The organism is Microcoleus sp. Pol1C5, assembly GCF_036701115.1.
GTDB lineage: Bacteria > Cyanobacteriota > Cyanobacteriia > Cyanobacteriales > Microcoleaceae > Microcoleus.
Window position 1 is genome coordinate 1 of record NZ_JAUBQE010000057.1, and the last position, 54375, is coordinate 54375.

Annotated in this window: 41 protein-coding genes, 1 tRNA gene and 1 pseudogene; 19 read left to right on the forward strand and 24 right to left on the reverse strand. The window is 45.4% G+C overall.

The features are described 5' to 3' along the window. Nucleotides 1–72: 72 nt before the first annotated feature. Nucleotides 73–3114 carry a protein DpdE gene (gene dpdE, locus QUA23_RS25560; protein WP_333078667.1) on the reverse strand — a complete coding sequence of 1014 codons (3042 nt, stop codon included), beginning with the start codon at nt 3112–3114 and terminating at the stop codon, nt 73–75. Between the two features lie 293 nt (nt 3115–3407). On the opposite strand from dpdE, the gene QUA23_RS25565 reads away from it, so the two are divergent. Then, complete coding sequence (locus tag QUA23_RS25565) at nt 3408–4187, forward strand: ABC transporter ATP-binding protein (protein ID WP_333078666.1); 780 nt, start codon at nt 3408–3410, stop codon at nt 4185–4187. A gap of 237 nt (nt 4188–4424) precedes the next feature. Here QUA23_RS25565 and QUA23_RS25570 read toward each other — a convergent pair whose 3' ends face one another. Beyond that, a complete protein-coding gene (locus QUA23_RS25570) occupies nt 4425–5255 on the reverse strand; it encodes a PEP-CTERM sorting domain-containing protein (protein ID WP_333078665.1) in 831 nt (276 codons plus the stop codon). A 317-nt stretch (nt 5256–5572) separates the two neighbouring features. Between QUA23_RS25570 and QUA23_RS25575 the strand changes: the two genes are divergently transcribed. After that, nucleotides 5573–6280: an ABC transporter ATP-binding protein gene (locus QUA23_RS25575; RefSeq protein ID WP_333068607.1), complete on the forward strand. Its 708-nt coding sequence runs from the start codon at nt 5573–5575 to the stop codon at nt 6278–6280. Between the two features lie 173 nt (nt 6281–6453). Here the strand turns inward: QUA23_RS25575 and QUA23_RS25580 are convergent, their stop codons facing one another. The 3 genes from QUA23_RS25580 to QUA23_RS25590 form a co-directional block, all read right to left on the reverse strand. Then, nucleotides 6454–11946: a response regulator gene (locus QUA23_RS25580; protein WP_333078664.1), complete on the reverse strand. Its 5493-nt coding sequence runs from the start codon at nt 11944–11946 to the stop codon at nt 6454–6456. Nucleotides 11947–12511: 565 nt separating this feature from the next. Next, nucleotides 12512–13954, reverse strand: coding sequence for a hypothetical protein (locus QUA23_RS25585; protein ID WP_333078663.1), 1443 nt, complete (start codon nt 13952–13954; stop codon nt 12512–12514). Nucleotides 13955–13987: 33 nt separating this feature from the next. Continuing rightward, nucleotides 13988–15280 (reverse strand): glycosyltransferase family 39 protein, encoded by a 1293-nt coding sequence (locus tag QUA23_RS25590; protein ID WP_333110576.1) that lies wholly within the window; start codon nt 15278–15280, stop codon nt 13988–13990. A gap of 178 nt (nt 15281–15458) precedes the next feature. Here QUA23_RS25590 and QUA23_RS25595 point away from each other — a divergent pair, with 178 nt between their 5' ends. Further along, nucleotides 15459–15611 (forward strand): hypothetical protein, encoded by a 153-nt coding sequence (locus QUA23_RS25595; RefSeq protein ID WP_333078660.1) that lies wholly within the window; start codon nt 15459–15461, stop codon nt 15609–15611. Nucleotides 15612–15706: 95 nt separating this feature from the next. Here the strand turns inward: QUA23_RS25595 and QUA23_RS25600 are convergent, their stop codons facing one another. Next, nucleotides 15707–16579, reverse strand: a complete 873-nt coding sequence (locus QUA23_RS25600; protein WP_333078659.1) for an alpha/beta hydrolase — start codon at nt 16577–16579, stop codon at nt 15707–15709. Between the two features lie 387 nt (nt 16580–16966). Between QUA23_RS25600 and QUA23_RS25605 the strand changes: the two genes are divergently transcribed. Then, nucleotides 16967–17461, forward strand: coding sequence for a GAF domain-containing protein (locus QUA23_RS25605; RefSeq protein WP_333078658.1), 495 nt, complete (start codon nt 16967–16969; stop codon nt 17459–17461). 203 nt (nt 17462–17664) lie between these two features. Here the strand turns inward: QUA23_RS25605 and QUA23_RS25610 are convergent, their stop codons facing one another. The 8 genes from QUA23_RS25610 to QUA23_RS25645 all read right to left on the reverse strand — a co-directional run bounded on the left by QUA23_RS25610 (nt 17665) and on the right by QUA23_RS25645 (nt 25060). Further along, entirely contained in the window at nt 17665–17985 is a 321-nt protein-coding gene (locus QUA23_RS25610; RefSeq protein ID WP_333078657.1) for a XisI protein, read from the reverse strand. Continuing rightward, on the reverse strand, nt 17973–18332 hold the full coding sequence (locus QUA23_RS25615) for an element excision factor XisH family protein (RefSeq protein ID WP_333078670.1): 360 nt from the start codon (nt 18330–18332) through the stop codon (nt 17973–17975). The genes QUA23_RS25610 and QUA23_RS25615 overlap by 13 nt, the downstream gene beginning before the upstream one ends. Beyond that, nucleotides 18292–18660, reverse strand: a complete 369-nt coding sequence (locus QUA23_RS25620; RefSeq protein ID WP_333078656.1) for a hypothetical protein — start codon at nt 18658–18660, stop codon at nt 18292–18294. Before QUA23_RS25620 ends, QUA23_RS25615 begins: the two co-directional genes overlap by 41 nt. A 257-nt stretch (nt 18661–18917) precedes the next feature. Next, entirely contained in the window at nt 18918–19664 is a 747-nt protein-coding gene (locus QUA23_RS25625) for a hypothetical protein (RefSeq protein ID WP_333110578.1), read from the reverse strand. 248 nt (nt 19665–19912) lie between these two features. After that, nucleotides 19913–22873: an excinuclease ABC subunit UvrA gene (gene uvrA / locus QUA23_RS25630; RefSeq protein WP_333078654.1), complete on the reverse strand. Its 2961-nt coding sequence runs from the start codon at nt 22871–22873 to the stop codon at nt 19913–19915. Between the two features lie 73 nt (nt 22874–22946). Next, nucleotides 22947–23390: a retroviral-like aspartic protease family protein gene (locus QUA23_RS25635; protein ID WP_333078653.1), complete on the reverse strand. Its 444-nt coding sequence runs from the start codon at nt 23388–23390 to the stop codon at nt 22947–22949. A gap of 121 nt (nt 23391–23511) precedes the next feature. Continuing rightward, complete coding sequence (locus QUA23_RS25640) at nt 23512–24138, reverse strand: 7-carboxy-7-deazaguanine synthase QueE (protein ID WP_333078652.1); 627 nt, start codon at nt 24136–24138, stop codon at nt 23512–23514. Between the two features lie 223 nt (nt 24139–24361). Continuing rightward, entirely contained in the window at nt 24362–25060 is a 699-nt protein-coding gene (locus tag QUA23_RS25645; protein WP_333078651.1) for a class I SAM-dependent methyltransferase, read from the reverse strand. Nucleotides 25061–26013: 953 nt separating this feature from the next. On the opposite strand from QUA23_RS25645, the gene QUA23_RS25650 reads away from it, so the two are divergent. Then, nucleotides 26014–26784 carry a hypothetical protein gene (locus QUA23_RS25650; RefSeq protein ID WP_333078650.1) on the forward strand — a complete coding sequence of 257 codons (771 nt, stop codon included), beginning with the start codon at nt 26014–26016 and terminating at the stop codon, nt 26782–26784. A gap of 352 nt (nt 26785–27136) precedes the next feature. After that, nucleotides 27137–27583, forward strand: a complete 447-nt coding sequence (locus QUA23_RS25655) for a hypothetical protein (protein WP_333078649.1) — start codon at nt 27137–27139, stop codon at nt 27581–27583. A 229-nt stretch (nt 27584–27812) separates the two neighbouring features. Here QUA23_RS25655 and QUA23_RS25660 read toward each other — a convergent pair whose 3' ends face one another. Together QUA23_RS25660 and QUA23_RS25665 are read right to left on the reverse strand one after the other, a co-directional pair. After that, nucleotides 27813–28367, reverse strand: coding sequence for a cyclic nucleotide-binding domain-containing protein (locus QUA23_RS25660; protein ID WP_333078648.1), 555 nt, complete (start codon nt 28365–28367; stop codon nt 27813–27815). A gap of 329 nt (nt 28368–28696) precedes the next feature. Further along, the gene (locus tag QUA23_RS25665) at nt 28697–29680 is read right to left on the reverse strand and encodes a DUF1517 domain-containing protein (RefSeq protein WP_333068623.1); all 984 of its coding nucleotides are present in this window, start codon (nt 29678–29680) and stop codon (nt 28697–28699) included. A 440-nt stretch (nt 29681–30120) separates the two neighbouring features. Here QUA23_RS25665 and hemB point away from each other — a divergent pair, with 440 nt between their 5' ends. Continuing rightward, nucleotides 30121–31104, forward strand: a complete 984-nt coding sequence (hemB, locus tag QUA23_RS25670; RefSeq protein WP_333068624.1) for a porphobilinogen synthase — start codon at nt 30121–30123, stop codon at nt 31102–31104. A gap of 511 nt (nt 31105–31615) precedes the next feature. Further along, nucleotides 31616–32104: a GNAT family N-acetyltransferase gene (locus QUA23_RS25675; RefSeq protein ID WP_333068625.1), complete on the forward strand. Its 489-nt coding sequence runs from the start codon at nt 31616–31618 to the stop codon at nt 32102–32104. Nucleotides 32105–32296: 192 nt separating this feature from the next. On the opposite strand, the gene QUA23_RS25680 is transcribed toward QUA23_RS25675, so the two are convergent. From QUA23_RS25680 to QUA23_RS25710, 7 genes are all read right to left on the reverse strand, one after another. Next, on the reverse strand, nt 32297–33232 hold the full coding sequence (locus QUA23_RS25680) for a HAMP domain-containing sensor histidine kinase (RefSeq protein WP_333078647.1): 936 nt from the start codon (nt 33230–33232) through the stop codon (nt 32297–32299). A 25-nt stretch (nt 33233–33257) separates the two neighbouring features. Further along, complete coding sequence (locus QUA23_RS25685; RefSeq protein WP_333078646.1) at nt 33258–33851, reverse strand: L-threonylcarbamoyladenylate synthase; 594 nt, start codon at nt 33849–33851, stop codon at nt 33258–33260. A 26-nt stretch (nt 33852–33877) separates the two neighbouring features. Then, entirely contained in the window at nt 33878–35113 is a 1236-nt protein-coding gene (locus QUA23_RS25690; RefSeq protein WP_333078645.1) for a YcxB family protein, read from the reverse strand. Between the two features lie 112 nt (nt 35114–35225). Continuing rightward, nucleotides 35226–36200 (reverse strand): peptide chain release factor N(5)-glutamine methyltransferase, encoded by a 975-nt coding sequence (prmC, locus tag QUA23_RS25695; RefSeq protein WP_333078644.1) that lies wholly within the window; start codon nt 36198–36200, stop codon nt 35226–35228. A gap of 148 nt (nt 36201–36348) precedes the next feature. Then, nucleotides 36349–37185 (reverse strand): Tic22 family protein, encoded by an 837-nt coding sequence (locus tag QUA23_RS25700; protein ID WP_333078643.1) that lies wholly within the window; start codon nt 37183–37185, stop codon nt 36349–36351. A 151-nt stretch (nt 37186–37336) separates the two neighbouring features. Further along, nucleotides 37337–37410, reverse strand: a tRNA-Pro gene (locus QUA23_RS25705). 492 nt (nt 37411–37902) lie between these two features. Further along, a complete protein-coding gene (locus QUA23_RS25710; RefSeq protein WP_172187348.1) occupies nt 37903–38454 on the reverse strand; it encodes a GNAT family N-acetyltransferase in 552 nt (183 codons plus the stop codon). A gap of 508 nt (nt 38455–38962) precedes the next feature. Between QUA23_RS25710 and QUA23_RS25715 the strand changes: the two genes are divergently transcribed. Further along, a complete protein-coding gene (locus tag QUA23_RS25715; RefSeq protein WP_006631881.1) occupies nt 38963–39688 on the forward strand; it encodes a hypothetical protein in 726 nt (241 codons plus the stop codon). 1066 nt (nt 39689–40754) lie between these two features. Further along, nucleotides 40755–41624, forward strand: coding sequence for an alpha/beta hydrolase (locus QUA23_RS25720; RefSeq protein ID WP_333078642.1), 870 nt, complete (start codon nt 40755–40757; stop codon nt 41622–41624). Nucleotides 41625–41642: 18 nt separating this feature from the next. Here QUA23_RS25720 and QUA23_RS25725 read toward each other — a convergent pair whose 3' ends face one another. Next, nucleotides 41643–42845 carry an RNA-guided endonuclease TnpB family protein gene (locus QUA23_RS25725; RefSeq protein WP_333078641.1) on the reverse strand — a complete coding sequence of 401 codons (1203 nt, stop codon included), beginning with the start codon at nt 42843–42845 and terminating at the stop codon, nt 41643–41645. A gap of 360 nt (nt 42846–43205) precedes the next feature. On the opposite strand from QUA23_RS25725, the gene hrcA reads away from it, so the two are divergent. From hrcA to QUA23_RS25785, 9 genes and pseudogenes are all read left to right on the forward strand, one after another. Continuing rightward, nucleotides 43206–44348, forward strand: a complete 1143-nt coding sequence (hrcA, locus tag QUA23_RS25730) for a heat-inducible transcriptional repressor HrcA (protein WP_445243524.1) — start codon at nt 43206–43208, stop codon at nt 44346–44348. 369 nt (nt 44349–44717) lie between these two features. Continuing rightward, a complete protein-coding gene (locus QUA23_RS25735; protein ID WP_333078639.1) occupies nt 44718–44858 on the forward strand; it encodes a hypothetical protein in 141 nt (46 codons plus the stop codon). Between the two features lie 324 nt (nt 44859–45182). Next, on the forward strand, nt 45183–46775 hold the full coding sequence (gene metG, locus QUA23_RS25740; RefSeq protein WP_333078638.1) for a methionine--tRNA ligase: 1593 nt from the start codon (nt 45183–45185) through the stop codon (nt 46773–46775). A gap of 105 nt (nt 46776–46880) precedes the next feature. Continuing rightward, the gene (locus QUA23_RS25745) at nt 46881–47486 is read left to right on the forward strand and encodes a LabA-like NYN domain-containing protein (RefSeq protein WP_006631885.1); all 606 of its coding nucleotides are present in this window, start codon (nt 46881–46883) and stop codon (nt 47484–47486) included. 174 nt (nt 47487–47660) lie between these two features. Next, a complete protein-coding gene (gene lptC, locus QUA23_RS25750; RefSeq protein ID WP_333078637.1) occupies nt 47661–48848 on the forward strand; it encodes an LPS export ABC transporter periplasmic protein LptC in 1188 nt (395 codons plus the stop codon). 84 nt (nt 48849–48932) lie between these two features. Next, on the forward strand, nt 48933–49094 hold the full coding sequence (locus QUA23_RS25755) for a hypothetical protein (protein ID WP_333078636.1): 162 nt from the start codon (nt 48933–48935) through the stop codon (nt 49092–49094). A gap of 880 nt (nt 49095–49974) precedes the next feature. Further along, a pseudogene (locus QUA23_RS31175) lies at nt 49975–51662 on the forward strand (IS1634 family transposase). Nucleotides 51663–51820: 158 nt separating this feature from the next. Continuing rightward, nucleotides 51821–52120, forward strand: a complete 300-nt coding sequence (locus tag QUA23_RS25780) for a hypothetical protein (RefSeq protein WP_333078633.1) — start codon at nt 51821–51823, stop codon at nt 52118–52120. Nucleotides 52121–52300: 180 nt separating this feature from the next. Further along, nucleotides 52301–54375: choice-of-anchor Y domain-containing protein (locus QUA23_RS25785; RefSeq protein WP_445243523.1), on the forward strand; the 2075-nt coding region annotated here is incomplete at its 3' end.

Consider the following 54375-nt stretch of genomic DNA (forward strand, 5'->3'; position numbering starts at 1 on the left):
ACTCATGTTCAGTCCCGAAAAAAAGATATTTTACCATCTCTTCCTACTCTTTATTTTATTTTTCGGAGATGTCTAATTACTAGCATCAATAAACTCATTCAGAATCGGCAATCGACTTTTCGCTAAGTTGTAATCTCGGCATGGATGACTGCTTTTACCTTTATAGGGACGTTGCAGGATATTCAAAAGTGGTTCATCTTCAACAATGCTCATTGGTTCATACCGAGCATCAATGAAAATTGTCTCTATAATTGGGGGAAGTAGCGCATCTGTACGTCGCTTTAGAGCCTTGTATTTGTTATTATCTATCCCAAAATTTGTTAAAACTTTTTGGGCTATCTCTAAATTGGCTTCGACTATATAATTAAAGCGAAAACCGAACCATTCCATCCCTTCCCCAGCCTCCCAAGATTCATCGCATCGCCAGATTGCAAATGCTTGACCCCTGTCATCCCAATGGATATAAGATGCTAGTGCTTCCACAAATCCTTCCCCAATACGGTAGAGGTTGACACCAGGATATTGAGTTGATATTCTCCGGTTATAAGTACCAGAGGGTTGTGCATAAGCAGCAAAGCGAGTTTGCAGATCGTGGAGGGGAATTAGAGTGCGCCTAGTAGGTTGATAACGCCCTACTTTTGCTAAATTCGGATCGTCAATTTGTTTGAAGTGCAGTGCTTGACATATCCAGTCTTCTGTTGCTCGTTTAATTTCCTGATGGCGAGCATCATAATCATCTAAACTTTGAAAATATTGGGTAGCGTTTTCATCCTGGGCATCTATTTCATCTAAAGCGTTTTGTTCGCTAATCTTTACCTGTTCTTCAGCAATTTCTTGTTGGATAGTTCCTATCATTTCCAATAGTCCACTAGCACCAGATTGAAACAGAGTGGTTACCAGTCCTGGTAGTTTTTCATCTACATAAAACTGGAGACTGGCAATTGATTGATGAAAGATGCCGAAACCGTCTTTTAATAATTGATACCAAGCATCGTGAGGGCTATCCTCTAAGTCTGAGCCTGCGAATACTGTAAATTGAACATTTAAAGGGCGACCAATGCGATCGATCCTACCAATCCTTTGTTCTAAACGATTTGGCGACCAGGGAAGATCGAAATGAATCATCCAATCAACAAATTGAAAGTTCCGACCTTCTTCAGCAGAGGAATCGCAAACAAGGATAAAACAATTTCGGTCATTTTTGAACTGGTTGAGGCTTTTCTCAACATGAGAACGAGACAGTCCTAATTGATGGCTAGCTACAGATGCCTGACCAAAGGTATCTGATAAGCACCGGAAAATTTCAGCGCCTGTTTGGGCAAAACTGGTGAAAATGACAATTTTAGGTAGGGGAGTTCCCGATATCGGTCTGCGAATTTGCTGTTGCACCTGTTCAAGCAATTTATGAAGGTTGCTGCGATAAGATTGAAGTTTAAAAGTCTCTGAAAGATGATACAGTATCACTATCTTTAGTAATTCGAGGCGAGATCCTTCTTCTGAAGGTTGCTGAATAATCCTTAGTAAAGATTGCAAAATCTGTTCTTCCCCAGAAAATTTAGGGGTTTCGGTCAGAATGCGGATATTATCAGCACCAAATTCTTGAATCAAGGCAGAATGGGAGATGCCGCTTAAACGGGTTTCCAGCACTTGCGCTAAAATCCCTAACCAAGTCCCGCTAGCACGGAATAAAAGTAGAAAAATTTGCTGATATTGTTGTTGGTGAGGAGCGACTGTGCGCCATTCATCAATTAGTTCGTGAATTTCGGGCGATCGCTCATCTAAGTCATACTCTACTTTTGGTGTCACATTTCGGGCAAAAATTACATCTTCCACCGCAGCGCGACGGTTGCGGAGCATTCGACGGTGTAACCGATAGGTGTCGCTGATGTGGGTGCGAATCGATCGCACAATTCGATCTCGATCGGCGGGGAGTGTTTCTGGAGACAGCAAACAATTTTGTAATTCCTCTACGAGATTTAGCAGATATTTATCTTCAGCAAAAAGGTTTCGCAGTTGGTTGAGGTTAGTTTTAAGCACAAACGGATTTGCTTTCTCTTTAAATGAGAGTAAAACTCGACCAATTTGTTGGCGGTTTTTCACCCTCGCACGAAAACCTTCTAAATCATCAAGTTGATAGGTTGTCGGATCGAGTAAGTGCAGCATCGCCAGGAAATCTTGCTCGTGATTGAGAACTGGAGTTGCAGATAATAGAAGTAGGCGATCGCTTTTATGAGCGAGGTGTTTGCAAGTCTGGAAACGCCTGCGGTGTATCGAGTCTGAAGAGGTCGCCATTGCTGCAATATGATGTGCTTCATCTAAAATCAGGAAGCCCAAATCGGCATTCGGGCTGACTCGATCGACATCCTCAACTGCAAGTACCTGGACACGATTGTCCAAGTCAGAGACATAGAATTTATGTTCTAATTCTTGAAGCCACTGTTCCCGCAGGTATTGCGGTACTAGCACCACTGCACGTCCCTGCGGTTGATCGAGGAGATACTGGCGAAGAATAGCACCTGCTTCGATCGTCTTTCCCAGTCCAACTTCATCAGCTAAGAGGTAACGTTGAATGGGGTCTTCGAGTACGCGGCGGACAACTTCAACTTGATGAGGATAAAGGTCAATATTGGCAGAAATCAGCCCTGTCATCCCGCGACTGACAGCGCGTTGTTCGATGAGACACTGGACAAAAGCTAAACGTCGAGCGTGAAAGTAGGGCGTTTCCTGACCTTTCATCGCTAGAGTTTCGATGGGGTCATCGATGGGTAGGTTGCAACGAACGTAAATTTCCTGTTCACCAACTAATGCTATCTTTTTATCGGGTAGATCGATTCGATACTGACCTTTGTCTTCGTCCCAGTCAAAAATTCGGCCAATTATCCATGTATCCTGGCTTTCTGGCTGGATGTAGCATCGTGTCTGAGGCGGGAGTTGAACTCTATAAAGCGAAGTTAAGGGTAAGGTTTTTTCAAGGCGTTGCCCAATTGAGCAGAAGTATTCAACTGTTGCTGTAGAGTAAGATAGCTCGGTAACTTTTCCGATTCCTAAGTCGTTGTTTGGCGATTTTTCTGCGGAGACGCTTCGCGATCGCACCAGCAAACCAAGCTTCATCATAGTTCCGGCCTCTACATTCCCTCTTACTAGAGTAGCCTATCCCCATGAAAAACTACCAGTGTAATTTAATTTTCCACCCTTTTTGTCCTTAAACTCAAAGGGAAACCTTAAACCGAAACGCAGTCATGAAGCTTAGCCCAAGACTTTCTGTAACGCATTCCGATCCCCCAATCTTTCCGTGTGGTAACAAGCATCCCACCACAGCCAAGCTGACGCACTTTAACAGAGCGGATTTGGTATTATATAGAATCCGAGCTATAACAGCTTAACTAATATTAGGAATCACAACTAAAATGTCATTATTAGAAGCACAGCAACTTACAATGCGATTCGGCGGTTTGACTGCCGTCAACCAGGTTAGTTTAACTTTGGAAAAAGGATCGATCGCCAGTTTGATCGGCCCCAACGGTGCAGGCAAAACTACCTTTTTTAATATGTTGACGGGTATCTACAAACCGAGTGGGGGACAGTTGGTACTTGAAAATAAAAATATCACTGGTTTGCCTCCGGATCACTTGACAACTTTCGGCATTGCTAGAACTTTTCAAAATATCCGCTTGTTTAACAATATGACTGTGCTGGATAATGTTTTAGTAGGTAGACACTGCCGATTAAAAACAGGTTTGTTGGGCGCAATTCTCCGCACTCCGGCTGTGATGATTGAGGAACGAGAAGCTAAAATAAAAGCGCTGACTATGCTGGATTTTGTCGGTTTAGGTACTTCTAAAGCGCCGGAGTTGGCAAAAAACCTTTCCTACGGCGACCAGCGCAGATTGGAAATTGCCAGGGCTTTGGCTTCCGATCCGAAAGTGTTACTTTTGGACGAACCGACTGCCGGGATGAACCCGAACGAAACGGCGGATTTAACTCGCTTTATTTATCGGATTCGCGATGAGTTGAATTTGAGTATTTTGCTGATTGAACATGATATGAAGGTGGTGATGGGAATTAGCGATCGCGTGAGTGTTATGGAGTACGGTACTAAAATTGCTGAGGGAACTCCGGCAGAAGTTCGCGCCGATCCTCGCGTGATTGAGGCATATCTGGGAAAAGAAGAAGATGGACAGGGATAATGGGTATTATGTGCCGACAGATAAGTGAGGTGGGCAGTGTGTATCCTCGGAAGAAAGGATATAATTTACGACAAATTAACCGAATAAAATTAGGGCGGGTTTTACAAAAAATCTGTAATTCAAACCGATAATATTTATCAACCCGCCTAGGAAGACAGCATTTTATAACGAGCAATTCAACGGGAATGAGAGGAGGTGCGCCTTGCACACCCTACGGATTAATATTCAGGGGTTTCCCTAAACTTTTGATTTGACTTCCGACATTTCTTTCTGGTTTTTTCTCTGCCTGACAAACAATCCTAAAAATATTGCAGTAGCTAATACTGTGCTCGGTTCAGGAACTGCTTCTGCCTCTGCGATATTGTTTTTAACTTCTACCAATGTTAAGTTAGTGGCGCTGTTGAATGTCCGGGAATACACCCCAGAAGTATACAGGAGGCTTGTTGCTGTACTTCCTTGAGCCATTAAATTAAAGTTAATGTTTGTTGGCTTAAAGCTTTGACTGGCGAACCCACTCAAATAAATTCCCCCAGAAGAGTCTAAACCGCTGGCAAATTGAAAAGAGTCTAACAAAATGTTAGTAACAGTGTTAATCACCCAGAAAGATATACTGCCATTCGCCCTGGCGCGTTCGGATTGAGGGTTGTCCACTGATGTTAAAAGAGCTAAAAATGTCTGAAAATTGAAGGAAAAAGTTTCTTCGGCATCAATGAAGAAGTCGCCGATCACTGCTGCTTGACTTTGGGCTAAACCGGAATAGTTATCCCCGTTACCTATGACTCCACTTTGTGAGAGATTTGCTGCCAGCAATTCGTGACAGTTAGATATAAAAACTGCATTAGCGTTCGCTTGGCTAATAACTGAAGCGGTGTTAGCTATTGTCTGAGTGTAAGTGTTAGTAACTCTACCTGTGTCAGTCGGTGTGTGACTGAAGTTGTCAATAGTTACTGCTGCCGCAGAACCGGCTATTGTGGCAGCACTGCTGGGCGCTATACCTACACTCAAGCTGGTTACTAAAGGAGTTGCTAATAAAAATGCGATCGCTCCACTAATGTGATTGAATTTCATGGTAGATTTCCTTAAATTTGAAAACTTTTAAGTGCTGTTATTGGTAACTTGTAGCGGTTGGTTGCGCTTACGTATTAATACTACCTACTTACTTAGAGATTTTTGTAAAGCTACTGTCAAGAAATCTTGTGTTTAAGTAAAAATTCTGTAAAGTTGGTCGCCCCAGCTACTAAAAATACATTGTAGGGGAGCTAGAGCTGGTGTTGATCTAAGTAAAATTACTTATTACTCTAAAAAAAGTTAATTTTCAATAAATGCAATAAAAATTTATAATTAGTCTGGATAATATAATAAAGCACAAAGCAGAAAGAGTAATTATGTTGGAAATTAAAGACATTCACACCTACTACGGGAATATCCACGCTCTCAAAGGAGTATCGCTAACAGTCTCGCAGGGAGAAGTTGTGACATTAATCGGCAGCAACGGGGCGGGGAAAACGACCACTCTCCGCACGATTCAAGGACTGCTGCGGCCGCGCCAAGGCACTATATTATTTGAGGGAAAACCTTTAGAAGCACTATCTACAGAGGCGATCGTCCGTTTGGGGATTTCTCAAAGTCCCGAAGGGCGGTTGATTTTTCCGCGAATGACGGTGCAAGAAAACCTAGAAATGGGTGCTTATCTCCGCAACGATACTCTCGGTATCAAGTCGGATATGGAAAAAGCATTAAATTTATTTCCTCGTTTGCGAGAAAGAATTAGTCAAAAAGGGGGAACTCTCAGCGGCGGCGAACAGCAAATGTTGGCGATCGCCCGGGCTTTGATGTCGCGCCCCCGCTTGTTATTATTGGACGAGCCGAGTATGGGATTGGCACCGATGTTAGTCAGTCAAATTTTTGCGATCGTCCGCGATATTAATGCTGAAGGAACAACTATTTTACTGGTGGAACAAAACGCCCGCATGGCTTTAAGTGTAGCCCACCGCGGCTATGTAATCCAAACCGGTCAGGTAGTAGTCGCTGGTAGTGCTAGCGATTTGCAGTCAAATGAAACTGTTCGCAAAGCATATTTAGGTGAAAGTTAAATATAGGCATTGGGCATTGGGCATTGGGCATTGGTTATTGAAACTTACAACTAACAACCAAAAACCAACAAATAACAAATAATATCGTTTCCGGTTGCATCGGTATTGTTCAAACAGTCAACAGTCAACAGTCAACAATTCCGGAGGAGTGCAACCGGAATTGATATAACAAATTACCCTATTTGCGATCGCAACTTCCCCGTTTCCAATTCCGTCTCAAAAGCCGCCCGCACCTTTTCCCACTCCGCTTGAGCTTCCAACAGGCGATCGCGCGCCGTACTCACATCAAAAACCTGTTCCCCTCCAGACTCAACCGCCACGCGGCCCATATACTCCAACTCCTTGCAAACAGCAGAAAAAGACACGGCTCCTAAATTGGCGCTGCTCGACTTCAGCGTGTGAGAAGCCAGCTTCAAACTATCAGCATCGCCCAGAAAAATAGCCTCCTTAATAGTTTCTAAATGTTGCGGTGCGTCTACCAAATATATCTTAATCAGCTCCCCCAAAAAATCTGGGTCTTCCTCATCATCTAGCTCGCGGAGATTTTGCAAAATATGAAAATCAATCGGCGAATCTGCTCCCGGTTGAACGCTCGAAGATGCCGCAGCATCACTGTCAACTTGATCGGGAATATCTTGATTGTTTTGCTCAGTAACCGCATCCAATTCATCCCGAATCAGAGGTGAGCACTTGCTTAAGGCGATCGCCAACTCTTCCCGGCGTACCGGCTTAGTAATATAATCGTCCATACCTGCTTCCAGACACTTTTCGCGATCGCCCTGCATCGCATTAGCAGTCATCGCAATAATTCTCGGCTTCTTGTTAGCAGGCCATTCCTGACAAATGCGGCGCGTCGCTTCCAACCCATCCATGTTCGGCATCTGCACATCCATCAGCACAACATCGTAAGATTGCCGCTTCAGCGCCTCCAAAACCTCCAACCCATTAGCTGCAATATCAGCCCGATATCCTATCCTGTCGAGTAAATGCGTAGCGACTTTTTGATTCACCACATTGTCCTCAGCCAGCAAAATCCGAATCTGACTAGAATTAGCTGCATCCTGTCCGGCAGAATTCGCAGCAACCTGCCTTAAAACAGCAGGCGTCCGCTGCACGCGGTGCTGTTCTTGAGAATTTTCAAAATACTTCAATCCCGAAGTCAAAGTCACCACATTTGAAACTTCTCCTCTGCCGCTTCTGCCAGTAACATATCCAAAAACTTGCAGCAACACATTATAAAACTGGGACTGTTTTAAAGGCTTAGTTAAAAAAGCAGAAAAATGTACTTCTGTAGTTTCAAGTTTTTTCCAAACTTCCGCCTTACTTAAATAAGTAAACAGCACCAAAGGTAGTGCTATTTTGCGAGGGTTGCTAACGATGACATTAGGATTTTGAGCGTCGCCGCCGGACAAATTGCTTAGCTCAAATTTCCGAATCTCCACAGCCAAAGCCACACCGTCCATATCTGGTAGATTCATCGCCAAAATAGCTAAATCGAGCGGCGAATTTCCTTTGATGATTTCCAAAGCCTCAGCACCCGAAGTTACAGCCACGGGTATCATTCCCCAAGACTCTGCCTGACGGATCAAAACTTGCCGGTTAATGGCATGATGCTCAACAATTAACAAGCGCTTACCGGCGGCAAATTCAGGCCTTTTTTCCTCAGCCCGGATGTCATTCGCTTCAGCAGTGACCGTGAAATAAAAAATCGAACCCGAACCCGATATCGACGGCGGAGTAAATTCTGCAGGCGACCTTCCAGCGATACTTTGTCCGATCGCAGAAACGGCCGGTTGAGACTTAGAACTTCCCGGAGTAACCTGGCTGACAACCCACATTGTACCGCCCATCATATCGCTCAAACGCTGGCTGATAGCCAGTCCCAAACCCGTCCCGCCGTAATGTCGCGTTGTCGAAGCATCCACCTGCGAAAAAGCTTTAAACAGGCGATCCATCCGGTCTGGCGGAATGCCAATTCCCGTATCTTGGACAGCAAATTGAATCTCGTATTGTCTGCTGCGTCCCAACTCTCCCTGGTTAATTGCTAGCGGTTGTGGCTCTAGAATATTAATTCTTTCCAGCAAACTATTAGTAGCTACCTGTTCAATTTGCCTAGCCGTACAGCACACCACAATTTCTCCAGATTCTGTAAACTTAACTGCATTGCCCAGGAGATTTACCAAAATTTGGCGCAACCTCGTGACATCTCCTAAAATGTTTTTGGGAACAGAATCATCAATAAAGTAAGCCAGCTCTAAACCTTTTTCTGAGGCTCTAGGAGCCAGTAATTCCAGGGATTCTTCTATACAGTTTTGCAGCTCGAAGGGGCTGCGTTCCAAATCTAATTTTCCAGATTCAATCTTGGAAAAGTCGAGAATATCGTTAATAATAGTCAGCAAAGCATCGCCGCTGGTACGAATTGTCTCCACAAAATCCCGCTGTTCAGGAGTTAGTTCCATATCCAGCAGCAAGCCCGTCATCCCGATGACCGCATTCATCGGAGTGCGGATTTCGTGACTCATAGTCGCTAAAAATTCGCTCTTGGCTCTATTAGCAACTTCCGCCGCTTGTCGTGCATGATCCAAAGCTTCATTTTGCTCGGCTAACTGTCGCTGTCGCTGAACTTCCGTTTCTAAAAGTTGTGCTTGAGCTAAGGTAATTCCAACTTGAGCCGCAACATCTTCTAACAGTTCAATTTCGTCGGGATTCCACTGGCGAGTTGCATCGCACTGGTGCAAAGTAATAATTCCATTTGGTTCTCCTTGATAGGAAGTGCGAACAGCCAACATAGATTTTAATCCGATGCGGCGGCACATTGGCCCCGAAGATTCCAGCAAAGGATCGGCAAACACATCGGGAGATGCCAGGGCTATATCCTCAGCGAGGAGTTTTTCGGTGTAGGGGTTATAAGTGACAGAAAGTTCTAAATCTAAAGCCGATTCGTGGCCGGGTTCTAAGTATTCCGCGACGCAAGGAAGGTGGGGATAAGGTTCGGAAAGATAAGTGTGAATTGTACAGCGATTGACACCAAATACGCGGCCGATTTGGGTGGCGGTAGTTTGAAAAATTTCTTGAGTGTCTAAGGTCGATCGCACTTTTTGAGTAATTTGTTTGAGTAGTAAAACGCGCTGGTACTGACGTTGCAAAGTTCGCTCTCGCTCTTCGCGGGCAATTTCTGCACCGATGTAATTGCCCATCAACTTTAAAATTTCAAAATTCAGCGGTTTAAAAGGAGATTTAGTGGTGCGAGAAGTAAAGCTCAAAGTGCCAAAAATTCGCCCTTGCACTATTACCCTCGTCCCCACAAAAGCCTCCAACTTGCGGACGCTGTAAGCGGGGTGGTTGCGCCACTGAGTAGTGCCGGCTGATTCGACAGAAATAGGTTCGCTCGATCGCAAAACCTCTCGCTCAAAGGTTCTGCTCAAAGCAAAACCGTCTCCTTTAGCAAACCCAAAGGGAAAATCTTCCGGTACATAAGCAGCAATCACTTCGTAGCGATCGCCCAAAACCCTGCCCAACAGCCCGATATCCATCCCAAACTGACTGCAGCCCATTGCCAGCAACCGGATCGTTCGATCGTCAAAAGAGCCTTCCGAGGTCACCATTACCTCGTAGAGCGATCGAATTGCCCGCTCGCTTTCCCGCAGTTCCTCAACTCCTTCGATGCGGTTGCAGACATCGTGTAAAGTTCCGAAAACTCCCGCTATTTCGCCTTGCGAATTCCGCCGGACTTGGGCAAATAGTTCCACGGAAACAAAGCCGGAATTACTGTGAATTCCCAAGGAGTTTTTACCCGAAACCGACTTGGACTTAAATCGCAATTCTCGCCGTTCAAATTCCGAGTTCCCTGACAGCAAAGACTCCAATAAATTTGCACATTGCTCGCGCTCCTCTGGATGCACCCACTCTAAAAAATTAGTTTCCAAACTTTCCGCAACCTCAAAATTAGTAATTTCCGTCCAAGCGCGGTTGAGAAATTTCCAAACCCCCGCCGCATCTATGTGGAAAATTACTGTTGCTTTCAAAGAGTCAAATAGTTGGAATTGTTCTCGATCATGCTGGCGGTTTTTGACTTCAAACTGCTTGTTTGGAGTAATATCTGTATGAGTTCCTACTACCCGCAGCGGTTTCCCGGTAGCGCTGCGTAAAACTTGACCTCGGTTCAGCACCCAGAGAGTGCTGCCGTCTTTACAGTACATCCGATATTCTGCTGCAAAATCCGGTGTCTTTTGGGCGAAGTGTTCTTCTAAAGCTGCCTTTACCGAGTCAATATCATCTCTGTGGATGCGACTCCACCATTCCGATCGGCGATTCGAGATTTCCCCTTCTTGGTAGCCCAGCATTTCTTGCCACCGCGCCGAATAAAAAAACTCATCTGTTTCGAGATTCCAGTCCCAAATCCCCTGATTGTTGACTGCTGGGGAGAGATTTGGTCGCTCTACGAAACTGTGGTGAGAAATTTCAGCCACCTCGTGGCTATTTGCTGCTGTCCGCTGTATTTCGGCAGAGAGTTTTTTGTATTGAGCGTTGCTAGATTCTAGCTGGCGCTGCAAAGCAATTAAGCCAGAATGCAGAGATTTTGAATCCAGCGCTTGTAAAAGGATAGTTTTAGGATTGATAATCCCGATCGGGTGATTTGTTTCGTTGATGACTAATAAAGGCAACTGGCAGTAGTGTTTTTGCAGCAGCGCGACGGCTGCTTCGAGGGTAGAGTGCGATCGCACCAGCGGCGGCGAACTGCTGCAAATTGCTCCGGCTTTAATTTTGTTAGAGTCTCTTCCCAGCGCCTGCAACTGCACAATATCCCGCGAACTTACCACCCCAACCAGTTTGTGAAGGTTGGGATTTGTAAATTTGGAGTTGTGAGCCGCACCAGTCGATTGTTGATCTGGAGTTTCAGTGATTAATACATAACTAACATTGTGTCTAAACATCAGTTGCGCCAAATAGCGAACCGAAGAAGTAGCAGGAGCGTGAATTATTCGCGAGCCTGCGATTTGAGGGATTTGATAAAGTTTAATTAAACTTGCGGGTAGCTCTAATTTCTGATTCAGAATTGGCAGCGGCGGGGGGAACGCGAAAGCCGCAGGTTGCGAAGTGCTGCTAGTTGCTTTTGGTGTCGATTCCCCAATTCCCTGCAACATTTGCACCAAGCTTTGAGAGCTAATTAAACCGACAAGTTCTTCAGTGTCGCTGACTACGGGCAAATGGCCGATCTGATTTTTCTCCAGCAGATTTGCTAAGGCAAAAAAGTCGGGAATTTCCGATTCTCGGGCTACAGTTACGGTTCTGATCATGATTTGCTCGATCGCAAATCCCCTCAAAGCAGCGCCGATCGAATTTAGCTGTACGATATCTCGCGCTGTAAAAATCCCCAGCACTGTCTGCCCACCCGCATAGGGAGCCTTTGAGCCGTTGAGACGCAGCCCGTTGCCTCCTGCCTGTACCGCACGCGGTACACCGTTGTAGAAACCCGACTGTTCCCGCGATTGTGGGGAAGTCCCGTTCATGGGATTTCCGAGTTGAGAATTCCCGCGCGGTTCTACCACGAGGACGTAACTGGCTCCTGTGCTACTCATCAGCTCGATCGCCTTTTCTACGGGCGTCTCAGGGGTGACGGTGAGGGGATTGCGGTTGATGACCTGACTGAGGGAGGGAATAAACATCAGGGGGCATAAAAGTGATATTTGTTGGAAAAACCCGATCGCAAGCAGCAGATTGATTGAGAGGCTTTGCCCGCGAGATTTCCAAGCGCGCTCAAAGTTTCTGTACGATTAAACTCACCCCTACTTCCAGCATCTTGGCATTTAAAATTAATTCCGTGCCATATCCTGATAATTGACGGCTTCTGACTTTCAGAACCAATGCTATCTGCCAGAGGGCCCAGATGAAGGCGGGCGGGTAATTCCTCGCCTAGCCCAACTGCTGCGGGTTTACGAGCAAGAATTTCTGCGATTGTCTAGACTGCACCCTACTTTCTGCCCCTCAACGGAACTCTCGCTCGGATTCTGTTTGAGGCAAGATACCTGCACGCTACCAATTTACCAGCGACAGGAGGGGAATCACAACAGGACGACTTAGGTATGGCAACTGTGCAATTAGGGGTTCGAGGGTTCGAGGGTTCGAGGGTTCGAGGGTTCGAGGGTTCGATGGCCAAATAGGCAGAAAATAAATAATTCTGAGCATAACTAATCCTATCTTATCTCAATTATGGCCCAGAGGATTTGAGCTTCAATTCTGGCGATCGAACTTGATGAGAATAGCGGTGTTCCCCGCCAGTGCAAAACTCGCATTTCCGCTCTTCAGCCTTAAGTTACCAACAACCTCATCCATTGTTTTAGAACTGAACTCCCGCACCGTGCCATTACCAGTTTTTATCAGCTCCGAAATATCAGCATTAACAGTGTAAGATGTTGCTCGGTCATTGACAACCAGCAAAGAAACATTCTTGCTAGCATCAAGAGTTGCAACTGCCATTAAATCCGAACTGTTAGTGATAGGAAAAAATGTAGTTTTCCCGCCCTGCAATGCCCTAATGCCCATCCGCAAAGCATAGTAGCCAGTGCGCCGTTTTCCCCCGTCCCCTAGCAAGCCTTCTGGCAGTCCCGGCTTTCCCCAGTCGTACAAACAGAATATGTGACTGCCGTAAATATAATTATCCCCCGGTTGGGAACCTCGAATCAAATTCTTAATCAAATTTAAAGCTAAAGAGAAATCCCCGTAGCTAATCTCGTAACTTCCCCATTCTCCTACCCAAAGCTGCGAGTTAGCGCGGACAGTACCGTTCATCCAGCCGCGCACTTTGCGGGTGTAGTTAGAAATATCTGCATCGTAGTTGTGGACATTGACTGTATTGAAATAATTCGGTATTTCCTCCAAAGCACTAGCCGGCCAATTGCTGCCACCTACGGTTTTCGGGCCGTGGATGCGGTAAGTGCGATCGGGCAAATAAGTTTTATAAACAAAGTCGATCGCATCTTTTGCCACCTTAACCAATTCAAAATAGTCAGCCTTAGTTCCGCCCCAACCCTGATCCCGATTGTCCGGTTCGTTGTGAATTTCCCAATCATCAACGCGGTAATCATTGCGAACATTCAGCCAATAAACCGTAGCAAAAACGTGTTCCCACCACTCATTCCAATCTTCTTTTGCGCGCGGCGGATTCAGTTGCAGCGCCCAACTCGGCCGCCAGCTATTATCAACATTACGAATACTGACAACCGGGCGAATATTTGCTTTTTTTAGAGTATTAAAAATCGTCCTGGCATTGCCTTGCCAAACAGTACCGGGTTCTCCCGACCACCAATAATCGCTACCCTGGGGCGGATTAGTCATAATCTGATCCCAGTGCGCCCAATTAATTATATTTGGATTTGTCTTAATTTCGTCAATAGACGGCCAACCGTATTGACCTTCGTCGTCTTCGGGTTCCCACCGGGACATCCCGCCGTAAATGCGGTAGGTATTAATTCCCAAATCTTGCAAATCTTTGATGTCGAAATTGATATTGCCCTCGACTGCACCGATGTAGCGAGTGCTAACACCCGCAGCAGTACCGGAAAATTTAATTGTTTCGATGTTTTGAGCAAAAGTGGTCGTGACGCTGAACAACCCTATGCCAAGAGCAATTAAAATGGCGAGGGTAAAATTCCGAATAATTCTTTTTGAGAACACTGGGTTAATAACTCATGACAAACTGCCTACTACCTACTGACTAATTAACTTCAAGCGACGCTGAAGTTCTCCCGCCGCCGTAGCAATTACGACCGCCAAAATCGGGTGCAGCGGCTCGCTGTAGCGAACTTCTGCATAAGTGAGCGCATGAATCACATTAAAATAGCCACAGACTAGCAACAGTGGCAAAAACTCCCGCCAGCGATGCCGCAAAACTATCATGCCCAAAGCAGCAAATACAGGCAAAATTCGCGACGCTAAAATGCCGACAATCCGTTGCGGCGAAAAGAATGGCCGCATTGCTTCCACATTAAACATAGCGTGATAAGGCCAGTCACTTATAGGGTTTCCCAACCAGAAAAAAACTGCCTTTTGCAAACAATACCAGAGATAGACAGCAGGCTCGCGGAGGATGGAAGCGATCGCCCGTTTGGTAAAATAGCGATCGCCCTCAATTGTAAAAGCATTGTGTCCCCCATTCCGCTCCGGATTGAGTTCTTCCTGCCAAATCTGAACCAGATTGCGTTTTGGCAGTTGTTCGTAGGCCAAATGATAAAACTCGGGACTTCCTTGCCACAGCAGCGCCGTAGAAACGCTGTAAATCAAAAAAGTCTTGTGAGTTCGATAATTGTGGTAAGTCCAAGGTGCAGTAATGATGATAATTGCGCCCACATAAGCCATAAACAAAGCTATCTTGCGCTTCAAATGCCATTGGCGCGGCATCAATAGTGGCACAATTGCTGGAAGCAACATCGCTGTCGGCCGACAAAGATTTGTAATTGCCAACAGCGCACCTGCTAATGAAAAATTTTGCCACTGCGGCTCTTCCAATGCCCGCAGCAGACCCAGCACTGTTAAAACTATTAAAGGCGCGTATAAAATCTCTGTTTGCACCCGCGTGACATGAAGAATGAGGGAGGGATGCAGCGCAACTAATCCAGCCGCTACTAAGGAACTTTGAGGGCCAGTAAAACGCCGTGCTAGGATAAAAGTTAGGGGTATGATTGTCGCCCCCAAAAAAGCTTGTACGTAGACTACAGATGCCGGAGAACGACCAAAAATTGCATAGCATCCAGCCACAAAAAATGGATAAACTGGTGTCCGGTTCGGTCGCTCAAAAAAATGACCCTTCAGCAGATCGTATGCCAAACCCTCATAGCCCGGTTCGTCGCCTCTGAGACGGGCGGGGGTATCGGGGAGAGTTTGGTTGGTGCGCCACGCCAAATAAAGGCGGAATGCCAGTCCCAGCAGCGTCAGCCCAATCAGTACCCAGACAATTATGGGGTGATTTCTTTGCTGCTGCGCTGCAGAGAGGTCTGGTGTCATAAAAACTAACTGCGAAGATTTGATTTGCTTGCTCCCAATTTTTTAGGTTGGGAATGTCAAAAATTATATCATTTTACCTTCCATCTTTTTGGATAATTAATGTTTTGATACCACCGATGTATTTAATGTGAACGGGCGAGCATAACTCCTCAAGGAACAGCCAGACATCGATCGCGCAATGCAATTGGTCAAAGAACAAAACCCCACACTTTCGCCCGCCATCAATCGCACCTGGATTGACTCGCTGGGACGTGCGGAGGTAATTGCAATCTACCGCATTCACCCCAGCGAAATGAGCCGGCGCACTACGGAGGGCATCAGCAGTCGGTGAATGTCTCTGCGGGCATGGGAATAATAATTTTCTGAGTGAATCGCGATCGTCCTACTCGCCGGCTCAGTAGCATTCGGATCTAACTGGATATGATATTAAATGAACTTACTCCCCAAAAATTCCCTCATATACCGATTCACTAACTGCGGCTGTTCCTGCTGCACCCAGTGGCTGCAATTAGGAATGTAATGAATCTGAAAATCCCGGACGTAATCTGCGGTTCCATAGGTTAACTCTTTGCCGAGGGCGGCATCATTTTCTCCCCAAATCATCAGCGTCGGAACTTCCAGAACCCTCCAATTCTGGCGATCGAGAAATCCGCCAGCTATATTGCGGTAATAATTGATAGTAGCAGTTAGAGCGCCCCGTTTGGCAGCCGCATCTTTGTAAGCTTCGATATCTGAGGGGCTAAAGGTGCTTTTGTCCACTGCCATACCTTCCAAAGCAGCAGAAATTGCCTGATAGTCGCCCAACTGAATTAACAACTCCGGCAAAACTGGCAACTGAAATAAAAAGATGTACCAACTTCTCAGCAATTGTTGAGGAGTGCGTAACCCTTCAGCAAACTTTGCCGGATGCGGTAGATTCATCACAATTAATTTATCCACCATTTGGGGATAAGCATAAGCAAAACTCCAGGCGATCGCGCCTCCCCAGTCGTGACCAACTAAGACGCAACTTTCGTATCCCAAACCCTGAATAATTCCCTTGACATCTTGCACAAACTCTGCCATCACGTAAGCAGATTGATCGTGAGGTTTGTCGCTGTCGTTGTAACCCCTGAGATCTACAGCGACGACTTTATAATCTGATGCAAATTCTGGGATTTGATGCCGCCAAGAATACCAAAATTCAGGAAATCCGTGCAGCATCAGCATCAGCGGCCCAGAACCTTGAGTGACATAGTGCAGTTTGATGCCGTTCGTAGGGATAAATTCGTGTTTCCAAGCAGCTTTTAGCACAGACATATTTGATGCTTCCTCTAGCTATCGAGATAGCCTAGCAGTTCCTCTGTTTAAGAGGAACCAACTTTAGGCATATCTAGCAATTATCCAAGCACTTGTAAACTCTTCCTTTTCTCTTCATTTGTGGAACAGGCGTCCCCTTGGTGGTTTTTCGCGCCAAAAAAGCCGTAGCTTGCGGGGTCCGACGCGATCGCCCGTTGCCCAAAAAGATTGCTATCTCTGTCCAAATAATAGTATAATGTTGCTGGCATCCAGACAACTGTTAAGCCAAAAATTACTCATTTTTGAACGCGCAAAAATCCCGAAGCGCAACATTTTGAGGTCTTGTGTAGGTGCCAGTTCAATAATTAATATCTGGCGAGTGTACTAGGAATTAAAGGAGTTAATACTATGTCGGGCGATCGGCTGCAAAACATTGTTAACCGCTTGACAGATCGTCTAAAGCGCGACGTATTAGTTGAAAAATCCCTCTACGACATTCGAGAAACTTTGCAGAGCGATCGCGCCGTGCTGTACTATTTTTATAGACAGTGGCAAGGTCGAGTGACTTACGAGATGTTGAGTGCGATCGAACTCTCAATCTTGGGTTCAACAGGGCCAGATGAGTGTTTTAACGGCGACTACGCTGCTTTGTACGAAGCCGGCAGAGTTAGAGCAATTACAGATATTGAAGTAGAACCAATTCACCAATGCCACCGAGATTTTCTGCGTAGCCTGAAAGTTCGCGCTAATTTAGTTGTGCCTATTTTAACAAACAAAGGACTGTGGGGGCTGTTAATTGCTCATCAGTGCAGCGGGCCCCGCACTTGGTCGCGATCGGACATTGAATTCATGCAAAGAGAAGCCCAAAATATGGCACTTTCTCCCACAATTCAAGATAGTTAATATCGCATCTAATATTAGTACATAATATACCAGGATTTCACCCTCGAATAATGTAACCGATCGCCCCTTGGAGTAGTATGAATCTCAGTGTTCAACCGTTTTCGAGTTCGGGTGCATTCTCTCGGCGATTGCATATTACCAAGCAACCAGAATCCTGTCCCAATCGATCCCGATATTCATCTAACTGTTCCACACTTTTGTCTCTAGGAATACTTGGTGACAAGGAGTTTTCGGATGCTGGGGGAGCGAAACCCAAGAATGATATCTTGAGGAGACACGCCACGTTGAATCAGTTCTCGATCGATGTAGATTTCGGTGCTGTTGTGTTGAATCCAGATTTGATTTTCGATGATATCGAGCTGCATGGCACAGCCATAGATGCGATATTCGTCGCGCCATTCGTTGTGCATAACGAGGTAGCGATCGCGGGCCATATCGAAGATTAACTGAGCATTTGCGTCATTTGTAGAAAAGTCTTCGAGAAAGTCACAAACAATTTTGCGGTATTCGTTTAGTCTATCCATTGGTCGATCGCCTCACGTGTTGGATTGTAAATAATTAGTCGGATTTCATAACGTTCGATGACAGTTTTTGCGGGTTCAAATCTGAGAAACATTTGGTAGGTATCGGTGGGCACTGCCAGATACAGTATACGTTCTGGTTCGCTAGAGACTTCGATGGCAATGCGATAGTTGAGGAATTGACCGAGGGCGGTGTGGAATTCAGAAATCGTAGAGCCACCTGCGAAACTTTTGACTTCTACAGCTATTTTACGTCCTTCTTTTTCAGCGGCGATCGCTTCTTCGGCTGCAAGAAGATCGATGTAGACATCAGCAACACCATAACGTAACTGGTAGGGATCGTGGGTAATCTTTCAGCCATCTTTTTGTAGGGCGATTTTGACCGTGTTGTGGAAGAGGTTCTTTGCCATTTTTAGATTTTACCCAAGGATTTACATCGGAACTTAAGGGTGCACCGACTTCCACCGAAACCATGACGGCGGTGTATTGTCCGCTGTCGCTGAGTTGTTTGGCTAAAGCTAGCATGGCGGTGGTTTTACCGACTTGTCGGGGTGCATTGATGACGAAATAGCTGCGTTGATCAATTAACCTTTCTAAGCCCGGTAAGCGCAGCATTGGGGGTAGCACGTAATGAATGTCTGCTTGGCAGGAGCCTGCGGTATTGAACCAGCGTGGCATAGGTAAATTGGGGTTAATGGAATTGCTCTCAGTTTACTGTGCTGTTGCTGGAATGGTGTTCTATTGTTAAGCGGGGGTTTGTATTGACTGATAGGGCTGGATGAGAATCTCAGCGGGAATTCCTAACTCTTGATTCAGCTTCCGATGTCATAACGGATTGAGACAATCAGCCGTAAAATGCAGCGGCGAGAAATAACCTCGAATTCATCAGCAGTGGTTTTTGCTCGTCCGCTGCCATAAACTGTTACCCCTAGCGCTTATGGTGACTGGCTTTCATCCTTTTTAATTAGCTTTAAACAAGCGTGTATCGTTGCCAGAGAGTAATAGAACATCCAATTATACCAAATGGCTTTGTCATAATCCTGCTTTTGGCCATCCTTGTGGTGTCGTATTGAATAGTTATTAGCTATATTAAATAAAGCGCTCTCGGCTTCGCTTAATTTTACTTCCTTAATTTGATCGCGCAGCCACTCAAGAACATCAAATAAGTTTCGAACTGCATCAAACTTTTCATCTAGAGATGAGCGAGAACGTCTAAATTTAAGAATTGCGGATTCAACTCGCTGCTCAACATTTTCAAGATCGTAAGGAGGCAGTTCTGCAAGAACTAACTCCTTCAATCCTTGCTCGGAAAATTCTAGAATTTCACCCTTTTCCGACAGTTCATATCCCTCTCTATAGTCACACAAGAGCTGATTAATCCTATCTCTAAATTCTTGCTTACCAGTATCCCTATCGAAGGTGTCATAAGAATCTCCATGATTACTCCATTCATCGTCTCGATAAATCGGCTCAGAAACATTATCGTAAAGAAACTCGATGACATCAAACAAGTCATCCTCTGAATAATTCTTACATTTTTCCTCAATTGGCCATAAGTCAGATTTCCTGATGGCGAGAAACATTTGTGCTTCTATATCAGCACCTTGATAACCCAAGTTTTGCTGAAAATAATCTTTATTTCGGAAATCAAGATAAAAAGCTTTGAAAAGTTGAACGAACATGGGTAGCTCGTAGCGACTCGCATCAGGATTTTTGCCAGTACGATTAGAATAGTATTTCCGATTCATGAACGATTATCCCAATTTTGTAAATATATCCGGAAGGGCGAAGGATTCGCACCTATATTCTATTAATTATACGACGTATTTTAATTGTAGGGTGCGTCAGGGGAGTTTCTTAAACGATTATTGAAGGTTTAAATATCTGACGCACCTTACTAATTATGAGAATGGCGTAATTCCTGTTAGTATTAACTAGCGGCTACAGCCTCCCCCAAAGGATGCTGCTGCAAAACCGCTTGCAAATACTTCCCAGTATAAGACCTCTGATTTGCCGCCACCTCCTCCGGCGTCCCCGCCACAATAATCTCGCCGCCCTTATCTCCCCCTTCAGGCCCCAAATCGATCGCCCAATCGCAGCACCGAATTACATCTAAATTGTGTTCGATTACCAAAATTGAATTCCCCTTATCCACCAATCTTTGCAGCACATTTAACAAATGGTGAACATCATAAAATGACAAACCAGTCGTCGGTTCATCGATTAAATAAAGCGTTTTCCCAGTAGCCCGGCGCGACAGTTCCGTTGCCAATTTTACCCGCTGCGCTTCCCCCCCAGAAAGCGTCGGCGCCGGCTGTCCCAACTGAATGTAACCCAAACCAACATCAACTAAAGTTTGCAGTCTGGCGCCCGCCCTGGGAATATTTTTAAACATTTCCAAAGATTCCTCTACGGTCATGTTCAAAACATCAGAAATCGACTTGCCTTTATACTTAACTTGCAGCGTTTCCCGGTTGTACCTTGCACCCTTGCAAACCTCACACTGCACGTACACATCCGGCAGAAAATTCATCGAAATCACGTTCACGCCTTGGCCGCCACAAGCTTCGCACCTTCCCCCTTTTACGTTAAAAGAAAACTGCCCCGCTTTGTAACCTCTTGCCTTCGCTTCAATGCTTTCGGCAAACAAATCCCGAATCACATCAAAGACTCCCGTGTAAGTAGCGGGATTAGAGCGCGGAGTACGACCGATCGGAGATTGGTCAATTACAATTACTTTATCAACCACATCCTCTAGAGAGCGTTCGCCTTTAGTTTTGAGGGCGTCCATATCGGGTGGTAAAGGCACTTTTTTGGTGATATAGTGTTGCAGCGACGGGTACAGCAATTCATTGATTAAAGTTGATTTTCCCGAACCAGAAACCCCCGTCACGCAGACGAGTTTTCCCAGCGGAATTTCCACATCAATATTTTTTAAATTGTTGCGCCTCGCATTTGTGATTGAAAGAGCTTTGCCGTTGCCTTTTCTCCTTTCATTAGGGGTTTCAATTACTCGCTTTCCCGACAAATAAGCACCCGTCAAAGATTCCTCTGCCGTTAGCAAATTTTCTAAACTTCCTTGGGATATAATTTTGCCACCGTGAACGCCAGCGCCGGGCCCGATATCGACAATGTGGTCGGCCGCTCGCATGGTTTCTTCATCGTGTTCTACGACAATCAAAGTATTGCCTAAATCGCGCAATTTTGTTAAGGTTTGCAGCAGGCGAAAATTGTCTCTTTGGTGCAGTCCGATGCTCGGTTCGTCCAAAACGTAGAGCACGCCTGTCAAACCAGAACCGATTTGAGTCGCCAGCCGAATTCGCTGGGCTTCTCCGCCAGAAAGCGTCATTGCGGCGCGGTCTAAAGTCAGGTAATCTAACCCGACATCGAGCAAAAATTGCAGCCTTGCTTTGATTTCTCTCAGGGCTAAATCGGATATTTGGAATTGCCTATCGCTCAAGCCCAAATTATTCACTCTTTCGCGGCATTCGCGAATCGAAATACTGGTTAAATCCACAATTCCGTACTGTCCCAACCGCACCGAAAGCGCTTCGGGTTTCAAGCGTTTGCCCTGACAAACCTCGCAAGAGCGATCGACCCGATACTGTTCCAGCTTCTGCTTGATAAGATCGGAACCAGTATCGTCGTACTGACGCTGCAACATGGAAATTACGCCATTAAAATCTCTCCTAAAATCAGTGCTACCGTCGCGCTTTTTACTTTCTGCGGTGCGCTTTTGCTCATTGCCGTACAAAATCACCCGCTGGTGTTCGGGCTTTAATCGATACCAAGGAGTGTCGATATCAAACCCACAACTATCAGCAATACTGCAAAGCAAAGAAAGATAATAGGAATTATCTTTGTCTGACCAAGGCGCGATCGCACAATAAAGAGGCGCTTTCTCGTCGGGAACTACCAACTCCGGTGCAAAAGTCCGCAAACTCCCCAAACCGTGACAGTTCTGGCACGCGCCGTAGGGCGAATTAAACGAAAATAACCGGGGGGAAAGTTCCTCCATTACCGCGCCGTGTTCGGGACAAGCAAAGTTTTCGGAAAATACGATCGGCCCCTGTGGTTGGGCATTTTCTTCAGTCGGTAACTCTTCAATAATCGCAATCCCCTCAGAATGGCGCAAACAAGTTGCCAGAGAATCAACTAAACGTTCTTCTAAACCGGGTTTTTTAATTAACCGATCGACAACTATCTCGATATTGTGCGTATGATTTTTATCTAATTCGATATTTTCCGAAAGTTCTAAAATTTCTCCGTTAACTTTGACGCGAATAAATCCTTCCGCAGCTAAACTCGACAATAATTTGCGGTGAGTGCCTTTTTTTCCGCGCACAACTGGTGCCAGAATGTGAAAGCGAGTGCCGTCGGGAAGTGCCATGACTCGATCGCACATTTCATCAATTGTCTGCGGCGCAATGCAGCGATCGCAAATCGGACAGTGCGGTTCGCCAGCTCTGCCGTAGAGTAATCTGAGATAATCGTAAATTTCTGTAACAGTGCCAACAGTCGATCGCGGGTTGTGAGAAGTTGACTTTTGGTCGATTGAAATAGCCGGACTCAAGCCTTCGATTGCGTCCACATCCGGTTTGTCCAACTGTCCCAAAAACTGGCGCGCGTAGGCGCTGAGAGACTCGACGTAGCGGCGCTGTCCCTCGGCAAAAATTGTATCGAAAGCCAGGGAAGACTTACCAGAACCCGATACGCCAGTAAAAACGATCAGTCGATCGCGCGGCAGTTCCAGATCGATATTTTTCAGGTTGTGCTGTCTCGCACCGCGAACCCGAATCGTATTTTGGTTGTTAGAGTGAGAATTCGTCACATTATGCCCGTTGCGGGATGCACTTGGCTGGCTGTTTGAGGTTTCGGCGCGTTGGGACATGAGAGTAGTGCAAAACAGTGCTTAACCATCTTAGCGCTGCCTTTGGAATTGCTGGCATCCAAACTCAAGAATATCAAAGAATTGTCAAATAAGTTTCCGTCGGCCCGTCGGGCAAAACCTTCAAACTTTGATGCTTCAAATCCACTTCAATTCCCAGCGCTTCCATCGGAATCACGCCTAAAAGTGGCGTTTTCCCCTCTGGCAATTCCAAACACTCAAAAGTCCCTTCGCGCCCGCACAGAGAAATCTTGGCATCTTGAAAAATCCTCGCCTCACTAATGCCCGTGGCTGTTTCCACAACCACCTGTTTGAGGATTTTTAAACCCAGTCTGGCGATGACATCTTTAGGCAAACACAAAGTTGTCGCGCCCGTATCCACCAAAACATTTTCTAGAGTAACAGACCTCACTTGCTCGATTGGGATCAGACCATCTTCTGCTTTAGCTTCATCGATCCTATTCGTAATTACTAAGGTTGTGATAACTTTTCCCATTGGAGTTTCCGTAGTTGTTTCCATTACGTTCCAATTATCATAAATTGCTGCTTTAATTATAGCACCTATTTGCACAGATTGTAAGGCGGCGATGCACTACCCATTCTGCACCGCCCTGACGAATATCTCTGGCTAAATCATCAAATTATTGCACGCCAATAAACTTGTGAGTTTGCAAAGATAGCCTGTAACTAGGATTTTGTCTCAGCAATTCTAATATAATCGGAATTGCTGATTTTTTTGAGTTCCATTCTGGTTGCAAGAAAACCGGAATATTCACATTTTTTTCCAAAAACTTCTGATAAAATTCAACTTCTTCACCCGTGCTAATCACTAACTTAATTTCATTTGCTATAGTCCAAAAAAGCTCTTGCACCGGATATTTAGGATTGACGTGTTCCTTCGGAGAAAGAGTAATCCAAGCCTGCGGGGAAACATCCTGCCAGCAAGCACCCGAAGTTTCAATACTCACCTGCTTGTCAGCTTCTAGCAAAGCTTCAACTAACTCAGGCAAATCGCGGTGAATGAAAGGTTCGCCGCCAGTAATGACAACCCTCGGAGACTGCAATTGAGCGAGCAATTGTGCGATCGACTGCGGCACAGACGGCAAATCTTTGCCCCCATTTGCGTAACCCGTGTCGCACCAAGGACACCGCACAGGGCAACCGGCCAATCTGATAAAATCAACTAAAGTCCCCGTCCAGTAACCTTCGCCTTGAACAGTACACTGAAAAGTTTCGTGAATTGGTAATTTTAGTTGTAAATTAGACACCCGAAGTTACGCCTCAAATCAATTAATTACGTTGTTTATATATAATATTCTTAAATTGTTATTTCTTCGCGGTTTGCAGCAATTAAAAACTATCATGGACGCATAAACGGGGTTTATGAAAAAAAATTATCTGTTTTATCCCAGAAGCTTGACTCAGAAATTGGGTTTCTTCATAGCTTTTGTATGAGTCCTTAGAAATTCACCACAAACCGCAAATAACTCTTTAATTATACTGTTCCGGTTCCATCATGGTAGCCCAACGGCGTTTCAATGCCAAAGTCAGTCCGTCAGCAATGGGGACAACACTGAGAGTAACTCTGGGATCGTTACGCAATTTGTCGTTAAAAGTACGAAGGGCGGTGGTGCTTTCGTCTTGTATTTGAGGGTCAGCAACTCGTCCAGACCACAGAACATTGTCAATAACAATTAAACCGCCATTGCGTACAAGTTGGAGCGATCGCTCAAAATAAGCCTCATAATTTTCTTTATCAGCGTCGATGAAGGCAAAATCAAAGGTTCCAGCTTGTCCCTCGGCTATTAGTTTGTCGAGAGTATTTATTGCGGGACCCAACTGCAAAGAAATCTTATTAGCAACGCCCGCAGCTTCCCAATACCGTCGTGCGATCGCAGTATATTCCTCGCTGACATCGCAGGCAATAATCTGACCGTTTGAAGGCAGCGCCAAAGCTACGCACAGCGAGCTATAACCAGTAAAAACGCCAATTTCTAAGGTTTTTGTCGCTCCCATAAGCTGCACCACGAGCTCCATAAACTGACCTTGTTCGGGAGCAATCTGCATCTGGGCCATAGGATGTTTAGCAGTTTCTTCCCGTAGTGAAGCGAGAATATCGGGTTCTCGCAGAGAAATAGATAACAGATAATCGTAAAGTTGATTTTCTAAGCCAAGAGTTGAGTTCGCCATCGGTTTGTCCTTGCTGCTGACTTTTGATTTTAGATTATAGATGCGCTGTTAATGGAAATCGGAGACTGTAGAGTTAATTTTGGCACCTATTTTACTGTGGCTGATGACAGGTTGCAGTAGCAGTGTCTCGGTTACACAGAGGCAACTTGCAAAACGCGCGATCTACTTCCAAATCAGTTTATCTCAGCTACAGGTGATTTAGCAGCTCTGGAAAAGAAAAAGGGAAGAGGGGAGCGTTTTGAGATTCCTGCTTTTCTAGCACCGTGTAACGCCGTTAGTGATACGATTTCAAAAGATTAATGGAACGGTACACAAGCTGCAAACCCATACATAATGAGCTATTGCCCATTTCACATCTCAAATAAATCTCAAATAGTATGAGTTGGCGAGAAAGTGACTTCATCCCGATCGCGAACTAGACAAACTGCGAAAAACATAAGTATGTCATTGCCAGTGGAATGAAGCAATCCCAGAGGTTGTGATTCGTTTACATTTTGTTACATTTTTAAGTTTTTTCGTGTCGCTCTACTTAATCCCGAATGACTAATTATTGAGGACTTACGCACTCCCAAAAAACAAACCGTTTCCTTTAAGCCTTATTTATGGGTTAAAGCCGATTTATTTTCCTGAAACAAACCAGGAGTCTAGAAATCCTGAGGCCTCAGAGTATTACTATTCACTAACAAACTGAGTTTAATAGGACGATTACTTAACTGTCACAGCTTATTCCTCCACACCTAAAAAAGCTACCCACAATCAAAATAACATTCCACGATTCAGGTAGAGCAAGTATTTGTGGACCAAAGCCCGGCTTGTAGCAACCTTTGAGCCGCACTATTACTCATAACTAAGGAACCGGGATTAATAGGACGATGACTTAACTGTCACAGCTTATTCCTCCATACCGAAACAAGCTACCCAAAATCAAAACAACATTCCACCAAGGCATCGCTATGTATTACACTTTCGCAGGTTTTGGTGCCGTCACAGGCATATTTTTGCTGCTAGTTTTTGCCATTCTCCAATGGCTGCACGTCCCTGCCGGCAGTTTTATTGATTGGGTAATTGCCATTGCTATTTTTGAATGGCTGTTGCTGATAGTTACAGTTCCCTGGAATATTCATTTTGAAGCAAAAGAAGTTTTAGCGCAAGCCGCAGAATCGACTAAAAAAAACATTGCTGTCGATCGGGAACAACTCCAATACGTTACTGTATTAGTTAGCCGATCGCTCTTTGTGGCGATCGCACTTCACCTGTTTAGCGCGATCGCACTTTACGCCCTAGCGGCCGCCGGAATTAGTGCTATTGGCTATCTCAGTTCCGGTGCTGCACTGCTGTTAACTGTACTGCGTCCAGCTATCCGAGGTTATCAGTATTTAGCCCAACGGCTGACAAGTATCCGCAGCCAATTTTTGTACCCCCGCGAAGATATTGTCGAACTCCGCAGCCGCTTTGCAGGGTTAGAATCTACAGTTAGAGATTTGACCAATCAATTAAGTTCAGACAATCCGAATTCGTGGGTGGCTGTCCAAAATCGGGAACGGGAAGCTATCAGAAGAGAATTAACTACGGTATCCGCATCTCTACAATCTTTGCAAGCGACAAATCAGGCAGAACACACTAAACTCAGAAGAGATGCAGAAAGTGCGATCGCCCAACTCACCGATGACGGACAATTTCTCAACCACGTCCGCGAAATCATCCGCTTCTTTAAAGAATCGTAAAGTCCGACGATTTTAGATTAAAGGATTGAATAATTGGGAATGACTGATGGCTATCGAGCTTGAGAACGGACCTACCGTAAAATTCTATCATTAGTCATTAGTACAATTCCCAATCCTCAACCTGCAATTGCCACTTCCCTATCTTTAGATAGATGCCAAATAGTCGCAGACAGTAAAAATTTAAATAAAAACCGAATTTTATCAGTCTTCAGGAAGAGTCCATCAAGGTATTTTCCCTCACAGCAATTTTTCGCAAACTATAACCAAAGATAGTTTGTGAATGAGCTAGCTTTGGCCTAATATTTAAACATAGCGCAAAGACCTTTTTGAAAATATAACTCAGGAATAAATCATGACTAATCGTCAACCAATACCCCCCAAAGAAGAAGTTAGCAAATCAACACCGGCCGACGAACAAATCGAAGCCAATATGGAAGCCCCCCACTACGACAGGGGCATTACTCCTGCGGAGACAGCAGCACGGCAAGAACGGGAAGGCGCTAATTTCATGCACACCACCAACGAAGGGAAGCAGAAAAGTGCAAAAACTGATGACCAAACCGATGACGAAAGCATTCACACCACAGACGGTTATACAGTAGACAAAGAAGGTCTGGTTAACAATTACGCGATCGAACCGGAAATGTACATTAACGAACCGGGCGATTTAAGAGCAAAAGAAGAAGCTGAAGCCGCAGAACGCGCTCAAATTCTAGCAGAAGTTAAAGATAAAAAAGGCGAGGAAGGAAAACTGACAACGGATGCAGACACCCGTGGCAAAGGGCCGGGCATTATCTAGATTGTGTGGTTGGTAGTTAGTTGCGTTTCAGCGCGCGAAATTGCAACTGCAAACCCAAGGGGCGGGTTTTTATAGTTCCGGCAGTTATCGATCGATATTTCCGGTACAGCCCGCCCCTATTTTGTTTTGCATATCGGTTTTTTGAGTTGAGAGGTTACATCATACATCTCTCAATTACCATATCAATCGGCAAGTTTTCACAGCCTGCTCAAAAACGCCTTAAAATTCCTCAAGCTTTAACATTTTCCCTCAGCCAATTAAACTTAGCCTCAGCTAGCGCCAAATTTTCCAGGACGTTAGGATTGATATCCTCTCGTTCAAATTCTGGTTGATCTAATTCAATATTGCGACCGTATTCTATATGTCTGATCGTACCGCGCATCCTGTCTGCCAGACACAGTGAAATTCCATAATAAAACCGGGAAGCAAAGCCCATATCCTGTTGAAGTTTGATTACTAACTGTCGGCGGGGAATTGCCAGCAAGTGAGTTTCTTCGATTGCCTTCACCGTTGCCAAAGGAGGGCGAGCATCAATGAAAGAGACTTCTCCCACAAGTTCTCCACTGGCTATTTTAGCTAGTTCTCTAGTGCGTTCAGCCTCGATCAAAACGCTCAAACTCCCCTTCAAAACAATGTAGAGCGCATCTATCTGTCTCCCTTCATGGATCAAAATCCCGCCCGGATCGAGAACTTCCTTTTTGCCTTTTTGGACGATCCAGTTGATATCGTCATTATTTAACTGGCTCAAAATAAAAAGTGCTTTTTTTCTGCTGCTGTCGGCCATAAGTTTTCGCTCTCGATCGCTTCTTCTTTCATATAAAATTTAGATGGCACGCGATCGCAACTTCTTCCGAAGCAGTCCTCGCTCAATACAGTTTTTTTACCCTGCCTAACTTCTTCGCAAAACCCCTATGAGGTAGGCTTTGCCCATAGCAGATGAATCACGCTGAATCATAATCTCTAAATACTAGCATTTGTTAAACAATCTTCTTTAACTCGATCGACCTCCCCAACATCCCGCCAAATGCCGTCTCCAAAGCCATCGGGTTCGTCCACACAGCTTTGGTACGGGATGGGGCGCGGCAGACAATGCTCCGCGCCCAGTCTTGCTCACTAAATCGATCGCAAATCAGGATAGCCCGCCAACATATCGTCAGCAGTCAGAGTGTCCCCGTTGGCTTGAGGAGTCCACAGCACCTCAATTGCCAGCAACTGCTCGCTCGATACTCCCCCAATCTGGCGCAAAGCTTGGCGCAAATCTTCAGAATTTTTCACGGCTGGCAATTGCAATTTACCTTGAGTACCGACAATCACCGTCACCACAATATATTCCCCGGGATCAGAATTCAAATCAGAAGCAACCAGCGCACCATTTTCCTGCAAACCAGGCAGGATCTTGCTGCTCCCTGCTTGTCGGAGCTGGTTGTTATAATTCGAGAGCGTTTCTTCAGTAAATTTGCTGCGTTCTGCCAAAGAAAATTGATTAAACTTAGCTTCGGCTGCTTCCAAGCGAGTTTGCACAGATTCAGCGCCCGCGTAAGCCCAGTATTCAGGATGCCGCAGCAGCGCCAGGGTAGATTCTTGCAGCACTTGAGCACGACCTGCTGCGGTATCGGTATCCGCTTTTAGCGCTAGAGAGTCGAGTTCGGCTTGCAAACCGCGGGCCTCTGCTAGCAAACCGACTTGCAAGCGGGCGACAGATACAGTGGTAGTAGGGGCGCTGTTGCCGAGTTCGTCAGTTCCACCCCCGGCGCGGCGGAAGCTTTGGACGAGGAAATTAGCAATCGAGATAAAAATCAAAATCGAGAACAGGCCGCCAAACCCGCCCCCAAAGCCAAAAAACGGCAGCAAGAACGGGAAACCGAAGCCACCGCCAAAGCCACCGCCCGGGTAGTAGCCTCCTCCCGACGGCGCGTAAGTGCGACTCGGGGATGAGTAACTGCGCGCTGGAGCACTAAAAGATCCGCCGCCGATGCGTCCTCCGCTGCGGGCAGCCAGAGCTCCATCAGCGTTACCGAGGGCTAGCGTCAGTACCAGACCGATCGCAAATAGTGATTTCAAAAGCGGTTTGATCTTTGAAATTAGTTGCTTGTACATAAGACCGTTACTATTCGATACATTTATAATTTACAGTCTATCCTCGCTTCTGGGCAGCCTGGTTATAGGTATGAAGCCAGCGAGATATCCGTACCAACCGATCCAACCACAGTTAGGCCTGAGTTTGCAAACGAGAAAAGCTGTAAAGAACTTGCATTCCTTACTAATTCATTCTTGCACCATTCTCAAGAGCCTGCTTTCGGGCCTGTTCTGTCAAAGACTGAATTTCCTGTGGGGAGTACGGGTTGGGATCTTCTAGCCCGCCCATAAAATGGTTATTGACAATGGTGCAACATCTCAGTTACTACAAACAATCGACCTCCTGGCTTTTACAGAACTTTACTTAAGTACAGGGCGATCGGCCAACAAGAAGCTTTAGACTTTTAAATAAACGCCGCCAGTCCTATAAAGCAGGACTTAATCTACCGTAAACAAACATAATGTTTCCAACTCACCGCCCCCGCCGCCTCCGCAACCATCCCCAACTCCGCCGGATGGTACGGGAAAATATCTTGACAACCAGCGATTTAATTTACCCCTTATTTGCCGTACCGGGGGAAGCTTTTGCTAAAGAAGTCACATCAATGCCGGGAGTTTACCAGCTATCGGTAGACAAAATAGTAGAAGAAGCCAAAGAAGTCTACGACCTCGGAATTCCCGCTATTATTTTATTCGGCATTCCCGCAGATAAAGACACAGATGCTACAGGTGCTTGGCACGACTGCGGCATCGTCCAACAAGCGACGGAAGCAGTTAAAAAAGCCGTACCAGATTTAATCGTCATGGTCGATACTTGTCTCTGCGAATATACCAGTCACGGTCACTGCGGCTATTTGGAAGTCGGAGATTTAAGCGGCCGCGTCTTGAACGATCCCACACTAGAATTGCTCAAGAAAACCGCAGTAGCTCAAGCTAAAGCTGGTGCAGATATTATCGCACCTTCGGGAATGATGGACGGTTTTGTCGGAGCAATTCGCGAAGGATTGGACAGTGCTGGATTTGAAGATATTCCCATCATGTCTTACGCGGCAAAATACGCCTCAGCTTATTATGGCCCGTTCCGGGATGCTGCAGATTCTGCTCCGCAATTTGGCGATCGGCGCACCTATCAAATGGACCCCGGAAACGGTCGCGAAGCTCTCAAAGAAATTGCTCTCGACATTGCCGAAGGCGCAGATATGCTCATGGTTAAACCCGCTTTAGCTTATATGGATATCATCTGGCGCGTGAAGGAAGCAACTAACCTGCCAGTTGCTGCTTACAACGTTTCTGGAGAATATGCGATGGTGAAAGCCGCGGCCCTCAACGGTTGGATAGATGAAGAAAGAGTAGTGATGGAAACTTTGACAGGATTCAAGCGTGCTGGTACTGATTTGATTTTGACTTATCACGCTAAAGACGCCGCCCGCTGGCTGCAAAACTGATTCACTGCCTTTGAGATTAGAGATTAAAGAATTGACTCCACAGCCCAATTTTCTGGTGTTTTCGTGGAGTCAATACCTCTGTCGATAGATAATTTTTGAGCAATTAGGCAAGACCCAAACTATCGTTTACACTTACCGATAAACGACGCATCGAGACCGGGTTTTTATCGTCTCAGTGGGCTGTAACTAAGTATTGCTATGAAAAAACCCGGTTTCTGTGTAGACACACTCCAAACCCCTAAAAAATCAGTCATTCCCATCTAAAATCTCAAAGCTCAAATCTCAAATGGTATGAGTTATAAGTTGGGAATTTTGACTCAAAGACTTTTTTACAAAATTTACCCCAAAAAGTATTAATAATCACGGAAATTAGTTAGAAAATATGGATGAATAAACATAGTTTTGTAAATGGGGAATTCAACCATTGATCGTTCCCAAGCAAAATCAACTTTCACTCCTGTAAAACAGTAAAAGTAACACAGTTTAGATACAACTTGAAGGCAGATTGAGCATGACATCAACGACTAGGGATTCCAGTCACATTCAATTTTGTATAGGTCGCGATCGCGCAGACATCGTACAGATCCAAGAACTATTTAAAGCCGCCGCCTTTTGGGCGAGGGAACGCAAGATAGAAGATTGGGAAATTGCGATCGCCAACAGCGAACCCGTTGTTACAGTTTGGGACGGCTCACGGGCGATCGGCTTTGCCAGAGCCACCTCAGATGGGATCTATCGAGCTACCATCTGGGATGTCGCCATTCACCCGGATTACCAAGGTGCAGGACTCGGCCGTAAATTAGTGCAAACCGTCTTGAGTCACCCTCGGATGTGCCGAGTAGAGCGAGTTTACCTGATGACAACTTACAAACAAAGCTTCTACGAGCGCATCGGTTTTCAGCAAAACGCTAGCACCACCATGGTACTTGAAAATCAGTTTCTAGAAGAGAATCTCGAATTAGAAATTAGCAACGGCGAATTGCTAACAGCTAATTGTTAAATAATCACCCGATTGGCATCAAAATCTATAATATGTAGGGTGCGTAAGGGCGCACCTTACTCCCTATAAATAATTTCCTTCTTTCATCTTCCCTCGAACCTCTTCCCCACCTCCGTTAAATCTGTTAAATCCCTTGCCCTCTTCCCGACCTCCGTTATATCCCGTAGATTGCTCGTGGCCGAACTTTCTTCATCACAAAGTTGCCAAAGGAATAGAACACTGAGTCCGGTTAAAATTGCACTCTTCGGACTCAGAAGGCACAGCCAGAACCTCCAACTTTCCGCTCATCAAACTTAAAAGAGTCTGATTCATCAATAACCTCATTCCAGAAGACACCTGAGAATTATCACTGCTCTTGGTAACATCACACTCCAAATCGTGCTTCAGCAAATCCCAAGACTCGCTCCAAGCACTCACTGAACGCTGATCGTCCACCCAAATGTGAACGTACCCAGATTCCGGTGAAGCATGGGCAGACACAGAAATACTCCCCTCCTCCATCTGAGCAACAGCAGTATCTACCAAATTTACTAAAACTTGCCTAAACCTCGGCAAATCTGCCAATACATAAATCCCCGGATCGGGCGGCAATATCTCCAAACGAATGCCGCGATTAGCAGCTTGCAAGTAAGTTAAATCATCAACCTCGTCAAAAACCTTAGCTAACTGAATCGGCTCAATATCCATCCTTTCAGTGCCGTGTTCAGTTTTAGCAACAGAGATAATTTCATCTATTAATTTCACCAGCTTGAGCGCCGCGGCGTGAGCTTGCTCGACAAACTCTCGTTCCTCAGCAGGATCGTCGCACAAATCCGAGAGAATTAATTGCAGCGTACCAATCATAGTGCTCAGGGGCGATCGCAACTCGTGAGAAGTTCGAGCCAAAAAACCCGCCTTAAATTGGCTCATCTCCGATGCCATCTGATAAGCCAATTGAGTTTGCTTAAGTTGGTCAGAAAGGGCATCAAACTTCTCTAAGTGAATTTCTTGAGGAGGTGGGGCTACTTTGGGCGCAGGTTCTGGCTGTTGCGAGCTTTTTTGGCGCAGGCGCCAAATCAAACTGCTTCCCAAACCCAGCCCCAGTCCCATACCTAAATATATAAAGTCGCTCCAGCCGATCGGCGCCATATTGCTTTGCCTTGGAGTTTAGCTTTTAGCATTCTAACTCGATCGCGCCTTGTCGCAATATTTCCCACTCGCTGCCCGTCCATTTAGCCACAGTCGAAGGCAAACTCGAAGCTGTTGTCGCTGTTGCTAATTCAGAATGAACTAATGTCAAGACTTCGGGAAACTGAGCCTCAATTTCTGGCACCGACTCCAGAGGCGGCTGGCCGGATAAATTGGCACTGGTAGTAGCCAAAGGGCCTGTCTGCTCTAGAATCTTTAGGGCAAGGGGAAGGTTAGGCACTCGTATTCCGATTGTAGTCGGGTCGATGGGATTCATCGCCGCCGGGACTTTTGGCGAAGCCGGCAGCACCAAAGTTAAGGCCCCCGGCCAATAGGATGCCGCTACTTGCTGCCACAATTTTAACTCTGCTGGACTTCCCTGCACGTAAGGCCACAAAGCCTCTGCTGATGCTGCCATCAAAATCAGCGGTTTGTCTTGACTGCGACGTTTAGCTGCAAAAATCAACTCCGAGCGATCGGGCCTGGCAGCCAAAGCGGGTACGGTATCAGTGGGAAAGCTGACAATATAATCTCCTGAAATTGCCCCTTGAATCAAGGAGTCGATCGAAACTTGCGCCATCGGATTTTTAATTTTAGATTTAAGAATTACTTCTGCCTTTTATTTAAAATATTGTAGCTGCTTTTCCCGATATTGTTGTGCAGCAATTTTTTGAAAACCGACAATTCCTCTTCACCGCTAAATGCACGCTTGGGAAGTATAAAGTGCGAGCTTTTTGACACAGGATAGAGGGACGGTACAGGATAAATTAATAATAAATTTCGGGTTTCAATAAATATTTTAAAAGCTTCCCATTTAAATTTTCCTTCCCAATTAGGAGTTTTAATTGCCAGCCGGTTTCCTATCACTTCCACACTTGTAGGTTCCCCCCAGTTCATCTGCATGACGCTCATCGGCATCTTTATCTTTATGCCACCGGGCTTCACAATAAATTTAGAGAATAAAATACATAATAAAACTAGCATCGATATCCCCAAAATACCCAGCACTAATAAGTTAATTTCTTTCAATATTATTGCCATTAAACAAAAGCATACTCCTATTAGTAATTCCGATTTTACAAATTTTCTATCAATAGATTTTGAGGTGTGTTTTCTATCCCCCTCAGTAGCTTCTATGAGATCGTTAAAATTCAGTTGAAACTCAAAATTCCTTGTTTTCCTATCAACAACGTGAGGAACTGGCGGAATATTGCTGTATAGCAATTCTCTAAAGGCTTGAAGCTGATCTAGATTAAATGATTTTTTTGGAAAAAAATGCGGTAGATTGGAAGACTCCTCAAGATAGATAACGAACAAACTTTTTGTCTCTAACCAGTGCGAGTAAAATAGCCATTTGAGTATGAGGCTAACCTTTCCAGTTTCTAACTCCAGCCCAGATTCAGTCATTGTTAGAGTAATAAGTTCGTGCCAAATATTAGTTCTCTGTCTCCACCGAGAGAGTAACAGGAGTCCTAAAAATTGAAATAGCCAATGAAGAAGTTGTAAAATTGCCGCTATTAACAAAAAAGGTCCCACTGAAATTCCCGGTTCGATGCCAAATTTTATCGTCGGAAAGAAAAGCATATACCAAAAGAAAAACCGATTGAAGGAGCTGATATTGCACCACTCTAGGAAGTTCACAATAGGGAGGTAGCAGATGCCAAAACCTAAAATGAAATAACCCCATAGGGGATGTTGGCCAGCGATAATATTGACAATTCCCCACCCCACAAGAACGATAGGAAGACTCCACAACTTGACTGTATCGAGAGGACCTAATTTCGGGAAAATTCTACTAGCTTCTAAATATTCTTTGAAAGTAAACTGGTATTCCAACTTCACAGTGATACCTCTTGGGTGCTGAGTGCGATCGCAGTTTTTACCCCAACTATAATCTCTCAAAATCAAGCAAGTATACAGAGTCGAAAAATTCTCTCTTTGCGAGCCTTGCTCCCTACCGCCGATAGGCTAAAGCAAACCGATCGATTCCTGCTAAATCAGAAAATATCTGAACTTCACGGTAACTCCCGTGACTTTGCAGCATATCAGCTACCGCCTCAGCTTGTCCAGCCATCATCTCAACCAGCCAAACTCCCCCGGCTTCTAAATAATCGGGAGCCGTTTCTACTAAATGCCGGATGCACTCTAACCCGTCAAAACCGCCGTCTAAGGCCAGATGAGGTTCGTGCTTCAAAACTTCCGGTTGCAGAGTCAGCACCGTGCTGCTGGGGATGTAAGGGGGGTTAGACACCATGCCGCTGACTTGACCTTTGAGAAATGCTAACGGTTCCCACCACAAACCTTGATAAAAATTAATTCGCGATGAAAAACCCAAATTCTCAGCATTTAGTCGAGCAACTGCCAAAGCTTCTGAACTGCAATCTACCGCATAAACCCTAGCATTTGTCAACGCAGAAGCCAAGCCGATCGCGATCGCCCCGCTGCCCGTCCCCAAATCCACCCAATGCGATTTGGCAAATTCTCCGCCCCGAACCTCGGAGAAGTTTAAATCTTCTCCCCCCCTTACTAAGTTGGGGGGGGTAGATTTTTGATTGATATTTTCTGCTTCTAAACGGCTTTTAACCGCTTCTACAGCCAAATCGATCAGCAATTCCGTTTCAGGACGCGGAATTAGCACCGCCGGCGTTACTTTGAGCGAAAAATGCCGCCAATGTGCAACTCCCGTTAAATACTGCACCGGCACCCGTTCCTGTAAGCGCCGCTGCCACAATTGAGCAAGTTCAGATAAAGACAACTTTAATTCAATTTTTGGCAAATCTTTAAACGACTCCAAACGCAGAGCCAACCTATCTAAACCAGCCAGCTCTTGCAGCAGCCAGTCGATTTCTGCTAGGGGAATGTCATAGGTAATCGCCTCTGTTTTAGCTTGATTCACCCACTGCCAAAGCTCTAAACCAGAAACTAACATAAGACTTTGGTAATAATTGCTAATTGCTAATTGCTAATTGTTAATTGCTAATTTCTAATCCATAAATAGTAGGTTGAGTCGAGAAACCCAACCTACTAATCAATGACTGATAACTGATGACTAATGACTGATGACTGCTGGCTAACTATTAGCGAGCCGGTCGAGCTGGAGCCGGAGAGGCAGGAGCCGGCCGAGCTGGAGCCGGAGCCACCTGTGGATTTTGGCCCCCACCCGCAGGTTGGAGCGATCGCACAAATTCCAGCGACTCCCGCGACGGAATCAAAATCATTTGGGTCAAAAACGGGTCGTTCTCAGTACGCAAAGCTTCCAAAACGCTCTCCAAGTTCACCACCTCAATCTTAATTGTGGCGGTCACGTTCGGCTGCTGCTGCTTAAAACGATCGACCATTCCCTGTAAATCCTCCTTGTTAAAAAACAAGGGAATCACCTCTTGCTGGCCCCGCTGAATCGTCAAATAACCATTTTCCGCACCGCCTCTGGCCAAAAACAGAGGTACACCGTTGAACTCGTTAACTTGTTGACCAGTCTGCTGAAGTACAGTTTTAGCCGACTGCACCTGCTGCGGAGCCGGAACAAAAGCAAACTGCACTTCCTCCGGCTTGCCTTTATTTGCTTGAGTGATCTGATAAATTTCGCCTAGGGAGACTGGCATCACGCGCACCGAGGCCGCCAACTGAGGATTTTTGGTTTTCAGTTGATCGACAAAAGCTTGAGCATCTTTCTGGCTGATGAAAATTCCCGCCACGGAAGCATTACCAGTTTGACCCTGACCCTGCTTGGGAACAGAAGCGATCAGGGGCGCACCCTGAGCGTCTGTAATCGTAAATACTGGCACCGATCGCAATTTTTCTAAAATTTGCGGCTCCGGCAGTGCCAGTGCAGACATCTTGCCAATTGGGGAGGGGCCCAGCAGAGTGCTGCCGACTATTCCCAATATTGCGCCCAAACGAACTAATGATTTCATGTTTTTTCCATCAGGAGCGATCCTGAAACACATTAACGCAAAGACTGGCGACTTAACACGATCAGCAAAAACTGCCTCCATTTGTTTTCATTTGACGAAATGTAAACATCAGAGACAGTTATGTTTCAATATATTATTTAACATTGTGCGATCGGGATGACAGGATTTGAACCTGCGACATCCTGCTCCCAAAGCAGGCGCGCTACCAAGCTGCGCTACATCCCGGTGTTATAGTTAGCTAACCTCTAACCATTAACACACAAAACCGCTTGCTTGTCAAGCTTTATTAAATATTTAGCTCTCGATGCAGCTAAGGCGAAGTTTTTTCAGGTTGTGCGGTTTGACCCCACCGAAAAACCGATACCAGCCCCTGACTCCTATCGTGAGCTGCTCACAATTTTAGAACCTAGTTCAAGCTCCCAGATTCATCTGTGGAATAAATCTCAAATCTCAAATAGTTTCTTTGACTGAGGGCAACTCGACTGACGGGGACTTGACCCCTCGACTGAGCGCCGATCGTCTGAGCGCTCGCCGAAGTCTCACGCCGCCGTCTCAAATCTCAAATCGACTGACAATACTTGCCCAGCTTCATAACGGCCCTGATGCCGAGATACATCCCAGCGTAAATGACCGCAGCGCACAGGTGCATTCAGTGTTGTCAGCGTCAATATGTATTGTATATCCTCAACAAATCAACGCCGACCTGCACCTCGCTTGCTAATCTGGATACCAAAACATACCTTTAATCCCCTCTGGATCGGACATAAAGCCCAAATTTCGGTAAAAGTCCACCACTTGAGGGTCAGCAAATAAGGTAATGTTGCTGATATCTTCACTGCGGAGTTTTTTAATGATGTATTTCATCAGCGCCTTGCCCATGCCTTTGCCCTGGTAGTCGGGATGAACTACCACATCCCAAAGCGTGGCATTAAAAGCATGGTCTGAAGTCGCTCTGGCGAAACCCACCAGCCGTCGCTGGCTGCCCCGCATCTCCCACATAGAGACGACTAGGAAGCTGTGCTGAATAGCTTTTTTGACTTTACGCAGGGGACGGCGGGACCAACCCACTGCATTACAAAGTTCTTCGAGTTCGTAGAGGTCAATGTCCCGATCGCAACTGAAAAAGATGCGAGCGTTGCCGCTGGCGGGTTTGCGAAACGTTGGGGAAAGCGGATCGCCTAACCCAACAGCCACATCTTCCTCAAAATCCGCTGTTTGGGGTACAGAGGCAGACTCAGAACTACTAAATAAGTTTTTCCAAAAACCCATGCAGGCGCGGTTAAGGTAGTAGAAGTTGGACGACGAGAAAGAGAACCCGACAGATAAACCCACTCCGATCGGCGTAGGATCAATTGCCGGTAGCCTCTTGAGGAACAGTTTACGGTACACTCATCTTACGCCGAAAACAGGGATTTGTCGTCCAACATTGAGTCTGCGCTTTTTTGATTCTGTCAAGTTTGGTAGAACTGTTCTGCTAGCCAGTGCCCGGACAACCCGCTTTTAAGGTAAAATTTGTTGCCGAACCAGGACTGAGGCATTTTGGGAAATGCTTCTTTTGAGTGCCGCCGATCGCGCCGGAACTTATACCCTTGGTGGGAAATACCACTGGAATGGCGCAACGGTGACATTCTCGTGATAAGTTCTCAGACAGATTTGACTTTTGCTTTTAGTGAGGAGACGGGCACAATTTAAGTCGAATCGTCGAATCGAAAATCCCATTGCCATAAGGCATGGAAGAGTCAATACCTCGTATATCTCCCGCACCTTCTCCTCAATTATGGCTTCGGGTTTAAAACCATCTACACTAGAACTCCTCAAGCGCTTTAACCGAGCGTTTCCGCAGTTTTATGAGCAATTTGTCAGCAGCGAAATCCAGTTGCAAAACCTCAAATTAGCTTACCAGCTTTACAAAACTCGGCAAGCAGTCATCGAAATCCGAGCCGAAGGTAACAAAAGTGCCCTGCATTTTGCTTACCGGAACCAGTCTTTTCTACTGAGCGATATTTTTGGAGTGCTCGCGGCCTACGGACTGACAATTCACAGTCTGAGTCTGTACGGTCAAATTTACCCGCCCATGCTGGTATTTATCAAATTGGTCGTATCTCGCGGTGGCAAGGTATTGGCAGATAAAACAGCAGAAAACGTCTGTAGAGCCGTTCGAGAGGCATTGGCGGGACATTTTGAGGTGGAAGAGATGTTGGCGGTGGAATTTAATTTAGACGCGGGTTTGGAAGATGTGGCAACTGAATTCTACGTCGATCCAGTTTTCCACTTGCCAGCTTTACTGATTGAAGCAGATAATCAACCTGGACTTTTTTACAAAGTTATGTATGCCATCTGGCAAGAGGATTTGTTGGTCGTAAATGCTAATTTGCTGGTTTGGCGGGGGCGAACTCGCCTAATTCTCTACTTGTTGGGGCCCAATGAAAGTTTAATTCCCGAGTATTTGGGGCAGAAAATCGCTGAGGGGGTGCGACAAAGATTGCTGGGCGAGCGATTTTAGGGCAAGCGGCCGATCCCTAAATAACTAGATTTCTATAAGTAGACATTAGTTTGCAGAAGTTTTCCAGTGAGATAGGGTAAAAAGATCGGCAACATTGTTCGTACAAACGAGTCTAGATAGCGGTTCTCATAAATATGGGAGACGCAGAAACGATGTTGTTAAGCTTTTTAAGTTTGATGGCGTACTTGCTCTATAAAATAACCGCCCTAATAGAAAAGACGTGCCACATAAATAGGGGAGTTTAACAAGCAATATAGCTATCCTTGCAGGAGTCGTAAATTTTTTACCCCACCCCAACCCTCCCCGAACCCGCAGGTAGCCAGTAAGAAATTCAAAAATGATGCGAGGATTGCTATAGCCCTGACTTTTTTAGTTTGTAAAATCAGCTCGCGGAAATACACGCAAAAATCGCAAGTAGCCGCAAAAAATTACTCCAGAATAAAATTACGTATTACCTCGCTCCTAACTAGGTAGAAGTACGGCTATTTAGCTATATAGTTAATAGATTAAAGCATTGTTGAATGATCACAATTTTGCTTGTTCAATAGTTGAATGTGGCAGCTACGAATTTAATTTTTGACTAGACTACCCAAATATTTGCGATCTAAATTGATACTGAGATACCGAGGGTTTACGATTTCCAAATCGGCTAAAACTGGGGAAATTTTTGCTACAAAATGCGCTTAAAAAATCGCGCTGATGTATGTCATCCTTGCGAGTATCATACAGCAGACAGAAATTTGCATACTGCAAAAAACATAGAACCCTGGGAGAGAAGGAATATTTATTCTAGGGCGGTCAGATAAAAGGGCAAGCTATGGCAAGATTGCCAGTGAAATGGACAAAAACTTGTAGCGTCAACTTAAGACCGCGCGTTGCAGCAGGAAGTAAGCGCTAAATCGATAAAGTTGAGTCTTCTGGACTTACTTATAGCGCTTCTTGGGTAGATGAGGTAAACAATTCAACTTAAAAAGCTTGAGAACACAGGATTTCGGCTTACTCTCTCTTTCTGAGAAAGGCTATACATAGGTTTACATAGGTCTTATGGAGCGGGTAGGATAAAAGTATGGCAACAATCGACATCCTAGGGGTTCGGCACGCTTACGATTTGACGGCTCCGACTGCAACTTCCCCGGTTCTGGTATTTGTCCACGGCTGGCTGTTAAGCCGTCACTACTGGCAACCTTTGACCGATCGCTTGGCATCAAACTATCAGTGCCTTACCTATGATTTACGGGGGTTTGGCGATTCTCAATCGGACGCAGGCGACGATCGCCCATGTTCCGAACCGCTAAATTCCTGCTACACTCCCGCAGCTTACGCTCGCGATTTGGAACTTTTACTCGAAAAACTCGATATATCTTCTGCTTGGCTGGTGGGACACTCTCTGGGTGGTACGATCGCTCTATGGGGAGCCAGCAAATTGTCCGATCGCGTTAAAGGCGTGGTCTGCATCAATGCAGGAGGTGGCATCTATCTTAAGGAAGAATTCGAGCGGTTTCGAGCGGTCGGCAAGCAGCTAGTAACAATGCGTCCCGGCTGGCTGCCTCGCTTGCCGTTAGCAGATTACCTGTTTGCCCGCGATTCTGTAGCCCGCCCGATCGGCAGATCCTGGGGACGCCAGCGCTTAATAGATTTCGTGGGAGCTCATCCAGAGGCAGCTTTGGGGGCTTTATTGGACTCGACCACAGAAGCGGAGATTCACCTGTTGCCACAAATTGTGTCTCAACTCAAGCAGCCTGTTTATTTTATTGCCGGTACTAAAGACAAAATTATGGAACCAAAATACGTGCTGCATTTGGCTAGCTTTCACTGGATGTTCCAAGGTTGCGGCGAGAATGTCCTTCAGCTTCCCGATTGTGGCCATTTGGCAATGGTGGAACAGCCGGATGCAGTGGCTAGTTACCTGCAAAATATTCTGAAAGAACACACGTGAACTACCAGGCACCGACCGCTAAGCGGTACGGTGCTGGCTTCCAACTTCAACCGGAACAGCCGATAACACGGAAGATTTCCTTCCAGCCTTCGGACTTACATTCCGTCCATTGGCAGTAGCGCTAGTTCCTAACGCTAATATTCGCAAGCCTTCCTCTCGAATGTTGATAGCTGCATTTACGTCTCTATCGTGCTTTGTCTGGCAGTTGGAACAAGTCCAACTGCGCAGGTCTAGAGGAAGACTACCCACCTGATTTAGGCAAACATGACAAGTCTTACTCGATGGAAAAAACCGACCAATTTCTAGATAGGTTTTACCGTCTCTTTCCGTCTTGTATTTGAGTTGACGGGTGAATTCTGACCAGCCACAATCACTGATTGCTTGAGCTAGGCAGTGATTCTTCACCATGTTCTTGGCTGCCAGATTCTCGACAATGATGACTTGGTTCTCGTTCACCAGTTTGCGAGATAGTTTGTGCTGGAAGTCCTTGCGAGAATTTGCAATTCTTTCATGCACCCGTGCGACAATGCGGCGGGCTTTCTTGCGACGATTTGAGCCTTTCTGTTTACGGGATAGTTTTTGCTGCTTACGCTTCAGGTTTTTAGCGCATTTCTTCAAGTGCTTGGGATTGTCGAACTTAGACCCATCAGACGTAATCGCAAAATGAGTTAGCCCGACATCAATTCCCACCGCTTTACCGTTTGAGGAAATCTCAACATCCGGTAAGCCATCATCAAATAACAAGGAAGCGTAATACTTCCCTGTACGGTTCATGCTAACTGTGACGGTTTTGACTTTTCCCTCAAACCTGCGATGAATCTTGGCAGAAACAACGCCTAACTTGCCGGGAAACTTCAGATGACTATCATCAACAATTTGAACTTTTTGTGGGTACTGAATCGATTGTTTATCGTGCTTTGATTTGAATTTGGGAAATGATGCCCGTCCTTCAAAGAAGTTGATAAACGCTCTCGACAGGTTCAGTGAGACGCTTTGCAGCACTTGGCTGTAGGTTTCACCTAACCATTCATACTCTTTCTTGAGCGCAGGTAAGCGACTGTTCATCCCAATCAGGGATAAGCCTTTACCCGTCTCTTTGTAGAGATCGTTCGTTGCGTTCAGTGAATTGTTCCAGTACCAACGGGCACAGCCAAAGGCCTTTGACAGCGTTTCTTTCTGCTCATTGGTCGGATAAATTCGTACTTTGACAACGTTTTTCATATATCTAGTTTAACACGAATCCCATTTACCGTAACTGGTTGTGCCGTATAAGAGGTTGGCTATTTCTTTCCTATCCCGATTGTTCTACAGCTTCGGTGAAGACCACAATCGGGACGGCAAGAAATAGCCTGGCTTTCATCCCGACGCTCAATCGAAGCGATTAGAGCGCGGGACGAACCGCCGAAGAGTTAAAACATTCTTCCCTGTTCCTTGTTCATTCTTACCTCTTGCTTCTTCCCTGTTCCTTCTGCCTTCGCCTAAATCTGTTATCTTAAATAGATAAGTCTGCCCGATCGCCCTCTTGGGACAGACGTTTCAATTAAATAGTGGCTTTCAACTCTAAATTCTAATTCTGCTTAAATATCTGTGCGCGTTAACCTCACCGATCGGCAACAACACATCCTTTGGGCAACGGTTCGCCACTACATAGCTACAGCGGAACCCGTTGGCTCAAAAGCTTTGGCGGACGAATTCAACCTCAGCGTCAGCCCAGCTACAATTCGCAATGCGATGGGGACTCTTGAAAAAGCTGGACTGCTTTATCAGCCCCACACTTCGGCAGGACGAGTCCCCTCGGACTCCGGCTACCGAATTTATGTAGACCAGTTGATTCAGCCCTCTGATACGCTCGCCCGCAAGGTGGAACAGGTACTAGACCAGCTCAACTGGTCGGATGGTCGCATGGACGCGGCACTCCGTGGCGCTGCTCAAATCCTGGCAAGTATCAGCGGTTACATAGCCATGATCACCATACCGCAAACCAATATGGCTTGCTTGCGCCACTTGCAACTGGTGCAGCTAGAGCCGGGAAAGGTGATGCTGATCGTGGTGACGGATGCCTACGAAACTCAGTCGGTTTTGGTGCAGTTGCCGAGGGACGCAGAAGGTAACACGCCTGATGTCGAAATCGTCGATCGCCAATTGCAGATTTTGTCGAATTTTTTGAACACCAAGTTGCGGGGACGATCGCTCTTGGAACTCTCGGCTGTAGACTGGAGCGAGTTAGACCGGGACTTTGAGCTGTACGCTGAGTGGGTGGGAACGATGCTGACTGCTTTGAGCAGCCGCCAAAGCAATCCAACCTACACGCGTATTCTGATCGGCGGTTTGGCAGAAGCGCTGCGCTTGCCTGAGTTTTCGCAGTTGCAGCAAGTTCAAACTTTGGTGCAATTGCTCGAGCAAGAGCAGGAACTGCTTTGGCCTTTGATTTTTGAATCGCCTGAGTTAGACACCCCCGGCAAGCGGGTAACGGTGCGTATTGGTTCGGAAAATTCCTTAGAACCAATTCGTGGCTGTACTCTGATTTCTTCGACATACCGCCGGGGATCGGTGCCGGTGGGTAGTGTTGGGGTTTTGGGACCGACGCGGATGGTTTACGAAAATGCGATCGCGGTGGTGGAAGCGGCAGCCGATTATTTGTCAGAAGCTATTGGTGGAAATCGAGTTAGTTTTCCTGATGGCGATCGAGGGCGATCGGATCATCCCTTGTTAGATGCACCCTGATGTGATATCCCCAAGCTTAACGGGCTTGGGGTTTTATTGTCTGTGGACGTACTCGCAACCTTTATAAACCGGGTTTTGTGACAAAAAAGTTAGGCTTTTATCCCACATTCCGCACCCTGGGGTGTTACACAGCGTATTTACGCAGAAAACTATATCTTTAAAGTAATAAATTATGCTTTTAAAAAGTTTTTTATACGTTAATCTACGGTATTATAGTATAACTTATAGTTTTATTGCTGCATAAAAATAAGTAAAAACCGATAGTGACACTTGAGGGTGCGCAATGTGGTTTTATACTCTTTGTGGGGTAAGAAACTAAAGCTTCGCGCTTGACCAGAGAGTTTCGTAAACAACCCGGTTTCTGCGTCCATGAGCGACTCGGAAAGTGGCAGGAGTTGCGGGCGATCGACTTTCCAGCGATCTGCAGCAAGAGATGGCGATGGTGAGCGATCGCGCATTTACAAAAAGTGGTCGCGGAGTGTTAGTCAAATGGGAGGTTTAGCAGCTTAACCGATGAGTTTTGTTGCAAACCGGGTGGGCGATACCCCGCCCTAGGGATAGCGGCTGCGACAAATAAATTGAGGAGGCGCCAACCCCGCGATCGTCGATTCCCAAGGCAGCAGAATGTCAAAATATTAAGACATTTTAGAGAGTTCGTCAAAAACAACTAAAAAAGATTAGTGTGGAGATGAAAGCAATATTTCTTTTGGGAATAGCCCGGCTTAGACAATTGCAAATAACTTGCAGTGAATTTGGCTTGATTGCCACTCAAAAAAAAATTAACTGCTGAGTTAAGCTCGAAACTAAATTTAGGGAATTTTCTTTTAGCATTCAATGAAATCGACTGATAAAACTAAGAATACCTTTGCGATAACAACGCCTCTGTATTATGTAAACGATTTACCTCACGTTGGCAGCGCTTATACAACTATGGCTGCGGATGCCCTAGCCCGATTTGAGCGGCTGCGGGGCAAATCTGTTTTGCTGGTGACGGGGACGGACGAACACGGGCAGAAAATTCAGCGGACAGCCGAGAGTTTGGGACGATCGCCCCAAGCTCACTGCGATTCAGTGGTTCCGGCGTTTGAGGCGCTTTGGGAGCAACTCGACATCCAGTACGATCGCTTCATCCGCACAACTTCGCGGCGCCACGAGTACATTGTCAAAGAATTTTTCCACCGCGTCTGGAACTCCGGCGACATCTACTTGAACCAGCAACAAGGCTGGTACTGCGTCTCCTGTGAAGAATTTAAGGATGAAAGGGAATTGTTGCCGGGAAATCGGTGTTCCGTCCACACCAGCAAGGAAGTTGAGTGGCGCGACGAGGAAAATTACTTTTTCCGTCTCTCGCGGTATCAAGACCAACTGCTGGCATTTTACGCAGAACGTCCCGACTTCATCGCGCCGGAAAGCCGACGCAACGAAGTGCTCAGTTTCGTCAACTCTGGACTGCAAGACTTTTCGATTTCTAGAGTGAATCTCGAATGGGGTCTACCAATGCCAGTTGACCCTAGTCACAGCATCTACGTCTGGTTTGACGCTTTGCTGGGATACGTCACCGCCTTGCTAGATCCGGACAGGGACCCAATCTTGGAGAATGCTTTATCTAAATGGTGGCCAATTGATTTGCACTTGATCGGCAAAGATATTCTTCGCTTCCACGCAGTTTACTGGCCGGCAATGCTGATGTCAGCGAATCTACCGATGCCGGGTCGCGTTTTCGCACACGGGTTTTTGACCAAAGACGGCAAAAAAATGGGAAAAACGGAGGGTAATACTTTAAACCCTGTCGAATTGGTCAACAAATACGGCGCTGATGCAGTACGTTACTATTTCCTCAAAGAAATTGAGTTCGGAGAGGACGGCGATTTTAACGAAACTCGGTTTATCAATATATTGAATGCTGAGCTAGCAAATGATTTGGGAAATTTGCTTAATCGTACCTTAAACATGGCTCGCAAATATTGTGGTGGCTGCGTACCAAATGTGTTGGGAGAAAACATTGAGGACGACAACCTCCTCAAGGCTATGAGCCGGGGTTTGGGCGATCAAGTAGCTGGTTTTTACGAAGACTTGGCTTTTAGCAAGGCTTGCGAAGCCGTACTTGCATTAGTTCGAGCCGGGAACAAGTTTATTGACGTGCAAGCACCTTGGAGTTTGTACAAGCAGGGACAGATCGAAAGTGTCGCACAAGTGCTATATTCTGTTCTGGAATCTGTTAGACTAGCATCTTACCTTTTATCGCCGATTATTCCCAATATCAGCAACGCTATCTATCAGCAGCTAGGTTTTTCAATTGACTTTAACGATCGAGTTACAGTTAACAGTTTAGCGAATTTTGCAGCTCATGCTGCCTGGGGCGCTTTGCCTGCAAACCAAACTCTGGGGGAACCCCAACCTGTTTTTAAGCGGCTCGAACTGCTGTAAACAGTACCTTCATAGTTGGCAGCCAGCGATCTAGGTGTTATGACAGAGTACGAATTAGCAGTTATTTCCTTACCAATCTTTCATAAAAATTGAGGCATAACAATCATGTTGAATAGAATAGAAAGCAACGACCTTTTTACGCCGGAACAGGTTCTAGAAAATCGGGGTAGAGTGGCAATTTTTATTGACGGTTCTAACCTTTTTTACGCAGCTTTGCAGTTAGGAATTGAGATTGATTACACTAAGCTGTTGTGCCGTTTAACTGCGGGTTCGCGGCTGCTGCGCTCTTTCTTCTACACGGGTGTCGATCGCACTAACGAGAAACAGCAGGGGTTTTTGTTGTGGATGCGCCGCAACGGCTACCGCGTGATTTCTAAGGATTTGGTACAGTTGCCAGATGGTTCTAAGAAGGCGAATTTGGATGTAGAAATCGCTGTAGATATGATGGCTTTAGTGGGTTCTTACGACACGGCGGTACTGGTGAGCGGTGACGGCGACTTGGCTTATGCTGTAGACGCTGTGAGCTATCGCGGTGTGCGGGTTGAGGTGGTGAGTTTGCGATCGATGACGAGCGACAGTTTGATTAATGTAGCCGATCGCTATATCGATTTGGAAATGATTAAGGACGACATCCAAAAAACATCGCGCCCTAATTATGCTTACCGCCCTTTGTCTGGTCTGAGCTTGATGGAGGAGCACGACGACAGATAGGGATTTGGTAATGGATAATGCGTAACAGGTAAGGGGTGATGGTTAAGGTTGAATAATTGAGAATTAGAAGTTAAAATTTTTAACAAAGCATGAAACATTTTTAATTTTTGATTAAGTGTTTTTCAATACCCAATTATCAATTACCGATTACCGATTGCCAATTACCAAGGCCCAATGATTAATCTCATATCGCCACTTTCCAATCTCAACTCCCCAAAATGGAGGCTGCTATTTTTAGCAGCTCTGCTTTTGGGGATTGATTCTTGTGCGGTTCCGCAAGAGACTCAAAAGAATAAATTAGCTGAGGATCTCCAAACTGCTCAACAGTCAAACAGCACTTTAACGTTAAACAAAGTAACTCTAGAACAAGCAAACGAAAAGGGCGAGACGTTCTGGAAAGTAAACTCGCAAAATGCCGTTTACAGCAAAGATAAAAAGATAGTTAACGTTCAGAAACCTGTGGGCAAATTGTTTCAGGACGGCAAAGAGATTTATGACATTCAGGGAGAAACCGGGCAGGTATTTCAGGAAGGAAATCAGGTTTTTCTCAAAGGTAACATAGTCGCTACAGACCTAAAAAATGGAGTGGTGTTACGCGGAAATGAGTTGGAGTGGCGACCAAAGGAGGATGTTTTAGTTGTCCGTAACAATTTGACGGGAGAGAACAAACAGGTGACGGCTTCAGCGAAGGAAGCGCGGGTTTTCAGCAGGGCTAAGAGGATGGAGTTATTCGGTTCTGTGGTGGCAAATGTTAAAGATCCGATTCTTCAATTGCGAACCGAGCACTTAGTGTGGTTTGTGGAGCAACAAAAGGTAAACAGCGACAAACCCACTCAAATTGACAGATACAAAGATAAAATAGTAACAGACAGCGGTTTTGCCGACCAAGTAGATGTAGACTTAAAAACCAAGATTGCGACGCTGACAAAAAACGCTCAGTTGATGCCATCAGACCCACCGCTGCAAATAGAAAGCAGTTTGATGAGTTGGAATTTTCCCGCGCAATCTGTGGTATCGCCCGGGCCTGTGAAGGTTTTGCACCGCGTGGAAAAGGTGACGATGACTGGCGATACGGGGCGCGGAGATTTAGAGAAAAAAATATTTTATTTGACGGGCAATGTGGTAGGAATTGGGGAAAAACGTCAAGCTCAATTAAATACCGATCGAGTAACGTGGTATTTAACTAACCAGACTTTCGACGCGGAAGGAAATGTGGTTTACAAGCAACTAAATCCGGTGTTTAATTTGACTGGGCCGAGGGCAGCGGGAGAGCTGAAAAATCAAACTGTGATTGTCAAAGGCGACGGTGGCGGTGGCCAAGTGGTTACGGAATTTGTACCGGACGAGTATAAGGGAAATTAGGGACAGTAAATGGAGTTGCAACTGCAGATGTTGGCAGAGGAAAGCAGATATAATTAAGATTGGATTTAGTAAGGAGCGGTTGGGATGACAACAACTTTAGAAAAGTTAGAAGGACTCGATGAATCTATTTTAATTGACGGGCTGAGTTGCAGAGAGTTTAAGGCTGTTGAAAAGTTGCTCTCGCGTTCCGGGGTGAGACTGCAGTTTTTAGATGGGGTATTTGAGATTAAGCTGTTCAGCATCTAAAACGCATATTGTACTATACAATATGACAATACTCCGGACATCTTTTAAAGAGGGATGAGATGTTTAGGGTAAGCTTCGCTAAGGCAATACAGCACATAAACGAAAAAAGTGAGTGCAATCTGAACCCAAAATAAACAGAAAAAAAGGCGCTCTTTTAGGTTAAGGTATAAAAACACCTGAAAGGGTAACATGAGAGCTAGGAGGTAAAGCATATCAAGGTTTCCGCCCTTATACCTCGTTGATAAAAGCGGCATTTATGGGTAGATTTACTGGTTAATTCTGCCGTCAAGTGGTGATAGTGTTTCAATTTTTTCACCCAGTTTTTTCAATCTAAAGCCACATCAAATGTACTGCGTCTTCGATAGATTCTCCCGGCTTCTTTGGCAGGGTAAGAGCATCTCAATTAGGCTTGACACAACGACTCATAAGAATCTAATATAGAATCAAGAAAACAATAAAAGAGAACTTGAATCATATAATCGTTATCCATAGCAGTGCGTTCAATTTTTTGTCGGAGACTACGTTTATAACCCACATTCCGCACCCCCAAGGGGCAGCGTAGGCGGATTGAGGGGGTAAAAGTGAACCATCCGAGACAAAGCTTGAGTAAAAATACTCAATATTTTTGGTCGCGCTGGCATCACAAGCGTTAAGAATTCCTGACAAGAGACGTGAGGGCGTGAGTGAAATCTGATACCAGTCAAAATTGCGTAAGCGTTGCTGGCCTCCGGCATAGTCACAAACCAAGTTTATTGCCTCAGTGTTACCTGATTGATGACGAAAATGCGTTAATTGCGCTCGCCAGCAGTAACCAATCATCACCAAAATTAGTGTAAACTGGCGAGCGCGATGAACGCTCAAATCAGGATTCAGCAGAAGAATGCAGAAAGCATCTGAGATGAAAGTAGAAAACCTAGATCATCTGGGCTTGATAGCCGGTCTAATTGATGACCGAGGAATAATCCAAAGAATCAATGAGTTAATAGGCGAACAACCGGGCGAAATAGTCAGTCCCGGCCTGGTAGTTAAAGCCAGGATTATTAATGGATTAGGGATGGTTTCTGCCCCAGTATACTCCCGTCTCTAAATTTTTTGAAGGGAAAGCAATAGAACATTTACTGGGAGCGGGAATTCAAGCATCACATCTGAATGATCACCGTTTAGGTAGAGTATTAGATAAATTATATTGGGCAGGAATTACCGAAACATTCACAACCATTGCCCTGTCTGCCGCTCAAAAATTCGAGATAAAAACCGACACATCTCACTTAGACTCAAGTTCATTTCATCTACATGATAAATATGAACAAGAGTTGCCATCAATATCTTTGTCTTCTGGCACAGAAATGGATGGCAATCAATCAGATAGTTCATCAACTAACGCTCAAATATCCCCAGTACCAATTAAGATCACCTACAGCTACTCTCAAGGGTCAAGCCCTGACTTAAAACAATTCATTTTAGACCTAATTTGTAGTGGAGATGGAGGTATGCCACTATTTTTGCGAGTAGCTTCAGGGAAAAAATCAGATAATTCCATATTTGCCTCAATTTGTCAAGGCTTTAAAAAACACTTAAATATCGACAGTTTAATGGTAGCGGATAGTGCATTATATACCGCCCCCAATGAGCGAAATGTTAACCAATTTAAGATGGTTGACTCGTGTAACGCTGAGCCTCAAACAAGCGCAGCAATTGGTATTTCAATTAAATGAATCAGAATTTCATGATAGTTCTGTGACCGGATATCGTTGGTCAGAACACAAAAGTAATTTTGGTGAAATTACACAAAGATGGTTAGTAGTAGAGAGCAGTTTGCGTCGTGATGCTAACCGACGTAAATTAGATAAAAACCTCAAAAAAGCTGAAATTTATGGTCAGAAAAAGTGGCGATAATTATCAAATATTGAATTTGCTTGTGATGCCGATGCGGTAGCAGCTCATCGCTTATCCCAACAACTAAAATATTATAATTTAACCCGAATTAGCACTCTACAAGAAGCGACAGCAAAACCCGGTACTAATTCCACCAGTTCTCATGATAGCTCTAGCTCTAGCTTGATATTTAAAGTTCAAGCACAACTAGAATTGGATGCTAGTGCTATCGCGAAAGTAACCAAAGCTAGTGGCAGATTTATTTTAGCTACTAATGTGCTGGATGCGTCACAATTAAATCCTGATGAAATGATTGTGAAATATAAGGAACAGCAGGCAGCAGAGAAAGGGTTTGGGTTTTTGAAAAACTCCCTGTTTTTTACGGATAGCGTGTTTCTGAAGTCGCCGGAAACAATCGAGGCTTTAACTTTGGTAATGGGTGTGTGTTTGTTGGTTTATACTTTAGGTCAAAGGCTACTCCGCCAAAACTTACATCTCACAAATTCGACAGTAAAAAATCAGTTGGGCAAAAGAACCAATCGACCTACTCTACGCTGGATATTCCCAAGTTTTCAGTCGATTTATGCCGTTTTTATTCAAGGGATTCAACAAATTTCTAATTTGACAGCCGAACGGGTGGCGATATTAAACTTGTTGCCAGTCACCTGTCGATCTTATTATTTTTTGTTGTGAAATGAAGTGATTATTAATTGGCACAACTGACTTACATTTAAGTAATTGTAGATAGAGCCGTGATGTATAATTGTCATATTGCCGAGGATATGTGCTGGGAATTAATAGTAAGCAAGGGTCGGATTTTTAACGTTTAATGGGTTAAGAATATTTAACTGATGTCCGAGTATCAATTTTTAGGAATGCCTAACTGGGTGATGCGATCGCTGCACAGATTTTTCAGTGTTTTTACTCACGCTCGATCTCGGATGATTCACTTTTACCCCCTCAATCCGCCTACGCTGCCCCTTGGGGGTGCGGAATGTGGGTTCCAATGCCCAAACAGTCAGTTATCCCGAAATCATAATTTTAGTCAACAGTCAACACTCAACAATCATCTCGCTCGTGCAACCGGAATTGATATCAAATCACTTTTGTGTCCAGGAGTGCGATCGACAATAATCCAAGATTTTGCTTGACACTACTCAGAACTCCAGATATTATTTTAGTAACAAAAATTACTTAAACAAGCCACTCTACTGACAAACTACTGATGACAAAATACTGACAGTGTATTTACGTAATAAAAAAAATAAGGCAAAAGAAACGACATTAGTTGATAGCTAATACATAATCATCTCAAATTTAGGTGCATCTAGATGGGACAGATAATTATTAACGAATTCCGCCGCAACGGGCAATTCCAGGGGAATGAGTATGTGGAACTGCTGTTGACCGAAGATCTAACAACAGCTCAAATTCAAAGTTTTTTTGTAGGCGATTCAAGCGGTGCAACAGCACAGAAATTTTCTGCTTATCAGTTCAGAAACATGGCGAGTATTGCTCCTGTATTCAAGGCAGGAACAATAATTGCGATCGGCGGTTCAGGTGTCATTCCTACTAATGATATTACGTACAACCCCGTGGCAGGCGGAAATGATGCTGATTGGAACATTCAACTGCTGATAAATAACGGTGCTGGCGGTACTTATCTCAATAATGTCTTATTCGGAACTAACCCTTTCGGCGGGGATTTTGCAGCCTCAGATATTGTTTGGGTAGACACTAGCAGTGCGGGAATTACTTCTGTTGATTCCCTCGCGTGGCCGATGACTGGGTTAGGGGTATTTGGGAGTGCAGCTAAAGTGCAAATTCTAGCACCAAACAACGGGGGTATTGTCGAGTTTTTAAGCGCTAGTGGTGGCCTGAACCAAACTGCTAATTATACTAGAGATAGTCCCGGCTCCTTGGGTTTGCCCAACGGCGGAATTAACAGTATTTATATTAACAGCCTCCGCAACCCGCAGGTTAACATCGCTCCGACTTTGGCAACTCCTAATGTTAATCCGCCGATCGCAATTAATGAAGATATACCCAGCGCAGCTAACACAGGCTTTAGTATTTTTAACCTCACTAGCGAGTTAGGAAGTGACGCTAATGGCGATCCTTTGGGTGTCGCAGTCACCGCTGCAGATAATACTAACGGTAACTGGCAATTTTCAACTGACGGCAATACTTGGACAAATTTCGGTACAGTGTCCGAAAGTTCAGCAACCGTACTAGGCCCGACTCCTCTTTATAATGGCTTACTTGGTAACACTCCCACTGCTCAAGATTGGCTGTCTTTGACTAACTTAAATCTTGCTTCTCCTACCGCTACAGCTTCAGAAATATTTAGCGGTAATGGAGTTAATTTAAACAGCACTGCTGCCAATAGCATTTATGCTGGCTATACAAATAATCCTTTAAATCCCTCATTCCCCCCGCTCGATCGCACTACAGGCTTTAGCTTGTCTTTTAATCTCCAAATTATCTCGGAATCCCGCACTAATCAAAATCGGGCTGGTTTTAGCATTGTTGCCGTTACTAGCGATCGCAAAGCCATTGAAATCGGTTTCCAGCAGCTATCTGCAACTTCTGGCAATATCTTTGCACAAGCAGACGGCATTACTCCCAACCCAGGCGGACAAACCAACGGCTTATTTGTTACAGCCGAGAATGTTCCTTATAACACCAATATTGCTACTAACTACACTCTCAGAGTTCAAGGTGACAATTACTTTCTTTCCGATGGCAGCGATATCATACTAACCGGCCCGCTGCGCGATTATTCAGGATTTAGCGACCCGATCGATCCTTACGAAACTCCTAATTTTCTATTCCTGGGTGACGGGACTACCTCGGCCCAAGGTAACATTAACCTGACGCGGGTTTCCCTGCAAACGCCTGCGAAAGTTCGCTTTGTACCGAGCCCAGACTATTACAGTACCCCTGGAAGCGAACCAACAATTACTTTTCGGGCGTGGGATGGAAGTAACGGAGTGGGTAACGGTACTGCGGGCGTCAATGCTTCAGTTACTGGTGGAACAACGCCGTTTAGCACTAATAGTTTAACAAGTTCGATCGCAGTTAATCCCGTCAACGATGCACCTTCGTTTGTCAAAGGAGGCGATCGCACTCTCAGCAGCAATTCGGGGCCACAAACCATCCCCGGATGGGCGGCTGCGATTTCTCCAGGCCCGGCCAACGAATCGGGACAAACTCTGGCTTTTGAAGTGGTAGGGAATGATAATGCTGCTTTGTTTAGTGTACCACCAGCGATCGACTCGGTGGGGACGCTAACCTTTACACCGGTGCCGGGGGCGATCGGCAGTGCTAATACAGCACTTTGCTTAACGATTAGGTACAATATTAGAGGTGGTAAGAAAGAGAACAATGAAACCCTACTCCCTAG

Bases quoted from the DNA above. Each gene is read 5' to 3' on its own strand.
- QUA23_RS25635 (WP_333078653.1), bottom strand. From the start codon at position 23,390: ATGGAAACAACTACGGAAACTCCAATGGGAAAAGTTATCACAACCTTA.
- QUA23_RS25645 (WP_333078651.1), bottom strand. From the start codon at position 25,060: ATGGCGAACTCAACTCTTGGCTTAGAAAATCAACTTTACGATTATCTG.
- QUA23_RS25610 (WP_333078657.1), bottom strand. From the start codon at position 17,985: ATGGATAGACTAAACGAATACCGCAAAATTGTTTGTGACTTTCTCGAA.
- uvrA (WP_333078654.1), bottom strand. From the start codon at position 22,873: ATGTCCCAACGCGCCGAAACCTCAAACAGCCAGCCAAGTGCATCCCGC.
- QUA23_RS25665 (WP_333068623.1), bottom strand. From the start codon at position 29,680: ATGTACAAGCAACTAATTTCAAAGATCAAACCGCTTTTGAAATCACTA.
- QUA23_RS25660 (WP_333078648.1), bottom strand. From the start codon at position 28,367: ATGGCCGACAGCAGCAGAAAAAAAGCACTTTTTATTTTGAGCCAGTTA.
- hemB (WP_333068624.1), top strand. From the start codon at position 30,121: ATGTTTCCAACTCACCGCCCCCGCCGCCTCCGCAACCATCCCCAACTC.
- QUA23_RS25620 (WP_333078656.1), bottom strand. From the start codon at position 18,660: ATGCCACGCTGGTTCAATACCGCAGGCTCCTGCCAAGCAGACATTCAT.
- QUA23_RS25685 (WP_333078646.1), bottom strand. From the start codon at position 33,851: ATGGCGCAAGTTTCGATCGACTCCTTGATTCAAGGGGCAATTTCAGGA.
- QUA23_RS25625 (WP_333110578.1), bottom strand. From the start codon at position 19,664: ATGTTCGTTCAACTTTTCAAAGCTTTTTATCTTGATTTCCGAAATAAA.
- QUA23_RS25655 (WP_333078649.1), top strand. From the start codon at position 27,137: ATGACTAATCGTCAACCAATACCCCCCAAAGAAGAAGTTAGCAAATCA.
- QUA23_RS25580 (WP_333078664.1), bottom strand. From the start codon at position 11,946: ATGTTTATTCCCTCCCTCAGTCAGGTCATCAACCGCAATCCCCTCACC.
- QUA23_RS25700 (WP_333078643.1), bottom strand. From the start codon at position 37,185: ATGAAATCATTAGTTCGTTTGGGCGCAATATTGGGAATAGTCGGCAGC.
- QUA23_RS25605 (WP_333078658.1), top strand. From the start codon at position 16,967: ATGTCGGGCGATCGGCTGCAAAACATTGTTAACCGCTTGACAGATCGT.
- QUA23_RS25565 (WP_333078666.1), top strand. From the start codon at position 3,408: ATGTCATTATTAGAAGCACAGCAACTTACAATGCGATTCGGCGGTTTG.
- QUA23_RS25600 (WP_333078659.1), bottom strand. From the start codon at position 16,579: ATGTCTGTGCTAAAAGCTGCTTGGAAACACGAATTTATCCCTACGAAC.
- QUA23_RS25720 (WP_333078642.1), top strand. From the start codon at position 40,755: ATGGCAACAATCGACATCCTAGGGGTTCGGCACGCTTACGATTTGACG.
- QUA23_RS25735 (WP_333078639.1), top strand. From the start codon at position 44,718: ATGAGCGACTCGGAAAGTGGCAGGAGTTGCGGGCGATCGACTTTCCAG.
- QUA23_RS25710 (WP_172187348.1), bottom strand. From the start codon at position 38,454: ATGGGTTTTTGGAAAAACTTATTTAGTAGTTCTGAGTCTGCCTCTGTA.
- QUA23_RS25650 (WP_333078650.1), top strand. From the start codon at position 26,014: ATGTATTACACTTTCGCAGGTTTTGGTGCCGTCACAGGCATATTTTTG.
- prmC (WP_333078644.1), bottom strand. From the start codon at position 36,200: ATGTTAGTTTCTGGTTTAGAGCTTTGGCAGTGGGTGAATCAAGCTAAA.
- metG (WP_333078638.1), top strand. From the start codon at position 45,183: ATGAAATCGACTGATAAAACTAAGAATACCTTTGCGATAACAACGCCT.
- QUA23_RS25595 (WP_333078660.1), top strand. From the start codon at position 15,459: ATGCAATTGGTCAAAGAACAAAACCCCACACTTTCGCCCGCCATCAAT.
- QUA23_RS25745 (WP_006631885.1), top strand. From the start codon at position 46,881: ATGTTGAATAGAATAGAAAGCAACGACCTTTTTACGCCGGAACAGGTT.
- dpdE (WP_333078667.1), bottom strand. From the start codon at position 3,114: ATGATGAAGCTTGGTTTGCTGGTGCGATCGCGAAGCGTCTCCGCAGAA.
- QUA23_RS25575 (WP_333068607.1), top strand. From the start codon at position 5,573: ATGTTGGAAATTAAAGACATTCACACCTACTACGGGAATATCCACGCT.
- QUA23_RS25780 (WP_333078633.1), top strand. From the start codon at position 51,821: ATGTCCGAGTATCAATTTTTAGGAATGCCTAACTGGGTGATGCGATCG.
- QUA23_RS25590 (WP_333110576.1), bottom strand. From the start codon at position 15,280: ATGACACCAGACCTCTCTGCAGCGCAGCAGCAAAGAAATCACCCCATA.
- QUA23_RS25570 (WP_333078665.1), bottom strand. From the start codon at position 5,255: ATGAAATTCAATCACATTAGTGGAGCGATCGCATTTTTATTAGCAACT.
- QUA23_RS25755 (WP_333078636.1), top strand. From the start codon at position 48,933: ATGACAACAACTTTAGAAAAGTTAGAAGGACTCGATGAATCTATTTTA.
- QUA23_RS25725 (WP_333078641.1), bottom strand. From the start codon at position 42,845: ATGAAAAACGTTGTCAAAGTACGAATTTATCCGACCAATGAGCAGAAA.
- lptC (WP_333078637.1), top strand. From the start codon at position 47,661: ATGATTAATCTCATATCGCCACTTTCCAATCTCAACTCCCCAAAATGG.
- QUA23_RS25680 (WP_333078647.1), bottom strand. From the start codon at position 33,232: ATGGCGCCGATCGGCTGGAGCGACTTTATATATTTAGGTATGGGACTG.
- QUA23_RS25675 (WP_333068625.1), top strand. From the start codon at position 31,616: ATGACATCAACGACTAGGGATTCCAGTCACATTCAATTTTGTATAGGT.
- QUA23_RS25715 (WP_006631881.1), top strand. From the start codon at position 38,963: ATGGCTTCGGGTTTAAAACCATCTACACTAGAACTCCTCAAGCGCTTT.